General features: G+C 67.0%; 56 protein-coding genes, 1 tRNA gene, 2 rRNA genes and 1 pseudogene (1 of these 60 running past the window's edge). 32 read left to right on the top strand and 28 right to left on the bottom strand.

Annotated elements, in window-relative coordinates; translation table 11 throughout:
* Nucleotides 1-172, top strand: partial view of an adenosine kinase gene (locus H0T81_RS08430; protein WP_294011782.1) — the 3' portion only. Its footprint begins 830 nt before the window's first position; 172 of the gene's 1,002 nt are visible here — the last part of the coding sequence; its start codon lies beyond the left edge, outside the window; its stop codon occupies nt 170-172.
* A gap of 45 nt (nt 173-217) precedes the next feature.
* Here the strand turns inward: H0T81_RS08430 and H0T81_RS08425 are convergent, their stop codons facing one another.
* Both H0T81_RS08425 and H0T81_RS08420 read right to left on the bottom strand, forming a co-directional pair.
* Nucleotides 218-1,753 carry an amino acid permease gene (locus tag H0T81_RS08425; protein ID WP_294011780.1) on the bottom strand — a complete coding sequence of 512 codons (1,536 nt, stop codon included), beginning with the start codon at nt 1,751-1,753 and terminating at the stop codon, nt 218-220.
* A 123-nt stretch (nt 1,754-1,876) separates the two neighbouring features.
* Nucleotides 1,877-2,254, bottom strand: a complete 378-nt coding sequence (locus H0T81_RS08420; RefSeq protein ID WP_294011778.1) for a histidine triad nucleotide-binding protein — start codon at nt 2,252-2,254, stop codon at nt 1,877-1,879.
* A gap of 105 nt (nt 2,255-2,359) precedes the next feature.
* Between H0T81_RS08420 and H0T81_RS08415 the strand changes: the two genes are divergently transcribed.
* Genes H0T81_RS08415 through H0T81_RS08400 form a run of 4 tightly spaced genes read left to right on the top strand, consistent with a single transcriptional unit; the run spans nt 2,360 to nt 5,204 of the window.
* Nucleotides 2,360-2,878, top strand: a complete 519-nt coding sequence (locus H0T81_RS08415) for a ClpXP protease specificity-enhancing factor SspB (protein ID WP_294011776.1) — start codon at nt 2,360-2,362, stop codon at nt 2,876-2,878.
* Nucleotides 2,878-4,269 (top strand): class II fumarate hydratase, encoded by a 1,392-nt coding sequence (fumC, locus tag H0T81_RS08410; protein ID WP_294011774.1) that lies wholly within the window; start codon nt 2,878-2,880, stop codon nt 4,267-4,269. Before H0T81_RS08415 ends, fumC begins: the two co-directional genes overlap by 1 nt.
* Before the next feature lie 18 nt (nt 4,270-4,287).
* On the top strand, nt 4,288-4,809 hold the full coding sequence (locus H0T81_RS08405; RefSeq protein ID WP_294011772.1) for a DUF4142 domain-containing protein: 522 nt from the start codon (nt 4,288-4,290) through the stop codon (nt 4,807-4,809).
* Nucleotides 4,806-5,204, top strand: a complete 399-nt coding sequence (locus H0T81_RS08400) for a hypothetical protein (protein WP_294011770.1) — start codon at nt 4,806-4,808, stop codon at nt 5,202-5,204. The genes H0T81_RS08405 and H0T81_RS08400 overlap by 4 nt, the downstream gene beginning before the upstream one ends.
* On the opposite strand, the gene H0T81_RS08395 is transcribed toward H0T81_RS08400, so the two are convergent.
* Both H0T81_RS08395 and H0T81_RS08390 read right to left on the bottom strand, forming a co-directional pair.
* Nucleotides 5,201-5,719: an acyloxyacyl hydrolase gene (locus H0T81_RS08395; protein ID WP_294011768.1), complete on the bottom strand. Its 519-nt coding sequence runs from the start codon at nt 5,717-5,719 to the stop codon at nt 5,201-5,203. The two genes, H0T81_RS08400 and H0T81_RS08395, sit on opposite strands and share 4 nt — an antisense overlap.
* 62 nt (nt 5,720-5,781) lie before the next feature.
* Nucleotides 5,782-6,339: a DUF2585 family protein gene (locus H0T81_RS08390; protein WP_294011766.1), complete on the bottom strand. Its 558-nt coding sequence runs from the start codon at nt 6,337-6,339 to the stop codon at nt 5,782-5,784.
* 66 nt (nt 6,340-6,405) lie between these two features.
* Between H0T81_RS08390 and H0T81_RS08385 the strand changes: the two genes are divergently transcribed.
* From H0T81_RS08385 to H0T81_RS08360, 6 genes are all read left to right on the top strand, one after another.
* Nucleotides 6,406-7,377 (top strand): magnesium transporter CorA family protein, encoded by a 972-nt coding sequence (locus H0T81_RS08385; protein ID WP_294011764.1) that lies wholly within the window; start codon nt 6,406-6,408, stop codon nt 7,375-7,377.
* An 84-nt stretch (nt 7,378-7,461) separates the two neighbouring features.
* A complete protein-coding gene (locus H0T81_RS08380) occupies nt 7,462-8,802 on the top strand; it encodes a divalent metal cation transporter (protein WP_294011763.1) in 1,341 nt (446 codons plus the stop codon).
* A 78-nt stretch (nt 8,803-8,880) separates the two neighbouring features.
* On the top strand, nt 8,881-11,559 hold the full coding sequence (gene acnA / locus H0T81_RS08375; RefSeq protein ID WP_294011761.1) for an aconitate hydratase AcnA: 2,679 nt from the start codon (nt 8,881-8,883) through the stop codon (nt 11,557-11,559).
* Nucleotides 11,559-11,921, top strand: coding sequence for a GFA family protein (locus tag H0T81_RS08370; protein ID WP_294011758.1), 363 nt, complete (start codon nt 11,559-11,561; stop codon nt 11,919-11,921). Before acnA ends, H0T81_RS08370 begins: the two co-directional genes overlap by 1 nt.
* Nucleotides 11,918-12,190, top strand: a complete 273-nt coding sequence (locus H0T81_RS08365) for a hypothetical protein (RefSeq protein WP_294011756.1) — start codon at nt 11,918-11,920, stop codon at nt 12,188-12,190. Before H0T81_RS08370 ends, H0T81_RS08365 begins: the two co-directional genes overlap by 4 nt.
* Nucleotides 12,145-12,822, top strand: a complete 678-nt coding sequence (locus H0T81_RS08360) for a cyclase family protein (protein WP_294011754.1) — start codon at nt 12,145-12,147, stop codon at nt 12,820-12,822. The genes H0T81_RS08365 and H0T81_RS08360 overlap by 46 nt, the downstream gene beginning before the upstream one ends.
* On the opposite strand, the gene H0T81_RS08355 is transcribed toward H0T81_RS08360, so the two are convergent.
* Nucleotides 12,819-13,304, bottom strand: coding sequence for an N-acetyltransferase (locus H0T81_RS08355; RefSeq protein WP_294011752.1), 486 nt, complete (start codon nt 13,302-13,304; stop codon nt 12,819-12,821). The two genes, H0T81_RS08360 and H0T81_RS08355, sit on opposite strands and share 4 nt — an antisense overlap.
* Nucleotides 13,301-14,014, bottom strand: a complete 714-nt coding sequence (locus tag H0T81_RS08350; protein WP_294011750.1) for a folate-binding protein — start codon at nt 14,012-14,014, stop codon at nt 13,301-13,303. Before H0T81_RS08350 ends, H0T81_RS08355 begins: the two co-directional genes overlap by 4 nt.
* A 22-nt stretch (nt 14,015-14,036) precedes the next feature.
* Here H0T81_RS08350 and pyrC point away from each other — a divergent pair, with 22 nt between their 5' ends.
* Nucleotides 14,037-15,059: a dihydroorotase gene (gene pyrC / locus H0T81_RS08345; RefSeq protein ID WP_294011748.1), complete on the top strand. Its 1,023-nt coding sequence runs from the start codon at nt 14,037-14,039 to the stop codon at nt 15,057-15,059.
* Here the strand turns inward: pyrC and H0T81_RS08340 are convergent.
* Genes H0T81_RS08340 through H0T81_RS08325 form a run of 4 tightly spaced genes read right to left on the bottom strand, consistent with a single transcriptional unit; the run spans nt 15,056 to nt 18,302 of the window.
* On the bottom strand, nt 15,056-15,820 hold the full coding sequence (locus H0T81_RS08340; RefSeq protein WP_294011746.1) for a Crp/Fnr family transcriptional regulator: 765 nt from the start codon (nt 15,818-15,820) through the stop codon (nt 15,056-15,058). The two genes, pyrC and H0T81_RS08340, sit on opposite strands and share 4 nt — an antisense overlap.
* Nucleotides 15,821-15,871: 51 nt before the next feature.
* Nucleotides 15,872-16,801, bottom strand: a complete 930-nt coding sequence (locus H0T81_RS08335; RefSeq protein WP_294011744.1) for a Gfo/Idh/MocA family oxidoreductase — start codon at nt 16,799-16,801, stop codon at nt 15,872-15,874.
* Complete coding sequence (locus H0T81_RS08330) at nt 16,801-17,424, bottom strand: 2-dehydro-3-deoxy-6-phosphogalactonate aldolase (protein ID WP_294011742.1); 624 nt, start codon at nt 17,422-17,424, stop codon at nt 16,801-16,803. Before H0T81_RS08330 ends, H0T81_RS08335 begins: the two co-directional genes overlap by 1 nt.
* Nucleotides 17,421-18,302, bottom strand: a complete 882-nt coding sequence (locus tag H0T81_RS08325; RefSeq protein WP_294011740.1) for a 2-dehydro-3-deoxygalactonokinase — start codon at nt 18,300-18,302, stop codon at nt 17,421-17,423. Before H0T81_RS08325 ends, H0T81_RS08330 begins: the two co-directional genes overlap by 4 nt.
* 86 nt (nt 18,303-18,388) lie before the next feature.
* Here H0T81_RS08325 and H0T81_RS08320 point away from each other — a divergent pair, with 86 nt between their 5' ends.
* From H0T81_RS08320 to dgoD, 3 genes are all read left to right on the top strand, one after another.
* Nucleotides 18,389-19,264 carry an SMP-30/gluconolactonase/LRE family protein gene (locus H0T81_RS08320; RefSeq protein WP_294011738.1) on the top strand — a complete coding sequence of 292 codons (876 nt, stop codon included), beginning with the start codon at nt 18,389-18,391 and terminating at the stop codon, nt 19,262-19,264.
* Between the two features lie 68 nt (nt 19,265-19,332).
* Nucleotides 19,333-20,595 (top strand): family 1 glycosylhydrolase, encoded by a 1,263-nt coding sequence (locus H0T81_RS08315; RefSeq protein WP_294011736.1) that lies wholly within the window; start codon nt 19,333-19,335, stop codon nt 20,593-20,595.
* Nucleotide 20,596: 1 nt separating this feature from the next.
* Nucleotides 20,597-21,736: a galactonate dehydratase gene (gene dgoD / locus H0T81_RS08310; protein ID WP_366474127.1), complete on the top strand. Its 1,140-nt coding sequence runs from the start codon at nt 20,597-20,599 to the stop codon at nt 21,734-21,736.
* A 10-nt stretch (nt 21,737-21,746) separates the two neighbouring features.
* Here dgoD and paaD read toward each other — a convergent pair whose 3' ends face one another.
* The 3 genes from paaD to hppD form a co-directional block, all read right to left on the bottom strand.
* Entirely contained in the window at nt 21,747-22,193 is a 447-nt protein-coding gene (paaD, locus tag H0T81_RS08305) for a 1,2-phenylacetyl-CoA epoxidase subunit PaaD (RefSeq protein WP_294011732.1), read from the bottom strand.
* Nucleotides 22,193-23,395 (bottom strand): 3-oxoadipyl-CoA thiolase, encoded by a 1,203-nt coding sequence (pcaF, locus tag H0T81_RS08300; protein ID WP_294011730.1) that lies wholly within the window; start codon nt 23,393-23,395, stop codon nt 22,193-22,195. The genes paaD and pcaF overlap by 1 nt, the downstream gene beginning before the upstream one ends.
* A 102-nt stretch (nt 23,396-23,497) precedes the next feature.
* Entirely contained in the window at nt 23,498-24,586 is a 1,089-nt protein-coding gene (gene hppD, locus H0T81_RS08295) for a 4-hydroxyphenylpyruvate dioxygenase (RefSeq protein ID WP_294011728.1), read from the bottom strand.
* Between the two features lie 232 nt (nt 24,587-24,818).
* Between hppD and H0T81_RS08290 the strand changes: the two genes are divergently transcribed.
* Nucleotides 24,819-25,091: a 4a-hydroxytetrahydrobiopterin dehydratase gene (locus H0T81_RS08290; protein WP_294011726.1), complete on the top strand. Its 273-nt coding sequence runs from the start codon at nt 24,819-24,821 to the stop codon at nt 25,089-25,091.
* Here H0T81_RS08290 and H0T81_RS08285 read toward each other — a convergent pair.
* Nucleotides 25,088-25,399, bottom strand: coding sequence for a hypothetical protein (locus H0T81_RS08285; protein WP_294011724.1), 312 nt, complete (start codon nt 25,397-25,399; stop codon nt 25,088-25,090). The genes H0T81_RS08290 and H0T81_RS08285 overlap by 4 nt on opposite strands.
* A 273-nt stretch (nt 25,400-25,672) precedes the next feature.
* Here H0T81_RS08285 and H0T81_RS08280 point away from each other — a divergent pair, with 273 nt between their 5' ends.
* From H0T81_RS08280 to H0T81_RS08270, 3 genes are all read left to right on the top strand, one after another.
* Nucleotides 25,673-26,443 carry a phenylalanine 4-monooxygenase gene (locus H0T81_RS08280; protein WP_294011722.1) on the top strand — a complete coding sequence of 257 codons (771 nt, stop codon included), beginning with the start codon at nt 25,673-25,675 and terminating at the stop codon, nt 26,441-26,443.
* Nucleotides 26,444-26,508: 65 nt separating this feature from the next.
* Nucleotides 26,509-27,741: a DnaJ domain-containing protein gene (locus tag H0T81_RS08275; protein ID WP_294011720.1), complete on the top strand. Its 1,233-nt coding sequence runs from the start codon at nt 26,509-26,511 to the stop codon at nt 27,739-27,741.
* 40 nt (nt 27,742-27,781) lie between these two features.
* Entirely contained in the window at nt 27,782-28,309 is a 528-nt protein-coding gene (locus H0T81_RS08270; RefSeq protein ID WP_294011718.1) for a flavin reductase family protein, read from the top strand.
* Here H0T81_RS08270 and H0T81_RS08265 read toward each other — a convergent pair.
* Nucleotides 28,306-29,283, bottom strand: coding sequence for a DUF808 domain-containing protein (locus H0T81_RS08265; protein ID WP_294011716.1), 978 nt, complete (start codon nt 29,281-29,283; stop codon nt 28,306-28,308). The genes H0T81_RS08270 and H0T81_RS08265 overlap by 4 nt on opposite strands.
* A 190-nt stretch (nt 29,284-29,473) precedes the next feature.
* On the opposite strand from H0T81_RS08265, the gene serS reads away from it, so the two are divergent.
* The 3 genes and pseudogenes from serS to H0T81_RS08250 form a co-directional block, all read left to right on the top strand.
* Nucleotides 29,474-30,733 carry a serine--tRNA ligase gene (serS, locus tag H0T81_RS08260; RefSeq protein ID WP_294011714.1) on the top strand — a complete coding sequence of 420 codons (1,260 nt, stop codon included), beginning with the start codon at nt 29,474-29,476 and terminating at the stop codon, nt 30,731-30,733.
* 83 nt (nt 30,734-30,816) lie between these two features.
* A complete protein-coding gene (locus H0T81_RS08255) occupies nt 30,817-31,431 on the top strand; it encodes an alpha/beta fold hydrolase (protein ID WP_294011712.1) in 615 nt (204 codons plus the stop codon).
* Between the two features lie 2 nt (nt 31,432-31,433).
* Nucleotides 31,434-31,529 (top strand): annotated as a pseudogene (locus tag H0T81_RS08250) (IS1 family transposase); the annotation flags it as partial.
* Between the two features lie 108 nt (nt 31,530-31,637).
* On the opposite strand, the gene H0T81_RS08245 reads toward H0T81_RS08250, so the two are convergent.
* From H0T81_RS08245 to H0T81_RS08235, 3 genes are all read right to left on the bottom strand, one after another.
* Complete coding sequence (locus H0T81_RS08245; RefSeq protein WP_294011710.1) at nt 31,638-32,129, bottom strand: OmpA family protein; 492 nt, start codon at nt 32,127-32,129, stop codon at nt 31,638-31,640.
* A gap of 239 nt (nt 32,130-32,368) precedes the next feature.
* Entirely contained in the window at nt 32,369-33,142 is a 774-nt protein-coding gene (locus H0T81_RS08240) for a slipin family protein (protein WP_294011708.1), read from the bottom strand.
* Between the two features lie 12 nt (nt 33,143-33,154).
* Nucleotides 33,155-34,507: a nodulation protein NfeD gene (locus tag H0T81_RS08235; protein WP_294011705.1), complete on the bottom strand. Its 1,353-nt coding sequence runs from the start codon at nt 34,505-34,507 to the stop codon at nt 33,155-33,157.
* A gap of 318 nt (nt 34,508-34,825) precedes the next feature.
* Between H0T81_RS08235 and H0T81_RS08230 the strand changes: the two genes are divergently transcribed.
* The 6 genes from H0T81_RS08230 (at nt 34,826) to H0T81_RS08205 (ending at nt 42,658) form a co-directional block, all read left to right on the top strand.
* Nucleotides 34,826-35,665, top strand: a complete 840-nt coding sequence (locus H0T81_RS08230; protein WP_294011703.1) for a DUF899 family protein — start codon at nt 34,826-34,828, stop codon at nt 35,663-35,665.
* Nucleotides 35,666-36,022: 357 nt separating this feature from the next.
* Entirely contained in the window at nt 36,023-36,649 is a 627-nt protein-coding gene (locus H0T81_RS08225; RefSeq protein ID WP_294011701.1) for a recA-like protein, read from the top strand.
* Complete coding sequence (locus H0T81_RS08220) at nt 36,552-38,210, top strand: DUF6504 family protein (RefSeq protein ID WP_294011700.1); 1,659 nt, start codon at nt 36,552-36,554, stop codon at nt 38,208-38,210. The genes H0T81_RS08225 and H0T81_RS08220 overlap by 98 nt, the downstream gene beginning before the upstream one ends.
* A gap of 22 nt (nt 38,211-38,232) precedes the next feature.
* Nucleotides 38,233-41,511 (top strand): error-prone DNA polymerase, encoded by a 3,279-nt coding sequence (locus H0T81_RS08215; protein WP_294011699.1) that lies wholly within the window; start codon nt 38,233-38,235, stop codon nt 41,509-41,511.
* A 32-nt stretch (nt 41,512-41,543) separates the two neighbouring features.
* Nucleotides 41,544-42,179, top strand: coding sequence for a LysE family translocator (locus tag H0T81_RS08210; protein WP_294011698.1), 636 nt, complete (start codon nt 41,544-41,546; stop codon nt 42,177-42,179).
* A gap of 80 nt (nt 42,180-42,259) precedes the next feature.
* Complete coding sequence (locus tag H0T81_RS08205) at nt 42,260-42,658, top strand: DUF2147 domain-containing protein (protein ID WP_294011697.1); 399 nt, start codon at nt 42,260-42,262, stop codon at nt 42,656-42,658.
* Between the two features lie 13 nt (nt 42,659-42,671).
* Here the strand turns inward: H0T81_RS08205 and H0T81_RS08200 are convergent, their stop codons facing one another.
* The 4 genes from H0T81_RS08200 to hutI all read right to left on the bottom strand — a co-directional run bounded on the left by H0T81_RS08200 (nt 42,672) and on the right by hutI (nt 47,399).
* On the bottom strand, nt 42,672-42,794 hold the full coding sequence (locus H0T81_RS08200) for an SHOCT domain-containing protein (protein WP_294011696.1): 123 nt from the start codon (nt 42,792-42,794) through the stop codon (nt 42,672-42,674).
* Between the two features lie 102 nt (nt 42,795-42,896).
* Nucleotides 42,897-44,417, bottom strand: a complete 1,521-nt coding sequence (hutH, locus tag H0T81_RS08195; protein ID WP_294011695.1) for a histidine ammonia-lyase — start codon at nt 44,415-44,417, stop codon at nt 42,897-42,899.
* A gap of 106 nt (nt 44,418-44,523) precedes the next feature.
* On the bottom strand, nt 44,524-46,194 hold the full coding sequence (gene hutU / locus H0T81_RS08190) for a urocanate hydratase (protein ID WP_294011694.1): 1,671 nt from the start codon (nt 46,192-46,194) through the stop codon (nt 44,524-44,526).
* On the bottom strand, nt 46,194-47,399 hold the full coding sequence (gene hutI / locus H0T81_RS08185; RefSeq protein ID WP_294011693.1) for an imidazolonepropionase: 1,206 nt from the start codon (nt 47,397-47,399) through the stop codon (nt 46,194-46,196). Before hutI ends, hutU begins: the two co-directional genes overlap by 1 nt.
* Nucleotides 47,400-47,442: 43 nt before the next feature.
* Between hutI and H0T81_RS08180 the strand changes: the two genes are divergently transcribed.
* Nucleotides 47,443-48,336: an arginase family protein gene (locus H0T81_RS08180; protein WP_294011692.1), complete on the top strand. Its 894-nt coding sequence runs from the start codon at nt 47,443-47,445 to the stop codon at nt 48,334-48,336.
* On the opposite strand, the gene H0T81_RS08175 is transcribed toward H0T81_RS08180, so the two are convergent.
* The 3 genes from H0T81_RS08175 to H0T81_RS08165 are packed head-to-tail and all read right to left on the bottom strand — an operon-like array spanning nt 48,321 to nt 50,741.
* A complete protein-coding gene (locus H0T81_RS08175; RefSeq protein WP_294011691.1) occupies nt 48,321-48,920 on the bottom strand; it encodes an alpha-ketoglutarate-dependent dioxygenase AlkB in 600 nt (199 codons plus the stop codon). The two genes, H0T81_RS08180 and H0T81_RS08175, sit on opposite strands and share 16 nt — an antisense overlap.
* A complete protein-coding gene (locus H0T81_RS08170) occupies nt 48,917-49,942 on the bottom strand; it encodes an ATP-dependent DNA ligase (protein ID WP_294011690.1) in 1,026 nt (341 codons plus the stop codon). The genes H0T81_RS08175 and H0T81_RS08170 overlap by 4 nt, the downstream gene beginning before the upstream one ends.
* Before the next feature lie 37 nt (nt 49,943-49,979).
* Nucleotides 49,980-50,741, bottom strand: coding sequence for an ion transporter (locus tag H0T81_RS08165; RefSeq protein WP_294011689.1), 762 nt, complete (start codon nt 50,739-50,741; stop codon nt 49,980-49,982).
* Nucleotides 50,742-50,866: 125 nt separating this feature from the next.
* Between H0T81_RS08165 and H0T81_RS08160 the strand changes: the two genes are divergently transcribed.
* From H0T81_RS08160 to H0T81_RS08150, 3 genes are read left to right on the top strand one after another with little or no spacing between them, the layout of a single operon-like run.
* A complete protein-coding gene (locus tag H0T81_RS08160) occupies nt 50,867-52,081 on the top strand; it encodes a M48 family metalloprotease (RefSeq protein WP_294011688.1) in 1,215 nt (404 codons plus the stop codon).
* Between the two features lie 56 nt (nt 52,082-52,137).
* Nucleotides 52,138-52,734 carry an MSMEG_3727 family PQQ-associated protein gene (locus H0T81_RS08155; protein WP_294011687.1) on the top strand — a complete coding sequence of 199 codons (597 nt, stop codon included), beginning with the start codon at nt 52,138-52,140 and terminating at the stop codon, nt 52,732-52,734.
* Nucleotides 52,718-54,478: a PQQ-dependent dehydrogenase, methanol/ethanol family gene (locus H0T81_RS08150; RefSeq protein ID WP_294011686.1), complete on the top strand. Its 1,761-nt coding sequence runs from the start codon at nt 52,718-52,720 to the stop codon at nt 54,476-54,478. The genes H0T81_RS08155 and H0T81_RS08150 overlap by 17 nt, the downstream gene beginning before the upstream one ends.
* An 88-nt stretch (nt 54,479-54,566) precedes the next feature.
* Here H0T81_RS08150 and H0T81_RS08145 read toward each other — a convergent pair.
* The 3 genes from H0T81_RS08145 to H0T81_RS08135 form a co-directional block, all read right to left on the bottom strand.
* Nucleotides 54,567-54,643, bottom strand: a tRNA-Met gene (locus H0T81_RS08145).
* A gap of 146 nt (nt 54,644-54,789) precedes the next feature.
* A 5S ribosomal RNA gene (gene rrf / locus H0T81_RS08140) occupies nt 54,790-54,904 on the bottom strand.
* A 113-nt stretch (nt 54,905-55,017) separates the two neighbouring features.
* A 23S ribosomal RNA gene (locus H0T81_RS08135) occupies nt 55,018-55,139 on the bottom strand; the annotation flags it as partial.

The following is a 55,139-nucleotide window of genomic DNA, read 5'->3' as shown; positions in this document are numbered from 1 at the left end:
CGCCGGCGATCTGTTCGCTGCGGGCTTCCTGGTCGGCGAGGCGCGCGGGCTGGGTCTCGAGCGGTCGCTGAAGCTGGGAGCGATCGGTGCGGCCGAGGTCATCCAGCATTATGGCGCTCGGCCCGAAGCGGATTTGAAGGCGCTTGCCGGCAATTTGCTCGGACAAGAATAGGGCGGCCCATCGCTGGACCGCCCCAGTTGCAGAGTTGACGGTCGGCTACGGCCTGATGATCGGCTCACCGGTCACGTCGCGCGGCGCATCCTCCGGGAAGTAAGGCGTTTCGTCGTCGGGCATCACATCGCGGCCCTTGGCAAGCTCAGAATTGCGCATGCCGTAGAGGAAATAGAGCACGATCCCGCCGAGGACATACCAGGCGAAGAAGATCAGCACACGGGCCGGGACCGAAGAGATCAGCCATACGCACGACAGGATGCCGAGAGCCGGAAGCACCGGATAGAGCGGCACTTTAAAGCCGCGCGGGATGTCCGGGTGGGTCTGGCGCAGCCAGATCACGGTCAGGGAGACGATGGCGAAAGCCGCCAGCGTCCCGACCGAGGTCGCATCGCCGAGGAAATTGATGTCGAAGAAGCCTGCGGCGATCGCCACGGCGAGGCCCACGACGAGCGTGTTGATCCACGGAGTCCGGAACCTCTGGTGGACCCGCGCGAAGACCTTGGGCAGCAGCCCGTCGCGCGCCATCGTGTAGAAGATGCGCGTCTGGCCGTACATCAGCACCAGGATGACCGAGGTCAGGCCGATGATCGCTCCGACCTTGATGGTCGAGGCGAACCACGCCCATTGCGGGCCGAACGCATCGACCGCGACCGCGACCGGGTCTGGCACGTTGAGGTCGGTGTAGGGAACGATCAGGGTCAGGACGATCGACACCAGGATGTAGATGATCGTGCACGCGACCAGCGAGCCGATCACCCCGAACGGCATGTCCTTGCCGGGGTCCTTGGCTTCCTGGGCAGCGGTCGAAACCGCTTCGAATCCAATATAGGCGAAGAACACGATCGACGCGCCGCGAATGATCCCGCTCCAGCCGAATTCGCCTTGCTGGCCGGTCGGCGGCGGGATGAATGGGTCCCAATTGGGCGCGAACGTCGCCCAGTTCTGCAGGATGATGATGCCGCCGACGACGACGAAGGCGGTCAGCACCGACACTTTGATCGCGACGATGATGTTGTTGACCTTGGCCGATTCCGAGACTCCGAGCACCAGCAGCAGGGCCAGCGCCGTGCAGACGAGGAAGGCCGGAAGGTTGAAGACCGTGGTGACGGTCGAGCCGTCGGCAAGCTCCTTGGGATAGCCCATCGGGCCGGTCAGCGCAGCGGGCACGTGGATGCCCATGTCGGCGAGCAGGCTGACCATGTAGCCCGACCAGCCGACCGCGACGACCGACGCGGCAAGGCCATATTCGAGCAGCAGCAGCGACCCCATCACCCAGGCCGCGAACTCGCCCAAAGTGGTGTACGAGTAGGTGTAGGCGGAGCCGGACACCGGAAGCGTCGACGACAGCTCGGCGTAGCTCAGCCCGGCGAACGCGCAGACGATGCCGGCGATGACGAAGGAGAGCAGTACCGCGGGACCGGCGTGCATTGCCGCCGCGTTGCCGGTGCGGACGAAGATGCCCGCGCCGATGATGCAGCCGATGCCGAGGAACACCAGGTTCCACGGACCCAACGAGCGCTTGAGTTCGCTGGTCTGGGTGTCGCGCTGAACCTGCGCGACGGTTTTGCGCAGCATCATGCGCCCGAGCAGACCCCTTTTTGGAGCTTCGGTGGCCATTCGACTTCCCCTTCGACAGGCTGGAGCGGCGGAGCCTAGCGGCTCAAACAGTTTGAGCAATCCCCCGTTCCGCACAAATGCGGCTCAGCGGGCAAGCATCGGCCCCAATGGCTCGCCGCCGAAAATATGGACGTGGAGGTGCGGCACTTCCTGGCCCGAGCGCTTGCCGACATTGGACAGCAGCCGGTAGCCCTGGACGACCATCCCCGCATCGCGGGCGACCAGCCCGACCGCCCGGACGAGGCCGGCGATCTCGGCGTCGGACGCACGCTCGGAAAAATCGTCCCACGACACGTACGGGCCCTTGGGGATCACCAGGATGTGGACCGGCGCCATCGGATTGATGTCGTGGAAGGCGAGCGCGTGGTCGTCCTCATAGACCTTCTTGCACGGCAGCTCGCCGCGCAGGATCTTCGCGAAGACATTGCTCTCGTCATAGGGCTGCGTCGGGTCGACGGGCATGGCTCTGACTGTCGCCGGGTCGGCAGCCGCGTCAAGTCAATTGTGCGCAAGGGCCGCGCGCAACCGCTTGACCGGCAACGCCGCCTCGCTACCACCGGAAAGGCGATGAGCGACGATGCGCCCGAAAGCCTGATCCCGTACGACGAAATCGTGCAGGAGGCCTTGCGCGACGTCGTCGGCCGAGTGCTCGGCGAGGTCGAGCGGACCGGCGCTCTGCCCGGCGGCCACCACTTCTACATCACCTTCAAGACGCGACTGCCCGGAGTGGCGATTCCCAAGCACCTAGTCGAGCGCTTCCCCGACGAGATGACGATCGTCATCCAGCACCGGTTCTGGGACCTGAAGGTCGAGCAAGACATGTTCAGCGTCGGACTGTCATTCGGCGGCGTGCCGTCGACGCTTCGGGTGCCATTCGCCGCGGTCACCCAGTTCCACGACCCAGCGGTCGAGTTTTCCTTGACCTTCCACGCCAACGCCGCCCCCGAGCTCCAGCAGGAGCATGAGCCGGCCGAAAACGACATGCCCCAGATCGAGGCCGGCGATGCCGACCAGAGCGGCGAGCCGAGCGACGCGGCGGATGACGGCTCCAACGTCGTTTCGGTGGATTTCACGCGCAAGAAATAATGGCCGCAACCCGCACCGAGACCGACAGCTTCGGGCCGATCGAAGTTCCGGGCGACAGCTATTGGGGCGCCCAGACCGAGCGCTCGATCGGCAATTTCCCGTTCGGCCCCAACGAACGCATGCCGGTCGAGATCATCCACGCGCTGGGCTTCGTCAAGCAGGCGGCTGCGCGCGTGAACGCGCGCTTCGAGCTGCTCGAGCCGCACCTCGCCGAGGCGATCCAGCAGGCGGCGGGCGAAGTCGCTCGCGGCGACCTCGACAGCCAGTTCCCGCTGGTCATCTGGCAGACCGGGTCGGGCACCCAGTCGAACATGAACGCCAACGAGGTGATCGCAGGGCGCGCCAACGAGGCCCTGACCGGCAGCCGCGGCGGCAAGGAGCCGGTCCATCCCAACGACCATGTCAACAAGAGCCAGTCGTCCAACGACAGCTTCCCAACCGCGATGCACGTCGCCGCGGCGCGCGCCGTCCAATCCAAGCTGCTCCCGGCGATCAAGGCGATGCGAGACAGGCTGGCCGAGCTTGCCAAGCGCTGGGACGGCATCGTCAAGATCGGCCGGACCCATTTGCAGGACGCCACCCCGCTGACCCTCGGCCAGGAATTCTCCGGCTATGCGGCGCAGATCGGCGACAATGTCGAGCGCATCGAGCAATTGATGCCGAGGCTATATCGGCTCGCCCAGGGCGGCACAGCGGTCGGCACCGGGCTCAATGCGCCCAGGGAATTTGGCAAGGCATTCGCCGAGGAGATGGCGAATTTGACCCGCCTGCCGTTCACCAGCGCGCCCAACAAGTTCGCCGAGATGGCCGCACACGACACTCTGGTCGACCTGTCCGGGGCGCTCAACACGCTCGCCGTTTCGCTGACCAAGATCGCCAACGACATCCGGCTGATGGGCTCGGGCCCGCGCTGCGGGCTGGGCGAGCTGAAGCTGCCGGAGAACGAGCCGGGCAGCTCGATCATGCCGGGCAAGGTCAACCCGACCCAGGCCGAAATGCTGACCATGGTCGCCGCTCAGGTGATGGGCAATCACGTCGCCGTGACGATCGGCGGAATGCAGGGACATCTCGAGCTGAACGTGTTCAAGCCGCTGATCGGAGCCAATGTGCTGCGCTCGATCAGCCTGCTGGGGACCGGCATTGTCAGCTTCACCGAGCGCGCTCTCGAGGGCCTCGAGCCCGACGAGGAGCGCATCGCCGAGCTGGTAGACCGGTCGCTGATGCTGGTCACCGCGCTGGCCACCGAGATCGGCTACGACAATGCCGCCGCGATCGCCAAGCATGCGCACAAGCAGGGGCTGAGCTTGAAGGAAGCGGGGCTCGATCTCGGCCTGGTCGACGAGGAGACGTTCGACCGTGTTGTCCGGCCGGAGAAGATGGTCGGCCGCTAAGCCGCAGGAGATCCACCAATGCGTGCCCCACCAATCGCCTTCGCAGCCATGGCTGCCGCCGCCCTCACCGGGTGCGGAACAAGCGAGCCCCCGCGCTCCCGGGCGGGGGCGCCGCCGGTCGTCATCCGGCCGCTGTTCGCGGCCGACTACATGGCGATGGCCTCGTCGATCGACCTCTATGAAATCCGCTCATCCGAGCTAGCTCTGACCCGCGCGCAAAACCCGCGCCACCGCGACTTCGCGCGGGCGATGATCGCCGCCCATAAAGGCACCTCCTCGCAGCTGTCGTTGGCCGGGCGCCGGCTCAACCTGCTGCCGTCGGCGACCCTGCTGCCGAGGCACCAGGCGATGCTCGACGAGCTGATCGCCAGCAGCGATTTCGATTCGACCTACCATGGCCAGCAAATCGCGGTCCACGAGGCGGCGCTGAAGCTGCACGGCGACTTCGCCGCGCGCGGCGAAAGCGCCACCCTTCGCCCGGTGGCGAAGAACGCGGTGCCGATCGTCCGCAACCACCTCGACATGATGCGGCGGATGTGAGGCGCGCGGCAATTTTCGCCGCCGCGGCGGGGCTCGCGGCCTGCGCGAGCTTTCCCAAGGCGGCAGTTCCGGTGACCGGCGAGTGGGGCGGCCGCCACGTCGGGCTGAGCCTCGGCGAAACGTCCGGGGTTCTCGACTATGATTGCGCGGCGGGGACCATCGACGGCCCGCTGCTGCCGCGCGGGGACGGCACGTTCGAGGTTGACGGACGCCATACGCCCGGCACCGGCGGCCCCGAGCGCGTGGGCGAGATACGGCCGAGCTTCCGCGCCCGCTACCGGGGCGCGATCCGCGGCGGGCGAATGACTCTCGAGGCGCGGGTCGAGAACGGCGTCCTCCTTGGCCCCTTCACGCTGGTGAAGGGCGGCGAGCCGATCATTTTCCGCTGCCTTTAGAAGGCGAAGTTCACCCGCACGCCGACATTGTCGACGCCGGGGTTCTGGCGCCCGAACAGCTGGGCGTGGCTCATGTGGACCCAACTCGCCTCGATGCTGAGCCGATCATTGATCTGGGTGCCGATGCCGAGCTCGGGAGCGAACAGGACCCGCGAGCCGAAGGCAATCCGGTCGGTGCGCTGGAAATTGCCCGCGGAGCCTGTGTGGACGGCGAGCCCCAGCCCGGGGCGAACGTACAGCTTGTTGCCGAACTTGGCCGAGATTCCGATCGCGCCATAGTTGGTGTTGCCAGCGGTGTTGAGCGCAGCGAACGCGTAGGGCTGCAGCGGGGTCGGTCCGATGCGGCCGCCGCGCCAGCCGATCTGGACATCCGCGCCGCCTTCGAAATCGCTTTGGGTCAGCGGCGATTTGATGTCGTGGATGTACAGCCCGCCGAAGATTTCGCCGGCATGAGCGGGGGCGGCGACGAGGGTCGACAGGCACAGGCCGCCGAGAAGAATTGCGATCCGCTTCACAAGCCATCTCCAAGAATTGTTCGCAGTCTTCAATGCTTTGCTCGCCGAATGGTGCCCTCAGTTCAAGCTGCGCCCGACTGCCACTCGAGCACGGCCTGGTTCGGAGCCAGCAGCATCCAGACGTTGAGGAACAGATTGTCGCGGATGACGAGCAGCGGAATCAGCTCGAGTGCAAGGACAATCAGCACCGATGCCCACAGCGGCAGCCGGCGCGCGGCGAGGAAGCCGAGGGCCATCATCGCGATGTCGCTCATATTGTTCAAAATGCTGTCGCCCGAATAGCCGAGCGCGATGGTCGCCTCGCGGTAGCGGTCGATGACCGCCGGAGTGTTCTCCATGACCTCCCACGCGGCCTCGACGAGAAGCGCGATCAGGAAGCGCCGCTCCACCGTCCAGCGGCGCGCGACGATGTGCAGCGCGGCGTAGAACAGAAAGCCGTGGACGATGTGGCTCGGGCTGTACCAGTCGGCGAGCATCTGGCTTTGCTTCGGCCCGACCGCTCCCCACAGCTCGATTTCCCCGCACGCGCAGATCGGCGGCCGGCCCATCGCCAGCAGGACCGCCATGGTCGCGAGAAGGATGAGCACGCCCGCGAGAGTGGCGCGCGAACGAATGGACATCCGGACCAGGCTTAGCAGAGCCGAGCGGCTTGCAAAGCGCCACGGTTCTAACCATCACCCATCCCCATGCTGCGCGCCTACGGACCCGATTGCGATGGCGGCTTCATCGATCCGCACCATGGCCCAATTCCGCCGAACGCGACCTGGATCGACCTCGAGGAGCCGACGCGCGAGGAAGAAAAGCTGGTTGAGAAGCTGATCGGGCACAATGTCCCGACGCAGCAGGAGCTGACCGAAATCGAACCCTCGAGCCGTCTGTTCGAGCGCGACGGTGCCCTCTACATGACCTTGAGCGCGCTTCGCGGCGTCCGGGAGGGGAAGCCGGAAACCACGCCCATCGGCTTCGTTCTCGCCGACAATCGCCTGGTCACCGTGCGCTATGCGACCCCGCTGCCGGTGCTCGCGTTCGGCGATCACGTGCTCCGCGAGCCCGGGTTGGCGCGCGATGCGCTGACCGTGCTGGTCCGGCTGCTCGACGCGATCATCGAGCGACTCGCCGACGAGCTCGAGGCGTCGGGCGCCGAGATCGAGCGGATCTCGACCCATATCTTCGGCAAGGAAGTCGATGAGCGGCGCATTCCAGCGCAGCGGCTGACCGCGCTTCTGACCCGAATCGGCCGCGCCCAGTCGCTGCTCGCCAAAATTCGCGAGACCGCGGTCAGCACCGCTCGCCTGCTGAGCTTCCTCGGAGCCTCCACGCCGGTCAAAGCCGATGAGACGGCACGCGGCCACGTCGGAAGCCTGATGACGGACGTCAGCTCGCTGGTCGACCACAGCGGCTTTCTGGGCGACAATTTGATTTTCCTGCTCGACGCGGCGCTCGGCCTCATCAGCGTCGAGCAGAACGCGGCGATGAAGCTGTTCTCCTGGGCGGCGCTGATCTTCCTTCCGCCGACCCTGGTCGCCGGCATCTACGGGATGAACTTCGAGCATATGCCGGAGCTCGACTGGCTGTACGGCTATCCGTTCGCACTGGGCCTGATCCTCGCCAGCGCGGTGCTCCCCGTCCTGTATTTCAAATGGCGCCGCTGGATCTAGTCCCTCGCCGGTCGTCCAGGTCCAGCATCGGCTGTTCCCTCGAGCGCAACTGGAACAGCCATAATCCGTTACCCCCCCGCAACCATGGCCAATCGCCAACCCCTGCCCGCGCCGGCGGCTGATCAACGGTACATCCGAAGGGCTTTCAAGAAGCCGCAAATCCGGCTGCGCAACGTGTTCGGTCCCGGCCTGATCACCGGCGCGTCGGACGACGATCCCAGCGGCATCGCCACCTACAGTCAGGCCGGCGCCCAGTTCGCTTACGGCCTCGGCTGGACGATGATCTTCACCTACCCGCTGATGTCGGCGGTGCAGATGATCAGCGCGCGGATCGGCCGGACCACGGGGCACGGCATCGCCGGCAATCTGCGCCGCCATTATCCGGCGTGGCTGACGATCTCGCTGGTGACATTGCTGCTCATCGCCAACACCATCAACATCGGCGCGAACCTGGGAGCGATGGCCGATGCGACGGCGCTTGTATCGGGACTTCGCCCAGGCGCGTTCCTGGTGATTTACGCGGCTTTTTGCGCGCTCTCGGAAGTGTTCATGCGCTACGGGAATTACGTGCGGGTGCTGAAATGGCTGACCGTCGCGCTGCTCGCCTATGTGATCACCCTGTTCCTGGTCGACATACCCTGGAGCCGCGCGCTCGGCGGCCTCGTTGTTCCAACCGTCACTCTGGACTCGGCGGCGCTGACCATGATCGTTGCCATCTTCGGCACCACCATCAGTCCCTATTTGTTCTTCTGGCAGGCGTCGCAGGAAGCCGAGGACGTCCGCGAGTTCGACGAACGCAAACCGTTGATCCGGGCACCGAAGGACGGGCCTTCCGAGCTCAGGCGGATCGAGCTCGACACGCTGATTGGAATGGCCGCATCCAACCTGGTCGCGCTGGCCATCATCCTGACCGCGGCCGCGACCTTGAACGCCAATGGAATCACCGACATCACGACGTCGGCCGAAGCCGCGGCGGCGCTCGCTCCGGTCGCCGGCCCCTACGCCTCGACCGTGTTCGCGCTCGGCATCGTCGGCACCGGCCTGCTGGCGATCCCCGTCCTCGCCGGCTCGGCCGCCTACGCGCTCGGCGAAGCTCTGCGCTGGCCGGTCGGGCTCGACTGCAAGCCCCGGCGCGCCAAGGCCTTCTACGGGACGATTGTCGCCGCGACCGCGGTCGGAGCGCTGATCAACTTCACTCCGATCAATCCGATCAAGGCGCTGGTCTGGGCGGCGGTGATCAACGGCGTGGTCGCGGTGCCGGTGATGACCGTGATGATGCTCATGGCGTCGCGCAAGTCGATCATGGGCAAGTTCAGCGTCACCGGCACTCTGCGGGCGCTCGGCTGGGTCGCCACCGGAGCAATGGCAGCCGCCGTCGCGGCAATGCTCTGGGGCATGATCGCCTACGCACCCCCGGTCCTTTGAAATCGGCTTGCTCGCTTGCTAAGGCGCCCACAGCGCCCCCTCGCGCGGCTTTCGCCGCTTCGACCCCAAGGACCTGCGATGATCCCGACCGGCCAGGACAGTCTCAACACCCGTTCCACGCTCGCCGTCGGCGACAAGAGCTACACCTATTTCTCGCTTGCCAAGGCTGCCGAGGCGCTCGGCGACCTGTCCCGCCTGCCCTTCTCGATGAAGGTGCTGCTCGAGAATCTGCTGCGGTTCGAAGACGGGGAGACGGTCACCCGCAACGACCTCCAGTCGATGGTCGACTGGCTGAAGGAACGGCGGATTTCGCGCGAGATCCAATACCGTCCCGCACGGGTGCTGATGCAGGATTTCACCGGCGTCCCGGCGGTGGTCGACCTTGCGGCCATGCGCGACGCAATGAAAGAGCTCGGCGGCGACCCGCAGAAGATCAACCCGCTGGTGCCGGTTCATCTGGTGATCGACCACAGCGTGATGGTGGACGAGTTTGGCACTCCACGCGCGTTCGGCAAGAACGTCGAGCTCGAATATGAGCGCAACGGCGAGCGCTACGAGTTTCTGAAGTGGGGCAGCCAGGCGTTCGACAATTTCAAGGTCGTGCCGCCCGGCACCGGCATCTGTCACCAGGTCAACCTCGAATATGTCGCCCAGTGCGTGTGGACCAGCGAGGACCAGGCGGGCGTGATGCTTGCCTATCCCGACACACTGGTTGGCACCGACAGCCACACGACCATGGTCAACGGGCTCGGAGTGCTCGGCTGGGGAGTCGGCGGAATCGAGGCCGAAGCAGCGATGCTCGGCCAGCCGGTCAGCATGCTGATCCCCGAAGTCGTCGGCTTCCGCCTCGGCGGCGAGCTTCGCGAGGGCATCACCGCGACCGACCTGGTGCTGACGGTCACCCAGATGCTTCGCGCCAAGGGCGTCGTCGGCCGGTTCGTCGAATTCTACGGGCCCGGGCTCAATTCACTGAGCCTCGCCGACCGAGCGACGATCGCCAACATGGCGCCCGAATATGGAGCGACCTGCGGCTTCTTCCCGATCGACCAGCGGACCTGCGAATATCTCAAGCTCACCGGCCGCGACGAGGCGCGCATCGAGCTGGTCGAGGCCTATTGCAAGGCGCAGGGCCTGTGGCGCGACGATTCCTCGCCCGAGCCGGTGTTCACCGATACGCTCGAGCTCGACATGACCAGCATCGAGCCCTCGCTCGCCGGGCCGCGGCGGCCGCAGGACCGGGTGCTGCTGTCCGAGGTCGACGACCAGTTCAACGAAGAGCTGGAGACGACGTACAAGAAGGACAAAGACCCGCGGGTCCCGGTCGAAGGCGAGAATTACGACCTCGGCAACGGCGACGTGGTGATCGCCGCCATCACCAGCTGCACCAACACTTCGAACCCCTCCGTGCTGGTCGCGGCCGGACTGGTGGCCAGGAAAGCGCGCGAGAAAGGGCTGACCAGCAAGCCGTGGGTCAAGACCAGCCTGGCGCCCGGAAGCAAGGTGGTCAGCGACTATCTCGACGCCAGCGGCCTCAGCGCGGACCTCGACGCCCTGGGCTTCGACCTGGTCGGCTACGGCTGCACCACCTGCATCGGCAATTCAGGTCCGCTCGCCGAGCCGATCTCCAAGGCGATCGCCGACCATGACCTGGTCGCGGTCAGCGTGCTGTCCGGCAACCGCAACTTCGAGGGCCGCGTGTCGCCCGACTGCCGGGCCAATTATCTCGCCTCGCCGCCGCTGGTCGTCGCCTATGCGCTCAAGGGCACCGTGCGCTCCGATCTCGCCACAGAGCCGATCGGAACCGCGCGCAACGGCGAACCGGTGTTCCTCAAGGACATCTGGCCGAGCAATGAGGAAGTGCGAGCGCTGATTGACGAGCATCTGCATTCGCACATGTTCACGTCGCGCTACGCCGACGTCTACACGGGCGATGAACGCTGGCGGGCAATCGACATCGGCGCCGGCGAAACCTACTCGTGGCCGCCGAACTCGACCTACATCCAGAACCCGCCCTATTTCACGGGCATGACCATGACCCCCGTGCCGCCCGGCGACATCGAACGGGCACGGGCGCTGGCGGTGTTCGGCGATTCGATCACCACCGACCACATCTCACCGGCAGGCGCGATCAAGGTCGACAGCCCGGCCGGCCGTTACCTGCTCGATCACCAGGTGAGCCGCGGCGAGTTCAACAGCTACGGGGCGCGGCGCGGCAACCACAAGGTAATGATGCGCGGCACCTTCGCCAACATCCGCATTCGCAACCACATGCTGGACAATGTCGAGGGCGGCTTCACTCGCTATGCGCCGACCGGCGAAACGCTGCCGATCTACGACGCGGCGATGCTGTACAAGGCTGACGGGCGGCCGCTGGTCGTCATCGCCGGCAAGGAATATGGCACCGGCAGCTCGCGGGACTGGGCAGCCAAAGGCACGCTCCTGCTCGGCGTTCGAGCGGTGATCGCCCAGAGCTATGAGCGAATCCACCGCTCGAACCTGGTCGGCATGGGCGTCTTGCCGCTGCAGTTCCGCGACGGCGAGGGCGCGGAGAGCCTCGGCCTTACCGGCGACGAGAAGTTCTCGGTCAGCGGAATCGCCGATTTGCAGCCGCGGCAGGAGGTCGAGGTCCGGGTCCGCCGAGCCGACAAGTCGGAGTTCAGCTTCACCGCCCGCTGCCGGATCGACACCTTTACCGAGCTCGAATATTTCCGCGCCGGCGGGATCCTCCATTACGTGCTCCGGAAGCTGGCCGCCTGATGCCGGAGCCGGAGCTGGTCGCGCGCTGCCACTGCGGCCGGGCGACGATACGGCTGCCGCGCAAGCCCGATTACGTAAACCACTGCAACTGCAGCCTGTGCGCGACGACCGGCTGGTGGGGTATTTATTATGCGTCCGAGGAGCTGCTGATCGAGGGCAAGTTCGATGAATATGTCCGCAGCGACCTGCCTCCTGACGAGAGATTCTTGAAGGTGTTGCGGTGCGCGAATTGCGGGAACCCGACGCACTGGGTTCCGCTGAGCGAACCGCCCTATGAGCGCATGGGGGTCAACGCGCGCCTGGTCGACCCGGCACTGCTCGAAGGCGTCGAGGTCCGCGAGATCGACGGGCGGAGCTGGTGACTCCGCTCGAAGTGTTTGTCGAAGTGGCCGGCTGGGTCGGCGCCTCGCTGATCCTCGGAGCCTATCTTCTGCTGTCGATGGGAAAGACCAGTGGTCAATCCCCGCTCTACCAGGGGATGAACGTCGTTGGCGCGGCCGGCTTCATCATCAACGGCTGGTGGCACGGGGCCGTGCCGTCAGCGGCGCTCAACGTCGTGTGGATGATGATTGGAGGAGTGGCGCTGTGGCGCATATCGCTGAAGCGGAGATCGTCGACCTCAGCCATGTGATCGAGCATGGCATGGTCACCTACCAGGGACTGCCGGGGCCGCACATCTGCGATTATTGGACGCGCGAGGGCTCGGCGGCGAACTACGACGACGGCTCGAGTTTCCAGATCGGCCGCATCGACATGGTGGCCAACACCGGCACCTATCTCGATAGCCCGTTCCATCGCTACGCGGACGGCAAGGACCTGGCCGAACTGCCGCTGAAATCGCTGGCGGACTTGCCTGGCGTGGTCGTTCGCCGGCCGCACGGCCAAGGGATCGCGACCGATGCGGCGGACCTGGAAGGGTTGGACGTTCGCGGCAAGGCGGTGCTGGTGCACACCGGCTGGGCGGAGCACTGGCGAACGGATTCCTATTGCGCCGAGCACCCGTTTCTGACGGCAGCCGCGGCCGAGTGGCTGGTGAAGGAGGGCGCGGTGCTGGTCGGGATCGACAGCTACAATATCGACGACACGCGCACCCGCTCGCGGCCGGTGCATTCGCGCTTGCTCGCCGCGGAGGTCCCGATCTGCGAGCATATGCGCGGGCTCGAGCAGCTGCCCGACCGCGGGTTCCGATTCTCGGCGGTGCCGCCGAAGGTCGCCGGGATGGGGACATTCCCGGTGCGCGCCTACGCGGTGATCGATGGCTAGCCGAGGCCGGCGAACGCGCGGGCGTGGGTCACCTGGCCCTCGGTCGCGGGCAGGGCACCGCGGAGCGCCAGGGCCATGAAATAGGGGCCGGCGTAGGGGCTGTCGAAGCCCGCCGCGAGCGCGGGGTCATAGTCGAAACGGCGGTAGTAGGCCGGCTCGCCGAGCACGAAGATCGCGTCCCAGGCTTGGCCGCGTGCCAACTCGTGGCCGGCCTTGATCAGCGCCGAGCCGATGCCCTCGCCATGCCGCTGGGGCGCAACCGCGACCGGGGCCAGCGCAAGCGCCCGGAACGGGCCGTGGACCGGCGAGAACAGGATGTGGCCGACGATCCGGCCGTCCTGCTCGGCGACCAGCTCGATGGCCGCGTCGCCGTCGGCGCGCAGCTGCTCGACCAAATCGGCTTCGTCGGGGCCCGGGAAGGCGGCGAGCAGGACGTCGCGGATCGCCGAGTGATCGCCAGGCGCGGCGGCGCGGATGTTCAAGCGAGGACCGGCTCGAGCCAGGCCGGGATGATCGCTCCGGTGAGATCGTCGAGGCGCCGATGCTCGACCGTGAGACCGAGCTCGGGATAAGCGACTCGGGTGCGCGGGCCACTCTCGCTGGTCTGAACGACCAGCAGCCGGCGGTTGACCTTGGCGCGCCAGTTCATCCGGGCGGTGTTCTCCTGGCCGACGAAGCAGCCTTTGGAGAAGCTGACTCCGTTCAGCTCGGCGGCGTTGCATTCGAGCCAGAGGATGTCGCCGAGCTCTGCCCGGCCCTCGGTGACCCCAAGGCGCAGGCGATGCTCGAGCCAGCCGGTCGCGGGAGCGGCGGCCGGTGCCAGCCAGCGTCGACCGAGGTCCCCGAGGCGCGGGTCCGGCACCCCGTCGCTGCCGCCGGGCGACCAGTGGACGGCCAGCCCGGAATCGCGCTCGATGGTGATCGGGCGGCGCAGGCGATAGATCGCGAGACGCTTGATGAGGTCGTCGGCGGCTTCGGCTTCGCAATCGAGCAATAGATCATCCCCGTCCTCCCACACGAGGAAGTCGAACAGGCATTTGCCCTGGGGCGTAAGCAGTCCCGTCCAGACCGGGAGCGCGCCTTCGACATCGCTGGTCACCAGGCCCTGGAGAAACCCGCGGACGCCCTCGCCCGACAGGCGGATCACGGCCCGGTCAGTGAGGGTGGTGGACGTCAGGCTGTTCTGGGCCATGGCCCTCAGTTAAGGAGCCGCCGTGGCATTGCAAACGCTGACCATCCGCCGCCCCGACGATTGGCACGTGCATCTGCGCGACGGCGACATGCTCAGCGCGGTGGCGCCCTATACCGCGCGCCAGTTCGCCCGGGCGATCGTGATGCCCAACCTCGACCCGCCGGTAACCAGCGTCGAGGGGGCCGACGCGTACCGGCAGCGGATCACCGCGGCGGCGGGCGAAGGCTTCACGCCGCTGATGACCTGCTATCTGACCGACGATGTAGACCCCGACACGCTCGGCCGCGGGCACGAGTCGGGCGTGTGGGTCGCGGCCAAGCTCTACCCGGCCAATGCAACGACCAATTCGGCGCTCGGAGTCACCGACGTGCGCAATATCCGTCCGGCGCTGGAGCGGATGCAGGACATCGGCATGCCGCTGCTGGTCCACGGCGAGGTGACCGATGCGCAAGTCGACGTGTTCGACCGCGAGGCGGTGTTCATCGAGCGGGTGCTCGAGCCGCTGACCCGCGATTTTCCCGAGCTCAGGATCGTGCTGGAGCACATCACCACGGCCGAGGCCGCGGACTTCGTGCGCGAGGCGGGGCCGAACGTCGCGGCGACGGTGACTCCGCACCATCTGGTGATCAACCGCAACGCCTTGTTCGCCGGCGGCCTGAGGCCGCACGCCTATTGCCTGCCGGTCGCCAAGCGCGAGCGTCACCGCGACGCGGTCCGCAAGGCGGCGACCTCGGGCTCGCCCAAATATTTCCTCGGCACCGACAGCGCCCCGCACGCGCGCTCGGCCAAGGAATCGGCGTGCGGCTGCGCGGGCATCTTCAACAGCCCATTCGCCCTGGAAATCTATGCGGCCGTGTTCGAGGAAGACAATGCGCTCGGCCGCTTCGAGGCGTTCGCCTCCGAGCACGGTCCGCGCTTCTACGGGCTGCCGCTCAACGAGGGGACGGTCATGCTGGAACGGTCGGACAGCGCCGTGCCGGAAGAGATCGCGGGAGTGGTCCCGTTCCAGGCCGGCGAGACTCTGCGCTGGCGCCTGGCCGGCTAGCTGCAGCCGGCGCTGCCGCCGCTGCCGCTGGTGCCGATGATGCCGCCGAAATGGCTCTCGACCGCGGCGTAGCATTCGCACGACCGTCGCTTGAGGCCGGCACGGTCGATGACCTGGACGACCCCGCGGCGGGTGCTGATCAGGCCCTCGTCCTGGAGAATGCGCGCCACCGCGTTGACCGTTGTCCGCCGCGCCCCGAGCAGGCGGGCCAGCGCCTCCTGCGTGAGTTCAATGCGGCTTCCAGCGCGGTCCTGGGCGGTGAGCAGCCAGCGCGCCGCCCGAGCCTCGATCGGGTGAAAGGCGTTGCAGGCGACCGACTGCATCACCTGGCTCAGCAAATAATCGGAGAAGCGGCAGAACAGGTTGCGGATGTGTGCCGAACGCAGCTTCGTGTCCTCGAGCAGCGGCATCGGAATCCGCAGCGCCGGACCCGGAATCAGGACCTCGGCGCGGGCGAAAGCAGGCGCGCGGCCGCAGCTGACGATTCCGCCGACCGCGCCCTCCTGGCCGACCGAAGCGACCTCGATCGACCGGCCGTCGCCAAGATCGAGGCAGAGGCAGATCATCGTCTGGCCGTACGGAAAATAACTGGTGACGACATCCTGACCGCAGGCGTGGACGACAGAACCGACCTCGAGCTCGACGACCGATGAATGAGGCTCGATCATCGCCCGGGCATCGGGCGGAAAGGTCGCAAGCAGCCAGTTGCGGGCGAACGCCTGGTCGGTCCGCACCAGCTCGTCCATAATTGCGACGTTCATCTGCTCACCCTCCCCACCGAGCGACGCGACTCCAGCAGTGCGAATAGCTTATCACGCGGGAGCGGATTCGACCATGTGGCGGCGGCCGACCAGCAGGCAGTCGGCGACGAGGCGCAGCGGAGCGACGTCGACATGGCTCCGGCGCTCGTCGATTAGCTCGACGAACCGGGCGTAGATGTCCGGATATTCGCCCGGGTTTTCGAACGGTCGGTGCTCGCCGTCGATCGACAAATGCGAGCCGCCGCTCTCCAGGCGAACCTCGGTTCCATCGGCGGTGCGGACGGCAATCGTCCACTCCTCGCCCTCGGTCCGGCGCCAGTCGAGGCTGCATCGAAGCGGCCCGTCGGCGACCGCGCTGGAAAACTCGATCTCGGCTGCGATCGGGGTCTGCGCGTCTTGCGGATAATGGAGCTCCGCATTGGCGACGAACAAGCCGCCGGGGAAGATTCGGGTGGCGATCGAGAAGGCGTTGATGCCGGGGTCGAACACTCCAAAGCCGCTCGGCTCCCAGATCCAGCGCTGGCCCGGATGCCATTTGCGGACGTCCTCGTGCCACAGGATTTCCATCGCCGCGATGCGCTTTCCGGCGAGCGCCTCGGCGGCCGCTTCGACCGCCGGATTATGCTGCGCGTGCCAGGTGGTGAACAGGGTCGCCTCGCGCCCCTCGGCCAGGCAGGCGAGGTCCTCGATCTCGCCCAAGGTGTCGGTCGGCGGCTTTTCGAGCAGGACATGGAGGCCGCGCTCGATGCATTCGCGGGCGATCTCATAGCGGACCGACGGCGGAGTGGTGATCGCGACCGCCTCGAGCCCGTCGACCTCCTCGAGCAGCCGGCGCCAGTCGGTGAATTGCGGCGCCGGCCCGACTCCCGACCGGCTCGAAGTGGCGGCGAGCTCCAAACGCGGATTGGCGGCGATCGAGGGCACGTGCTGGTCGGCGGCGATCTTGCCGAAACCGATGATGGCGATCCTGAGCGGCCGCATCAGCGGCCGAGCCCGGCGACGTAGGCGCGGGCTTTCTCGGCAGTCTCGGCGGGCGACTGGCCGGGCTTGTAGAGGCCCGAGCCGAGCCCGAAGCCGTCGGCGCCGGCTTCGAGCCAGGCTTGCATCGAGTCCGGCTTGACGCCGCCGACGACGATCAGCGGCACGTCCCTGGGCAGGACCGCTCTTTGCGCCCGGATCACCGCCGGGGTCGCGGCTTCGGCGGGGAACAATTTGAGCGCATGGGCGCCCGCATCGATCGCGGCGAACGCTTCCGATGGAGTGAAATAGCCGGGGGAGGAGACGAGGCCCGCCGAAACGGTCGCGCGAATGACCGCCGGGTCGGTGCTCGGGGAGACGATCAGGCGACCGCCGGCTTCTTTCACGTCGGCCACCTGGCCTGGATCGAGCACGGTGCCGGCGCCGATCAAAGCGCGGTCGCCCAGGCTGGTGGAAAGCCTGGCGATGCTGGCCAGCGGATCGGGCGAGTTCAACGGCACCTCGATGATCCGGATGCCGGCGTCGAAAGCCGCCGCCCCGATCGCGGCCGCCTCGTCGGGCGTCACTCCCCGGATAATCGCCACCAGCGGGCACTGCCTGAGATAATCCCGAATGTTCTCGCTCATTCGATCCGCTCCGCGATTTGCTGAATTCCGGCGACAAAACAGCGCTCGCCGTCAAGCTCGACCGCTTCCCGGCCGACGCCGGCCAGCGCGGCCGCGTAGAGCCGGGTCAGCTCGGGGCGGCCCATCACCACCACTTCCGTGGCCGGGGCCACCGATCCAAGACCTATCCGGACGTCGCCGCCGATCAGCAGGCCGCTCGTGTACGACGCGGCGTCTTCGCCGGCGGCCTTGCCGAGCAGCACCCGGGCGCGGACCGAGAACAATTCCGCTGAAAGGTCGTCGGCGCGCAAGCCGCGGCGCACACCGGCGTCGAACGCGGCGCCGGGCTCGACCGGTGGGGCAAGCAGGTCGGCGAGGATGCTGTGCTCCTTGAGCAGGTTGAACAATTCGCCGGTCATGACGGTCCGGAAGGTGGTGATCCGGCCGCCAGCGATCTCGACCCATTTGTTGTGGGTGCCGGGATGGCAGACGAGGCAGTCCGACGGGATCATCCCCGCCGCAGCCGCGCCGAGCAGCTGCACCTCCTCTCCGCGCATGACGTCGGCGCGATCGTCGTCAAAGACCCCGGGAACGATCGCAGTGTCCTCGTCCCCCCACACCAGAGCGCGTGCGATGTCGTCCAGGCCCGCCGGGGCCTGGACATATGGGGCCTCGATCCAGCCGCGGTTGGAACCGATCATGCCTGCGGCCAGCATCGGCTTGTTGCCGAGCCGGTCGCGGATCTCCGCCACCGCCGATGGAAACGCGTCTGGCGGCACCGAGAGAGCTCCCTTCGAGTCCTCGAACTCCTCGCCACGGCTGCCATCACCGCCAATCAGATAGGCGCGGCGGTTGGTCGTGCCCCAATCGACGGCGATGAAACCTTCTGCCCAGCGCATGCGTCGGCTCATTGGACGAAAATTCGCGACGACGCGACATGGGTCCGAAGGTTTTCTTTTGAGCAGGCGAGGTTATCGAGTCGCGGATGGAGGACGAATCGGACGTCATCTGCGTCGCAGACGTGCACGCCGTGCTCGGCGAGGGGCCGGTGTGGGTGAGCCGCGAATCGGCGCTTTACTGGCTCGACATCAAGGGGCGGAAGATTTTCCGCCTCGGCCGGGGCGGCGAGGTCGAGCAGTGGGAAACGCCGCTGCGGGTCGGGTCGCTGGCGCCGCGGGCGGGCGGCGGGTTCATCGCCGGCACCGAGCATGGCATCGCCCAGATCGACCTCGGCTCCGGGCGGTTCGACATCGTCGACGATCCCGAGGAGCATCTGCCCGACAACCGCTTCAACGACGGCAAGGTCGATCGCTCCGGCCGCTTCTGGGCCGGGAGCATGGACGATACAGAAAAGGAAGCCACCGGCACGCTCTACCGGATCGAGCCGGGCTTGAGCTGGACGGCGATCGACGAGGGCTACAAGGTCACCAACGGACCGGCGTTCAGCCCGTTAGGCGAGCTCATGTACCACAATGATTCGGCGCGGCAGGTCACCTATGTGTTCGACCTCGACGGCGAAGGGAACGCCGACAACCGCCGCGTGTTCGCGACCTACGGCGAGGGCGAGGGCTACCCGGACGGAATGACGGTGGATGCCGAAGGCTGTTTGTGGATCGCCTTCTGGGAAGGCTGGTGCGTTCGCCGCTACTCGCCGAATGCGCAGCTGCTCCAGACCATTGAGGTGCCGGTTTCGCGGCCGACCAGCTGCGCATTCGGGGGGAGCGGCCTCGATCGGCTGTACATCACTTCGGCGAGCATCGGCCTCGACCAAGCAGCGCTGGCGGTGCAACCGCAGGCGGGGGGTTTGTTTGTTGCGACGCCGGGCGTTAGGGGCATCGCTGAAATTCCCTTTGCAGGCTGACGCGCTTTTGCAAGCGAACCAAGGGCCGACGAGCAGCAGGGCAAGGAGATTGAACCATCGCTAACTTCATGTTCGCGACCGGGATCGAAAACAGCATCCCGACGATCAATCACGGCAAGACCCGAATCGACCAGATGGAGTCGAGCGGCCACTATGAACGGTGGCGCGAGGATTTCGACTGCGTCCAGGAAATCGGCATCAACTATTTGCGCTACGGCCCTCCAATCCACCGCACGTGGCTGGGGCCCGGTAAATATGACTGGGAGTTCGCCGACCTGACGTTCGCCGACCTGAGGCGACGGGAGATCACTCCGATCATGGACCTGTGCCATTTCGGAGTGCCGGACTGGGTCGGCAACTTCCAGAACCCGGATTTCCCACAGCTGTTCGCGACCTACGCAGGCGCCTTTGCCGAGCGCTACCCATGGGTGCAGCTGTACACGCCGATCAACGAGATGTTCATCTGCGCGGTGTTCTCGGCCAAGTACGGCTGGTGGAACGAGCAGATGAAGGACGACCGCTCGTTCGTCACCGCGCTCAAGCTCATCGTCAAAGCCAATGTGCTGGCGATGATCGAGATTTTGAAGCGCCGTCACGACGCGATCTTCATCCAGAGCGAATCGACCGAATATTATCACGCCGACAGCCCGGCCGCGATCGGCCGCGCCGAAGTCCTGAACCAGATGCGGTTCCTGTCGCTCGACCTCAATTACGGGCGCCGGGTCGAAAGCGGCATGTACGAGTTTTTGACCGACAACGGCATGACCCGCGAGGAGTACCACTGGTTCCTCGAGCACCGGCTCAAGCAGCACTGCATCCTCGGCAACGATTATTACAAGCTCAACGAGCATCGCGTGTTCGCCGACGGGCGGACCGTCGCGGCGGGCGAAGTGTTCGGTTACACCGAGATCACCCGCCAATATTACAACCGCTATCGGGTTCCGGTGATGCACACGGAGACCAATCTGTGGGAGGGTCCGCACGGGGACGAGGCGGTCAAGTGGCTGTGGAAGGAATGGGCCAACGTTCTGCGGCTGCGCAACGTCGGAATCCCGACCGTCGGCTTCACCTGGTATTCGCTGATCGACCAGATCGACTGGGACACCGCGCTTCGAGAGCAGAACGGCAACATCAACCCGCTCGGGCTGTTCGACCTGGACCGCAAGATGCGCAACGTCGGCAAGGCCTACAAGCAGTTGATCGCCGACTGGCGCAACGTGCTGCCGGCATCGAGCGTGTGCCTGGTGGTGCCGATCAAGAAGCTGAGCGAGCATGACGACCATGATGCCGCCGGCCGCGACCTCGACGAAACTCGTCTTGCCGGGGAATGACATGAAGATCGGCCGGATCGAGACGTTCTACGTCCCGCCGCGCTGGCTGTTCGTGCGGGTCGAGAGCGACGACGGCGCGGTGGGCTGGGGAGAGGCGAGCCTCGAGGGCCACGCCGAAGCCGTCGACGGCGCGTTCGAGGCGCTTCGCGATCGCTTCATCGGCCATGACCCGCGGCGCATCGAGGACATCTGGCAGGTTAGTTACCGGGGCGGCTTCTACCGCGGCGGGCCGGTGCTGATGTCGGCGCTCGCCGGGCTCGAGCAGTCGCTTTGGGATCTCAAAGGCAAGGTCGTCGGACTGCCCGCTTGGGAGATGCTCGGCGGCCGGGTGCGCGACAAGATCCGCGCCTACGCATGGATCGGCGGCGACCGGCCGAGCGAGATCGCCGACGCGGCCAAGGTCCGCCGCGACCAGGGCTTCTCCGCGGTCAAGATGAACGCCACCGCCGAGCTCGACTGGATCGGCACCCCCCGGCTGTTCGACGAGGTGGTCAAGCGGGTCGAAGCGGCGCAGGCGACGGGCATGGACGTCGGTCTCGATTTCCACGGCAGAGTGCACCGGCCGATGGCCAAGCAGCTGGCCAAGGTCCTTGAGCCGCTGGGACTATTGTTCATCGAGGAGCCGCTGCTGTCCGAGAACCCCGACGGGCTGCGGCAGATCGCCGAACTGACCAGCACCCCGATCGCGCTCGGCGAGCGCCTGTTCTCGCGCTGGGACTTCAAGCCGTTCTTCGAGATGGGCGCCGTCGACATCATCCAGCCGGACTTGAGCCACGCCGGCGGGATCCTCGAATGCCGCAAGATCGCGGCAATGGCCGAAACCTACGACATCGCTGTTGCGCCGCACTGCCCGCTCGGGCCGCTGGCGCTGGCCTCGTGCCTGCAGCTTGCCGCCTGCACTCCCAATGTCGCCATTCAGGAGATGAGCCTGGGCATCCATTACAATGTCGGCCACGACCTGCTGGAATTCTGCAGCGACCAGCAGGTGCTGACTCCGGAGGACGGCTATCTCCGGATCCCGCAGGGGCCGGGCCTCGGAATCACCATCGACGAGGACGCGGTTCGCGAAGCGCACAAAGAGCGCCACCGATGGCGCAACCCGGTTTGGCGGCATTCCGACGGAAGCTTCGCGGAGTGGTGACGCCGCTAGCCTAGTGGCATTTGAAGCGGTCGAACGGCTCCAGGCACGTTCTGCAGCGCCACTGCGCCTTGCACGGAGTCGAGCCGAAGCGGCTGACCTCCTCGGTGTCGGTCGAGCCGCACAGCGGGCAAGTCGCGGCCTTGGCCAGGTCGGGCGGCGAGATGCCGTAGGCTTTGAGGGCGTCCTTGCCCTTCTCGCTGATCCAGTCGGTCGTCCACGGCGGCGCGAGCTCGGTTTTGATTTCCACGTGCCCGAAACCGGCTAAGTCGAGCGCTTGTCGGATGGTGCGCTCGATGACCTCGGTCGCAGGGCAGCCCGAATAGGTCGGAGTGATCGTCACCCGGTCGTCGCTGACGTCGCGGACGATCCCGAGGTCGACCACCGAGACGACCGGGATTTCCGGGTCCATGACGGTCTCGAGCACCGCCCGGATCGGAGCGCGATTTCCCTCGCGCATCAGACCCGCTCGAGCGCCAGCGCGATTCCCTGGCCGACGCCGATGCACATCGTACACAGCGCCAGTTTCGTTCCATCGCGTTGCAGCTGTTCGGTCGCGGTCAGCGCGAGGCGCGCGCCGGACATGCCGAGCGGGTGACCGAGCGCGATCGCGCCGCCGTTGGGGTTCACGTTCTCGGCGTCGTCGGGAAGACCGAGCTGGCGAAGCACGGCCAGCGCCTGGGCGGCGAACGCCTCGTTCAGTTCGATCACGTCCATCTGGTCGATCTTGAAGCCCAGCCGCTTGAGCAATTTCCCGGACGCGGGCGCCGGGCCGATGCCCATGATCCGCGGCGGCACTCCGGCGACCGCGCCGCCGAGGACCCGCGCCCGCGGCGTCAGGCCGTTGCGCCTCGCCGCTTCCTCGCTGGCGATAATGATCGCAGCGGCGCCGTCGTTGACCCCCGATGCATTGCCGGCGGTGACGGTGCCGTCGGCGCGGACGATCGGCTTCAGCCTGGCCAGCGACTCGAGGCTGGTCTCGCGCGGATGCTCGTCGCGCTCGACGGCCAGCGGTTCACCCTTGCGCTGCGCGATCGGGACCGGGACGATCTCGGCGGCGAGCCGCCCATTGGCCTGCGCCGCCGCGGTTCGCTGCTGGCTGCGAAGAGCGAACGCGTCCTGGTCCTCGCGCGTGACCTGGAACTCCTGGGCAACGTTCTCGGCGGTCGAAGGCATGGTGTCATCGCCGTAGGCATCGCGCATCTTCGGGTTGACGAAGCGCCAGCCGATGGTCGTGTCGTAGATCTCGGCGGTGCGGTCGAAAGCCTGGCTTGCCTTGGGCAGGACGAACGGCGCCCGGCTCATGCTTTCCGAGCCGCCGGCAATGATCAGGTCCGACTCCCCGCCGCGGATCGAACGAGCCGCCATCGCCACCGAGTCGAGCCCAGAGCCGCACAGCCGGTTGAGGGTCACTCCGCCCGAGCTGTCGGGCAAGCCCGCGAGCAGCCCCGCCATCCGGGCGAGGTTGCGGTTGTCCTCGCCCGCCTGGTTGGCGCAGCCGAGGATGATGTCGTCCAGTTCGCCCCAGTCGACCGACGGGTTGCGCTCGACGAGCGCCCGGATCGGGATCGCGGCGAGGTCGTCGGCGCGGATCGACGCAAGCGCTCCGCCGTAGCGGCCGATCGGAGTCCGCGCGGCGTCGCAGATGAAGGCTTCGGTCATTACTTCACTTTTCCCCGGCGGAGGCCGGGGTCCAGGGCAGCGGGAACCGTTGCTTCGCATCGGCCTGGGCCCCGGCCTTCGCCGGGGAACATGGAACCTTCATCAGATCACGCCGCGGCGCATCTGGTCGAGCTCAATCGACTCGAACAGCGCCTTGAAATTGCCTTCGCCGAAGCCTTCGTTGCCCTTGCGCTGGATGATCTCGAAAAAGATCGGGCCGATCACGTTCTGGGTGAAGATCTGCAGCAGCAGCCCCTGCCCTTCGGTCGGCGCGCCGTCCATCAATATGCCCCGCTTGCGGAGCTCGGGGAGCGACTCGCCGTGGCCCTCGATGCGGCTGTCGAGCAGCTCGTAATAGGTTTCGGGCGTGTCCTGGAACGGAATTGCGCGGCCGCGAAGGATATCGACCGCGGCGTAAATGTCGTCGCTGCCCAGCGCGATGTGCTGGATGCCCTCGCCCTTATATTCGCGCAGGAACTCCTCGATCTGGCTCTTGTCGTCCTGGCTCTCGTTGAGCGGGATCCGAATCTTGCCGCACGGGCTGGTCATCGCCTTGGAGAACAGCCCGGTGACCTTGCCCTCGATGTCGAAGTAGCGGATTTCGCGGAAGTTGAAGAGCCGCTCGTAGAAATCGGCCCAGACCGCCATCCGGCCGCGATTCACGTTGTGCGTGAGATGGTCGATGTAGGTCAGATGCGACGCCTGGTCGGCCTCGCGCTGGCGCCAGTCCGGGTGGAACTCGAAATCCACCTCGTAGATCGTGCCGCGCTGCGCATAGCGATCGACGAAATAGAGACGCGAGCCGCCGATGCCCTCGATCGCCGGGATTTCGAGCTCGCCCTCGGCAACGTCGCTCTTGACGTCGGTCGCGCCGAGCTCGAGCGCTCGGGCGTGCGCGGCCCTGGCGTCCTTGAACCGGAACGCCATCGCGCAGGCGCACGGGCCGTGAGCCTCGGCGAACTCCTCGGCGAAGCTGCCGGGTTCGGAGTTGATAATGAAGTTGCAGTCGCCCTGCCGGTGCAGGGTGACGGCCTTGCGCTTGTGGCGCGCGACCTCGGGGAAGCCCATGTTCGTGAACAGCGAGCGCAGCAGCTCTGAATCCCGGGCGGCATATTCGACGAACTCGAAGCCGTCGGTGCCCATCGGGTTCTCGAGGCCGAGTGGTCCTTTTTCGGCAACAGCGGTGGCCATTCCCAATCCTCCTCTTTGCGGGCTTTTCCCTGCTCCCGGATATGCCGGTTTGCAAGGCTTCGGCCGGTCGCGCAGCGCCATGCTCGCCTGTCCCCCGGACAGACTGCGCGTGCCGCTTTGCAAGATTTGGCGCACCGCCGTCATTGCGAGCGCAGCGAAGCAATCTAGCAAACAGAAGAACTGGATTGCTTCGTCGCTGCGCTCCTCGCAATGACGACATCAGGAGGCAAAGATGGCAACCATTCCCGATGGCTGGAATCTCGACGACAGCGGCAAGGCGCTGGCGCGCAGCTTCAAGTTCAAGGACTTTAGCGAGGCCTTCGCGTTCCTGACGCGGGTGGCGCTGCACGCCGAGAAGGTCGACCACCATCCGGAGTTCACCAGCGTCTGGAACAAGGTCGATTTCCGACTGACCAGCCACGATGCCGGCCGAGTGACCGAGCGCGATGTGGCGCTCGCCGAGGCGATCAACGCGCTGGCGGAACGGGTGTCGCCGGCCGGCTAATAGACGAGCGTGATGACCACCGGCCCGGCGCCGTCGCCGGTCAGGATCGTCGTGTCTGGATCGCTTGTGTCGGCACTCGCGCCCGCCACCAGCACCTCGACGTCAAGCGTGTTGCGGATGGTGACGACCGCCCCGCCGGAGTCGATCGACGGCGGCGATATCTCGACCGGGCGGACGACCGTCGCGGTGACTCCAAGCGAGGCGCTTGGGGCTTCGCGGGCCGGCTCGAACGACGCGGTGGCTGCAAGCATGGTGAAGATTGCGCAAAGCATCATCAACGCATCGTCCGGCTGCGCCCCTTCGCGCAAACGGCCATCCGCGCCTGTCCCGGATTGGGGCGCAATGCGCGGCCGCGTTCGCGGAAGCGGGCGCCGACAGTTGGCGTTCAGGAAACGGATGCGATAAGCAGCTCCAATGACTCGTTCGACCGCCTTGATTCCCAGCCGCCGCGCCGCAGCGGATGGCAATTACTATCGCTGCGAGGTTGGCACCGGCTGACGCGATTCGCGACAGACGAACTCCAGCCTCGACCCGCCCAGCCTCCGCTCGGCGGGTTTTTTATTGCCCGAAGGAACATGAATATGCGCCACAGAGCCCAAGCAAGGACCGACACGCCCCAAGGCTGGCGGGACTATGTCGTGCCGCAACGCTGGGACGCGTTCACCGCTGACGACCACGCGGTGTGGGACCTGCTGTTTGCGCGGCAGGTGGACTTGCTCGGCAGCCGGGTTGTCCGCCCGTTCCTCGACGGCATCGACCTGCTTCGGCTGTCGCATCCCGGCGTGCCCGACCTCGACGAGCTCAACGCGATCCTCGAGCCGCGGACCGGGTGGCAGACGGTGGCGGTGACCGGGCTGGTCCCGGACGACATCTTTTTCGCCATGCTGAGCGAGCGCGTCTTCCCGGTCGGCAACTTCATCCGAACAGTCGAGCAGCTCGACTATCTGGAAGAGCCCGACTGCTTCCACGACTTGTTCGGCCACATCCCGATGCTGGCCGACCACGATTATGCCGGGATGATCGAGCATGTCGGGCGGCTGGGCGGAGCGGCGATCGCCGCCGGGCATGGCGAGCGCGTCGCTCGAATCTACTGGCACAGCGTCGAGTTCGGCCTGGCCCGCGAAGGCGGCGACCTGAAGATCCTCGGGGCCGGGCTCGCGTCGAGCTTCGGCGAAGCACATTTCAGCCTGGAGAGCGATCGTGTCGAGCGGCTGCCCTTCTCGGTGCGGCGGGCGGTGCGCACCGCCTATCGCAATGACGTGTTCCAGCCGCTCTACCTGGTGTCCGAGACGGTCGAGGCGACGGTCGAGGAAATCCTGCGAACCGATGCCGAGGAGCTGCTGACGATTTGAGCGCGGGCGCTCGGACTGTATAGTTAACCTCGGCAGACGATTGAGGACTGGGCAGCGCGGGAATCGTGACACCGGACCATTACGCAACCCTGGGGGTCTCGCCCACGTCGGAGGACGTGGTCATCCGCGCCGCCTATCTGGCGCTGATGCGCCGCTACCACCCCGACCGCAATTCATCGACGGAAGCGGCCGAGCGCGCCCGGGCGATCACCAACGCTTACGCGGTGCTCAGCGATTGGCGCCGGCGCTCCGAATATGACCTCAAGCGGGCCCAGCTGCGCGCCCTCCAAAGGTCAACTAGCGTCGCACCGCGGAGGCCGCGGCCCAGCCCAAGCGCCCTGTTCGCCGTGACGGCGGTCGCGCTGCTGCTGGTGGTCGCGATCCGGCCCCCGTTGTTCTTGCGCGAACTGCCCGAAAGAATGTCCGCTGCACCAATCGACGCGATCGCCTCTCCAGAGCAGAATCCCGCAGCGCATTGCGGGTCACCGGGGACCGGCGACCAGATCAAGCGCGAGCTGTTCCGTCGGGCGGCGGGGATTCGCGGCCGCGACCGGGCGGCGTTCGACCAGATTGCCGGCTATTCGATGATCCGGATCGATTTGCCGGAGCTCCGGCAAGCGGACTCCAGGCTTGGGACGGTGCGCTGCCGAGCGTGGGTCGCGCTCGACCTGCCGCCCGGAGTCGCGGTTCTCGACGGGCGGCGGAACCTGATGGCCGACATCGGCTATACGGTGAAGCCCGCGGCCGGTGGCGCAAGCGTCGTCGGCGTGTCCAACGATGGCCTGATCGTCACCCCGCTGGTCACGCTCGAGCGGGTCAGCGATCCGCAGGATGCACCGCTTCCGGAGCCGGTCGCCGAGCCTCCGGCCGAAGTGGGGCCACATTTCGACGAGCAGCCGCCGCTGCCCAGGCTGGCGCCGGCGCCACCCCGCGCCAGAGTCGCGCCGCAGCCGGCCCGAACGGCGACGCAATCGGCGCGAACGGCGGCGCAATCGGACAGCGTGGCGCAGCGAGCGGCCGATGCGCCGGCGAATCCCAGCTTCAACTGCCGGGTCGCCAAAGGGCGCGGCGAAAACTCGGTGTGCAACAACGCCGGCCTGGCGAGGCTCGATCGCCATCTGGGCGTGCTCTACGGCCAGTCGTGGGGCCAGGCCGACGCCGTCCGGCGGGCCCGGCTGCTCGGCACGCGCGAACGCTTCGTCGCCCAGCGCGACGCCTGCCGCTCGGACTCGTGCCTCAGCGATGTGTATACCGGCCGGATGCGCGAGATCAGCGACATCATGGCGACGAAACGCTAGTCCTATGGCGGCGCCGATTGGCGTCGCTACAAGGGCACGCATGGCCGACCCAAAGCATACTCAGCCGCGCACCGGCGAATACCGCACCGGGTCGGACCCGCGGACCCTGCGCGACGCGCTCGGCTGCTTCGCCACCGGGGTGACCGTCGTCACCTGCTTCGATTCGGACCGGCGCCCGTTCGGGATCACCGCCAACAGCTTCACTTCGGTGTCGCTCGAGCCGCCGCTGCTGCTGGTCTGCATCCACAAGATGGCGGCGAGCGCCCGAGCGCTGACGTCGGCGAGCCATTTCGCGGTCAACGTGCTGCAGACCGGGCAGCAACCCGCCTCGATCCGCTTTTCGACGCGCGACGAGGACCGCTTCGGCCCCAGCGACTGGTCGCCGGGCGAATTCGGGGCGCCGGTGCTCGGCAATTCGCTGAGCGTGTTCGAATGCGAGCGCCATGCGGTCCACGACGGCGGCGACCACCACCTGCTGGTCGGCCATGTGCTCAAGGCCAGCTTCGACCCGAGCCTCGACCCGCTGCTGTTCTTCCGCGGCCGCTACCGCCGGCTGCACTTCGATTAAGGCTGGACGGTCTCTTCGCTGCCGGCCGCGCCGTCGGCGTGTTGCCGCCGCCTGGGCCGCAGGTGCATCACCCCGACGATCACGCCGCCGACGATCAGCCCGGCGATCGCCGCGGCGAGGGCATTCGCCAGCCATTCGACCACCGGAATCATCGTTCCGACCGTCACCGCGATCGCGTGCGCGGCGTCGTGAATGGCGTGCGGGATCGCTTCGAAGTGCAATTCCTCCATGCCGTGGAGGATGATTCCGCCGCCCACCCACAGCATCGCCGCGGTGCCGAGCCCGGACAGGCCGGTGAGGAGATAGGGGACTCCGTGCACCAGGCCGCGGCCGATCGACTGGGCCGCGGCGCTGCGCCGCGCCGCCATGTGCAGGCCGATGTCGTCGAGCTTGACGATCAACGCGACCACTCCATAGACGACGAGCGTGATGCCGATGGCGACCGCGATCAGCGCGCCCGACTGCATCGCCAGCGACTCCTCGCCGAGCTCGGCGAGCGCGATGACCATGATCTCGGCCGAAAGGATGAAATCCGTGCGGATCGCGCCCGCGACCTGGCGCGCCTCGAGCTCCGCCGCGGTCTCGGCGACCAGCAGCTGCATTTCGTCGTGGATGTTGCCGGTGATCTTCTCGAGGATTTTCTCGGTTGCCTCGAAGGCGAGATACGACCCGCCGAGCATCAGGACCAGCGGGATCAGGAACGGGGCGAAGGCGGACAGCAACAGCGCCACCGGCAGGATGATCAGCAGCTTGTTGCGCAGCGAGCCGACGGTGATCTTGGCGATGATCGGCAGCTCGCGCTCGGGCAGCAGCCCGGTCACGTAGCGCGGGGTGACCGCGGTATCGTCGATCACCACCCCGGCCGCCTTGGTCCCCGCCTTGCCGGCGGCCAGTCCGACGTCGTCGACCGAGGCGGCGGCGAGCTTGGTCAGGGTGGCGACGTCGTCGAGCAGGGCAATGAGACCGGACGGCATGGCCGCCCGTTAGGCAATGTCAGCCGCAATGCCAACCATAGCCCCTCCCCTTGATGGGGAGGGGTTGGGGTGGGGTGGACTCTTCGGAAGAAGCCCTAGCAGCTCAGCCGCCACCCCCACCCAACCCTCCCCCATGAAGGGGGCGGGCTTAAGCTTGCCTCGACAACCCAATTCGCGCACTGCCGCGGCCATGCTGGGGATGGACTTCGTCAAGGCCAACCGCGCCGCGGTCGAGCGCGCGATCCGCGACAAGGCGGTCGACTTCGACCTCGAAGCGCTGCTTGCGCTCGACACCGAAGTTCGCGGGCTCAAGACGCAGATCGAGGCGCTCCGGGCCGAACGCAACGAGATCAGCGCCAAATTCCCGACCGCGGCGGCGGACGAGAAGGCTGAGCTCGGCCGCAAGGCCAAGGAAGCCGGCGCCAGGGCGAGCGAGCTCGAAACCAGACTCAATCAGCGGGAATCGGAGCTCCGGGGCCTCATGCTCCGGCTTCCCGGCATCCCGTGGGAGGGCGCTCCCGTCGGTCCCGACGAAAGCGCCAACATTGTCGTCCGGACCCAAGGCACGCCGCCCGAACTCGGCTTCGAGCCGCTCGACCATGTCGCGCTGATGGAGAAGAACGACTGGGCGGACCTGTCGCGCATCGCCCAGGTCGCCGGCTCGCGGATGTATTGCCTCAAGGGTCGATTGGCGCTGCTCGAAGCCAGGCTGATGACCTGGGCGCTCGAGCGGATCGCCGAGGCCGGCTTCACCCCGATCACCGTGCCGGCGCTGGCCCGCGAGCAGGCGTTCACCGCCCAGGGGCAATTCCCGGGCCACGAGGAAGAGACGTACGAGCTGCCGAACGACGATCTGTGGCTCGCCGGGACGGCCGAGGTCGTCCTGACCTCGTTGCATTCGGGCGAGATCATCGAGGGCGACCGGCTGCCGATCCTCTACGCGGGATATTCGCCCTGCTTCCGGCGCGAGGCGGGCAGCGCCGGCCGCGACGTTCGCGGGCTGCTGCGAGTCCACCAGTTCCTCAAGGTCGAGCAATATGTGATTTGCGAGGCCGACGAGGCGGTGTCCGCCGAATGGCACGCCAAGCTTCTGGGCTTGGCCGAAAGCCTGCTCCAGGCGCTCGAGATCCCCTACCAGGTGGTCGAGACGTCGACCGGCGACATGGGCCTCGGCAAGTTTAGGATGAACGACATCGAGAGCTGGGTGCCGTCCCTCGGCAAATACCGAGAGACGCACAGCTGCTCGACCCTGCACGACTGGCAGGCGCGGCGAGCGAACCTTCGTTACCGCGGGCCCGACGGCAAAGTGCGCTTCGCTCACACGCTCAACAATACCGCGCTGGCTTCCCCACGAATCTTCGTGCCGCTGCTCGAGAACCACCAGACCGAGGATGGGCGCGTTCGGCTTCCACGAGCGCTCCAGGAGTTGATGGGAGGCAAGTTCCTCTGAGCGAAGACGGCGCACCGGGCACGGCGCAGCGGCTCAAGGAAGTCGGCGCCCTGGCGGCGCGTTTCTGGCGCGGCTTCGGGCATTTGCGGCCCCGTGGCCCCGCCGACGGGCCGCCGGCGCTGGTCATCCCCGGCTTCATCGCCAACGATCGCACGACCATGGAGCTGCGCCGGGCGCTCGCCGAGGCGGGCTTCCGGGTCCATCCGTGGCGGCAGGGGATGAACTGGGGCGCGAAGGCCGACACTCTGGAGCGGCTGAAGCGGGCGGTCGATCTGTGCGGCGCCGAGCAGCCGATGCTGGTGGTCGGCTGGAGCCTCGGCGGGCTGTACGCGCGCGAGCTGGCGCGGGCCGAGCCGGACCGGGTGCGGGCGGTGGTGACGCTGGGTTCGCCGATGTGGGGCGACCGGCGCCGCTACACCAACGTCTGGAAGCTGTACGAGCGGGTCGCCGGTCACCCGGTCGACGACCCGCCGATCCCCGACCGTGAGGAGAAGCCGCCGGTGCCGACTCTGGCGCTGTGGTCGCGGCGCGACGGGATCGTCGGCGCTCCGTCGGCCAGAGGCACGGAAGAAACCCGCGACAAGGCGGTGGAGGTCGATTCGACGCACATGGGCTTTGCAGTGTCGCGGAAGGGCACTCGCCTGGCGGTGGCGGAGATCGTGCGTTTCCTGAAAGAAGTGGAAGGCGCCGGGCGGTAGGGGTCCGCATCCATCAGTCGCTCCGCATCACCCCGGCAATGGCCGCTGGCGTGAGCGATCGGCTTTGGGAAATCGGTGACATCGTTGCGCTGGTTTAGAAGGCGGAACGCCGGGTTCGGCCAAGCGTGGGCCTTACAAGAAGCGGGCGTAATGTCTGCTTTGGGTGGATAGCGGACATTAGAAACCGCCGATGTAATCGCGTCGTGCTACTTCTGCAGAACAATCAGTTGAGCGGCCCGCCCCCGGTGGGCTTCCCGGCCGGCCTCAGCCTCGAGCCGGGACGGCTCTACACCGGCGTTGCGGAGGGCCAGAACGATGGCCGTGGCGCGCTCCATACCAAGGGAGTTGTTGTTCGTTCGAATGCGCTCCCCATCGCCAAAACCTACAATGCGGACCCGTACATCAGGGTTCTTTCTGAGTGAAAGCGCGAGGGTATGGATCGACGGCTGGTCTGTAATACGGACCTCGGACGAGCCCGGATCGAAGTTGAGACGATCAAATGTGAACGTCCTCGGGGCCGGTTCACCGGATGCCAAATAGGTCTGCAGGTCTGACAACATCTTGCCTGCAGTAGCCATTCGAGCGAAGTCGGGATCCCGCTCGGCCGTCGTCTCCGCCGCGGTCGAGGCTGGCTCGCTCGGTCCGTCACATGCAGCGATGGCCAAGGCAAGGATCACAACCAACAGGACCGGCTTCAACGCGACCTCCTAGCGGACGATTTACCGACCTTATCCGTCCTCCAACCGAGTTGAAACCACGTTACTAAACACTCAAACTTCCGCACCACCCGGATCGATGAGTGGGAGCCGAAGCTTGGCGGTGCTGCCCTGCTTAGAGTCCGCTTTGGGTGGAAAGCGGACGCAACTGAGGCAGGCGACAATCTCCCATTCAAGTGGACGCTTCGATGCCTGAGCCGCGAGCTAGCGTCTGATGATTTCTACCGCTCAGCACGCCGGGCGGCACCGGCTAGGACTTCTTGGAGTTCCGCCGGGAAAGGGAAGACGATCGTGTTGCTGCGCTCGTTTGCGATGACGTTCAGCGTCGACAGGTAACGCAGCTGCATCGCCTCCGGCGCCTGTCCAAGTATCCGGCCCGCCTCTAGCAGCTTCTGCGCCGCCTGCTGCTCGCCTTCCGCATTGATCACCTTCGCCCGCCGTTCCCGCTCCGCCTCTGCCTGCCTCGCGATCGCACGCACCATACTTTCGTCGATGTCGACGTGCTTTATCTCGACGTTGGCTACCTTGATTCCCCATGCGTCCGTTGCCGAGTCGAGGATCTCTTGGATGTCTGCGTTGAGCTTGTCGCGTTCGGCGAGCATCTCGTCGAGTTCGTGCTTGCCGAGGACCGAGCGCAAGGTGGTCTGAGCCAGCTGGCTCGTCGCCATCATATAATCTTCGACCTGGATGGTCGCCTTCTCCGGATCGATCACTCGGAAATAGATCACGGCGTTGACCCGCACCGAAACGTTATCCCGGGAGATCACGTCCTGCGTGGGAACGTCTAAGACTAGCGTGCGCAAGTCCATCCGAACGATTTGCTGAACAATCGGAATCAGGATGATGAGGCCCGGGCCCTTGACGCCGGTGAAGCGGCCGAGGGTGAAGATGACACCGCGTTCATACTCGCGCAGGATCTTGATCGCCGCGAACAGGAACAGGGCCGCGACCAGGATCAGCGGAATGAAGAAGGTGAGGTTGCCGAACATTTCCATTTGGCCTCTCCATCAGTTGTTGGCCTTGAAGTCGGAGCCTTCGGCCGCAGTGGCGGGCGCGACCGTTAGTGTCAGCCCGTCGATTTCGCGCACTTCCACGGCGTCCCCGGCAGCCAGTTCGTCAACGCCCCGCGCGCGCCAACGTTCACCATGCACCCAGACGTGGCCGCGGCCTCCGGACCACTCGATCACTTCCCCGGTGGCGCCGACCATCTGCTCCCTGCCGCTGACGATGCGTGCGTTTCGGGAGGAAAGGCCCACGCGCGCCAAGACCAGAACGACTGCGAGGCTTGCGAGCCCGAATCCAGCGGCCGCAGCCCAACTGATCCGGAACTCGGGTATGTCGGTATCGAACATGATCGTCGCGCCGAGCGCGACGGCGACAGCGCCTGCAATGCCAAGCACTCCGAATGAAGGCGAGAAAGCCTCGCCCGCAATCAGCGCCAGGCCGAGCAGGAGGAGACCGATGCCGGCGAAGTTCACAGGCAGCGCTGCGAGGGCGTAGAGGGCGAGCAGAAGCGAAATTGCGCCGATCGCGCCGGGGTACAGCGCACCCGGGTTCATGAACTCGAAGATGAGCCCGTAAACGCCGATCAGCATCAGGATCAGCGCGACATTGGGATTGGTGATCGCGCTAAGGATGCGTGTGCGCCAGTTGGGCTTGGCTTCAATCAGCCTCATCCCTTCGGTCTCGATCGTCACTTGCCGCCCGGCTGCAGTCACCGTCCTGCCATTGAGACCGCTCAAGAGTTCGTCCATGTCCCGGGCGATAAAGTCTGCAACGTTCCTCTCGACTGCTGCGGTCGCGGAAAGGCTGGCGCCGGAGCGGACCGCCTCTTCAGCCCATTCCACGTTGCGGCCGCGAAGTTCGGCGAGCGAGCGGATGTACGCGACGGCGTCGTTCACCGCCTTACGCTCCGACCCGGTCGGGCCCTGAGGGGCTGCACCGTTGGCGGCTTCGTTGCCGTCGGCTGAACCACCGCCGGGCTGGGCTCCTCCGCCACCGCCGATCTGCACCGGCGTCGCCGCCCCTACATTGGTCCCGGGCGCCATCACCGCGACATGGCTCGCGTAGACAATGAAGGCGCCCGCGCTTGCCGCTCGCGCGCCACTAGGAGCCACGTAGGTGGCAACAGGCACTGGCGACGCGAGAATGTGCCGGATTATCTCGCGCATTGATGTATCGAGCCCGCCCGGCGTGTCCATCCTGAGGATCAGCAGCGACGCTCCGTCTTGCGCCGCAGCGTCGAACGCACGCGAGAGATAGTCCGAAGTCGCCGGCCCAACAGCCCCCTCGATCTCCAGAACATGAGCCGTTCGCCTGTCCTGGGCGCCACCCTGGGTCGGCCCAAGCACCAACAGCACTCCAAGAACAAGCGCGAGAAGAGCAAGGGTCTTTTGATATGTCATGGCGCCTCCGGCGCCGCAGTGTCACACATGTTTAGTTACAGGATGAAACCTGGCCGGGCACTGAGGTTCCATCGCCCAAGTTCCGAGAAACGGCCTCGTCGCCACTTTTTGACCGTTTGGTGCCGTGGCTCCCAAGTGGGTAATGTCCGCAATGGGTGGAATGCGGACTTCAAGACTGAGATGGCGATCTGTTTCGCTGGCCCGAGCCCGGGTAGAGCGTGGGAGACTTTTCTATAGAAAGACGTTGCTGGCGTTATCCCGAAGGAGGCGATCATGGGAAGGACCTTCCCCAAGGAGTCGTCGGAATATCGCTCGGCCCGCAACGCGCTGCTCAAACGCGAAGTGGCGCTTCGCAAGGAAATGGAATCCGTTGCCGCCGAGCGGCGGGCGCTCCCACCCGGTCCCGCAGTCAGTGATCACTATCTGTTCGACGCCTGGGACAGTGACGGAAAGCTGATCAAGGTTCGTTTGTCGGAGCTGTTCCGCCAGGGCAGCGATACGCTGCTCTTCTATCATTACATGTTCCCCAGAAACTCTGAGGACGAGCGGCCCAGGATGGCCGGTGCGTCGGTCGCCGAGCTACCGCGCGAGGATGGACCATGCCCGTCCTGCACGTTGTTGCTCGACCAATGGGATTGCGTGCTTCCGTACCTGGAAGGTGCGGACACCAGCTTCGCGACCGTGACGAAAGCGCCAATCGAGCGCGTCATGGCCTTCGCCCGCGATCGCGGCTGGCGCAATGTGACCTTGGTGTCCGCCGCGAACAACAGCTTCAAGCGCGATTTCCATGGCGAGGACGAGACAGGCGAGCAAGAGCCGCTCATGACCGTCTTCCACCGCGACAAGGACGGGACGATCCGGCTGAGTTGGGCGTCGGAACTGCTTTTCGAGCCCCTGATGGAGCCTGACCAAGATCCACGGCACTTGGGTACGGTCGAGCCGTTCTGGGGCTTCCTGGATCTGACACCGCGAGGCCGGCCGAAGACCGATCGCTATCGCGACCACGCACATTGCGATCCGGGGAAGGCTGCACCGCCGCAGGCGATAGCCAAATCGGAAACAGAATCCGTCTCGCCAGCGAATATCGCGGCTGCACAACACCAATGCGATTAGCGGCGTTCATGGGCTAACTAGCCGCAGCGCTAATGTCCGCAATGGGTCGAAAGCAGACATTAGGCTAGCCGGGTTTGTAAACTACCTAATCGCGAAAATTTCAAACTGACCACTACCCGCCGAGTCGCTCCATTGACTCTTGCTACCCGACTCGCGGTAGAAGAACAAAAGTAGAACATAAACGTTGCGAGTCGTGTGGCGAGAGGCTTGTCCCTGGTCGCCGGCGGAAGGCGGGTTGCGCCTTTCGGGCCGGCTGAAAACTGTGCTCCTGCGAAGGGCACCCATCGAAGTATTACTTCGGTGGGGCCCAAGGCAGGAGCCCAGACTGGATTCCTGCCTGCGCCGGAATACTGGCGCTTGCCTCGACCGCCCCAACCGACGCTCAGCGAACTGTTCGCCGCCCAGCCGCGCGACGGCGGCTGGGCCGGGTTCCTGCTCGCGCAATTGGACCCGGGCAAGCCGCTGCTGTGGGTGCAGGAGCGGATGGCGATCCTCGAGGCGGGGCGGGTCCATCCGCCGGGAATCGGCTGCCCGGAGCTCATCCACGTCACCGCCCGGGACGCCCGCTCGGCGCTGTGGGCGATGGAGGAGGGCTTAAGGTGCGGCGCATTGGGAGCCGTGATCGGCGAGCTGTGGGGCAACCCGGCGAGCCTCGACTTCACCGCCACCCGGCGGCTCGCGGTCGCGTCGGAGCGCTCGGGCGTTCCGGCCTGGCTGGTGCGGCTCGGCGGCAGCGCCGACTTGAGTGGGGCGCGGATGCGCTGGCGGATCGCCAGCTGCCCGAGCCAAGCCCATCCGTTCGACCCGCGCGCTCCCGGCGATCCGGCGTGGGACGCCGAGCTGTTCCGAGCCCGCGGCCGCCCGCCCGGGCGGTGGAGCATCGCCCATGAGCCGCAAGCCGGAACAGCGCATCCTTTCCGTCTGGTGGCCGCACCTGGCGATCGAGCGCTGGAGCAAGACGCAAGGGAGCGGCTTACCGCCTGATGCGCCGGTGGTGCTGACCATCGAGGGCACGCACGGGCTGGTGATATCGGCGGTGACCCGGGCGGCGGCGGCAAGCGGCGCTCGGGCGGGTGCCCGGCTGACCGATGCGCGGGCGCTCGACCCGCGCCTCATCGCGGTCCCGGCCGATCCGGCGGGCGACCAGGCGCTGGTCGAGAAGCTCGCCCGCTGGGCGGCGCGCTGGTCGCCCCTGGTCGAGGTCGACGGCCGCGACGCCCTGAGGCTCGACGTCACCGGGGTCGCCCATCTGTTCGGCGGCGAGGCGGCGCTGGTCGAGGATGTGCAGCGGCGCTTCGCGGCGCTTGGATTGACCAGCCGAGTGGCGATCGCGGCGACTCCCGGCGCGGCGTGGGCGCTGGCTCGGTACGGAAGGAAGACCCTCACCCTCCCGCTTCGCGGGTCCCTCCCTCTCCCGCGCGCGGGAGAGGGTTGGGGTGAGGGTCTTGACCTTCTCGCCCCTTTGCCCGTCGCCGCGCTCAGACTCTCGCCGGAGGCGGTGCGGACGCTCGAGCGGCTCGGCTTCAAGACCATCGGCGCGCTGGCCGGAGTGCCGCGCCGGGCGCTCGCCCGCCGCTTCCGCGAGGCCGACAACCCGCTCGATGCGCTCGACCGGGCGTTGGGCCGCAAGCCCGAGCCGCTGATCGCGACTGCGTGCGAGCCGCCGCCCCGGGCGAGCTTCAGGCTCGCCGAGCCGGCCAGCGACCCGGCGGTTCTGCCAGGCGCGCTCACCCGCCTCGCCGATCCGCTGGTGCGCGAGCTCGGCCGCCGTCGGCTCGGCGCCCGGCGAATCGCCTTTCACGGCTTCCGGGTCGACGGCGAGGTCGGCGAGGCCGAGGCGGAAACGGCGCTTCCGACGCGCGATCCGGCGCACATCGTCCGGCTGCTGGCCGACAAGGTCCGGACCCTCGATCCCGGCTTCGGCTTCGACGGTTTCGCCCTGACCGCACGCTGGTGCGAGCCGCTCGACCCGGCCCAGGACGCGCTGCTCGGCGGGCCTCGCCAAGAGCTCGAGCTGGCTCGGCTGGTCGACCGGCTGGCGGCTCGCCTCGGAGCCGATCGGGTGCGCCGCCCGGTCCAGCGCGACAGCCATTTGCCCGAACGGGCGAGCGGCTGGATGAGCGCTATTCCTCCCCGGAACGGGGAGGGGGACCGCGAAGCGAAGCGGAGTGGTGGAGGGGGCTCGGAGTCTCGCTCAGCTCCCCCTCCACCATCGAATCTTCGTTCGGTGGTCCCCCTCCCCGTTCCGGGGAGGAGACCCCAGCGCCTGCTCGACCGGCCGGAAGCGATCGCCGTCATCTATGCGACCCCCGAAGGCGTGCCGAGGCGCTTCGTCTGGCGGCGCTCGGTGCACGACATCGCCCGGGTCGAAGGGCCCGAGCGGATCGCGCCCGAATGGTGGCGGGCGCCGTCGAAAGCGCGGCTGCGCGATTATTACCGGGTCGAGGATTCCAGCGGCCGGCGATTCTGGATCTACCGCGAGGGGGTGATCGGCGACGGCCGCGGCGGAGCGCCGGCCTGGCACCTGCACGGCCTGTTCGGATGAACCATCGAGAAGCGCCCGGCTGATGCCCGAATATACCAACTTCGCCCGCAAGAAACTGGTTCGCGACGGGCCGGTCGAGCCGATTGCGCCGGCGCCGTTCGTCGAGCTTGGAGTCACCAGCCCGTTCAGCTTCCTGCGGGGAGCATCGGATGCGATCGAGCTGGTGCTGAAAGCGCTCGAGCTCGGCATGGATTCGATCGGCATCGCCGACCGCAACAGCCTGGCCGGAGTGGTCCGAATGCACAGCGCCGCCAGGGCCGCTGGGGTGAAGCCGCTGATCGGCTGCCGGCTCGATCTCACCGACGCTCCGAGCCTGCTCGCTTACCCACGCGACCGCGAAGCCTATGGCCGGCTGTCGAGGCTGCTGAGCCTGGGCAAGATGCGCGCCGAAAAAGGCGAGTGCGAGCTGAGCCTCGCCGACGTCGCTAAGCATTCCGACGCAATCGCCTTCATCGCCTGGCCGGAGGACGACCTGGACGCGTTCGAGACCGAGCTGCCGCGGCTTCGCGGCGCGTTGCCGTCCCTGCGCCACGTCGCCGCCTCGTACCTGTACCGCGGCGACGACAAGGCGCGGATCGAGCGGCTCGACCGTTTTGCCCGGGCCAATGGCGCCGCGATCCTCGCGACCAACGACGTCCATTACCACTCGCCCGACCGGCGGCCGCTGCAGGACGTGATGAGCTGCATCCGCGAGAAGGTGACCATCGCCGCCGCCGGATACCTTCTCAACGCCAATGCCGAGCGCCATTTGAAGCCACCCGAAGCGATGGCGCGGCTGTTCGAGCGCTGGCCGCATGCCATTTCCGCGACTCGCCAGTTCGCCGATGCGCTCAACTTCAGCCTCGATGAGCTGCGGTACGAATATCCGCTCGAGACGGTGCCCGATGGCCGCACTCCGCAGCAGCATCTCGAGCATCTGACCTGGGAGGGGGCGAAGCAGCGCTGGCCCGGCGGCGTTCCCGGCAAGGTGCTCGGCCAGCTGCGCCACGAGCTCGAGCTGATCCGCCGGCTCGACTTCGCCCGCTATTTCCTCACCGTCCATGACATCGTCGCCTTCGCCCGCAGCCTCTCGCCGCCGATCCTGTGCCAGGGCCGCGGCAGCGCGGCCAACAGCGCGGTCTGCTTCTGCCTCGGGATCACTGCGGTCGACCCGGCGACCAGCGACCTGCTGTTCGAGCGGTTCATCAGCGAGGAGCGCCGCGAGCCGCCCGACATCGACGTCGATTTCGAGCACGAGCGGCGCGAGGAAGTGATCCAGCACATCTACCAGAAATACGGCCGGACACGCGCCGGGATCGCCGCCACCGTGATCCACTACCGCCCGCGAAGCGCGATCCGCGAGGTCGGCAAGGTGATGGGTTTGAGCGAAGACGTCACCGCGGCGCTCGCCTCGACCATCTGGGGGCAGATGGGCGAGGAAATGGTCGCCGAGCGCGCGGGCGACGCCGGGCTCGATCTTGGCGACCCGCACCTCAAGCGCACGGTCAGGCTCGCCGAGCAGTTGATCGGCATGCCGCGGCATCTGTCGCAGCATGTCGGCGGCTTCGTTTTGACCGAGCGGCCGCTGACCGAGACGGTGCCGATCGGCAATGGGGCGATGGACGACCGCACCTTCATCGAATGGGACAAGGACGACATCGACGAGCTTGGGATCCTCAAGATCGACGTGCTCGCGCTCGGCATGCTGACCTGCATCCGCAAGAGCTTCGATTTGATCGAGCAGCACCACCACGAGCGCTGGGAACTGGCGACGATCCCGCAGGAAGAAGCTGGCGTCTACGACATGCTGTGCAAGGGCGATTCGCTGGGCGTGTTCCAGGTCGAGAGCCGGGCCCAGATGAACATGCTGCCGAGATTGAAGCCGCGCTGTTTCTACGACCTGGTGATCGAGGTCGCGATCGTCCGGCCGGGGCCGATCCAGGGCGACATGGTGCATCCCTATTTGAAGCGCCGCCAGGGCAAGGAGCCGCTGACCTTCCCCTGCCCGGCGCCCGAGCACGGGCCGCCCGACGAACTGGAGCGGATCCTGCTCAGGACATTGGGCGTGCCGGTGTTCCAGGAGCAGGCGATGAAGATCGCGCTCGACGCGGCGAAATTCACGCCGGCCGAAGCCAACCAATTGCGCAAGGCGATGGCGACGTTCCGCTCGCGCGGGACGATCGAATTGCTGCAGGACAAGATGGTCGGGCGGATGATCGAGCGCGGCTACGATCCCGATTTCGCGCAGCGCTGCTTCGACCAGATCAAGGGCTTCGGCGAATATGGCTTCCCCGAAAGCCACGCGGCGAGCTTCGCGCACCTGGTCTACGTGTCGAGCTGGATCCGCTGGCGCTACCCGGCGTCGTTCGCCTGTGCGCTGCTCAATTCCCAGCCGATGGGCTTCTACGCGCCCGCCCAGATCGTCCGCGACGCGCGCGAGCATGGGGTCGAGGTGCGCGGGGTGGATGTCAATCACTCGCAGTGGGATTGCACGCTCGAGAACGGCGCGCTGCGGCTCGGGCTGCGGATGATCGAGGGCTTGCGCGCCGACTCGGCGGAGCGGCTGGTCGCGGCGCGCGGAGCGCGGCCTTACGCAAGCGTCGAGGACGTCCGAACGCGTGGGCAGGTGCCGGTGCATGCGATCGAGCGGCTGGCGGCGGCGGACGCGTTCCGCTCGATGAAGCTCGACCGGCGGGCAGCCTTGTGGGACTCGCGAGCGCTCAAGGCGGCGCCCGACCTGCCGCTGTTCGCGGCGGCCGATGCGCGCGACGAAGGCGCCGAAGCCGAGCCCGCCAAGCTGCCGGCGATGCCGCTTTCCGAGCATGTGGTGAACGATTACCAGACGGTGCGATTGAGCCTGAAGGCGCACCCGATGCGCTTCCTTCGCGAGCATTATGCACGCCGCGGCTTCGTCGCCGCGCGCGAGCTGGAAACCCTCCGGGACGGCCGGCGCCTGTCGATCGCCGGCCTGGTGCTGATCCGCCAGCGGCCGGGCAGCGCCAAGGGCGTGGTGTTCATCACGATCGAGGACGAAACCGGGATCGCCAACCTCGTCGTCTGGCCCGACGTGTTCGCCAAGCAGCGCAAGATCGTCATGGGCGCGCGGCTGATGGCGGTGCACGGCGTGGTCCAGCGGGACGAGGACGTGATCCACGTGATCGCCCGGCGGCTCGAGGACGACACGCACACGCTCCGCCACCTGAGCGAAGAGGCGCTGCCCTCGACGCTTAGCCAGGGCGACGCTCCGGGAAGCTGGCGCCCGCCGGTGGGGAGACACCCGCGCGACGTCGAGATCATTCCCAAGAGCCGCGATTTCCATTGAGCCATTTCGGTCGTGCGGCCACGAAGACAGGAATGATCGACGCCGAGAGACTGGTCGCGTTCGCACTGGTGACGGGCATGACGAGCCTGGTGCCGGGCCCGTCGATGCTGTTCGTGCTGAGCCAGTCGGCGTGGCGCGGCGCGCGATCGGGAATGGCGGCGCTGGCCGGCGTGCAGCTCGGCTATGTGCTGTGGTGGCTGCTCGCGGCATTCGGCCTCGGCACGCTCGCCCAGGCCTTCCCGCTCGCCTTCCGAATGCTCGCGGTCGGCGGGGCGCTCTACCTCGCCTGGCTGGGCCTGCAGGCGCTGCGCCAGGCCGCGGCAACGTCCACCGACACCGTCGAATCGGCGCGCAAGCCGAGCGCGCACGCGCTTCGAGTCGGCGTTGTGGTCGCGCTCAGCAATCCCAAGGCGCTGATCTACATCGTCGCGCTGCTGCCGCCCTTCGTCGATAGCAGCCGGAGCGTGGTTCCGCAGCTGCTGGTGCTGGCAACCCTCGCCCTGGCGATCGATGCCGCGATCGCGTCGGTTTACATCTTCGCCGGCAGCCGCGTGGCAGCGGCGATGGGGCGGCCGGAGACGCGCCGGCGACTCGACCTGGCTGTCGGCGCAATCTTCATCATCATCGCAGTCGCCATTCTCGCCGAATTGCTGTGGCCGCGCTCATGACATGCATTTTCCGCCCTTCGTTCATCGGCGGGCAAGCTGGATGAACCATTGTTGCCGCAAACTGCTGCTAGATCGGTGACATGAAACGATTTTTTCTCGGCTTCGCATTGCTGTTCCTCGCCGCCGTGCCGGCCGCCGCCCAGGCGTCGGTCGAGGGGCGCTGGACGAATATGAAGCGCAGCGTCGTCATCGAGGTCGCTCGCTGCGGTCAGGCGTGGTGCGCGACCGTCGTCTCGGCGTCGGCCAAGGCCAAGGCCAATGCGCGCAAGGGCGGCACTGAAAACCTCATCGGCACGCGGATCCTGACCGGCGCCCGGCCGGTCGGCAACGGCGTGTACAAGGGCCGGGGCTTCATTCCCAAGCGCAACATCTACGCGCCCGCGACCATCCGCCAGCTCGGCCCCAACGTCATGGAGGTCGAGGGCTGCGCGCTCGCCGGCCTGCTGTGCAAGGAGCAGCGCTGGACGCGGGTCGGTTAGCTAGGGCCCCAAGTCAGAGCCGATCCAGCAGCTCCGCCTTCTTTGCCGCGAACTCTTCTTCGGTCAGGACCCCGGAGTCGCGCAGCTCGGCCAGCTTCCTGATCTGATCGACAACGATGTCGGTCATTTCGGCCATGGCCGCAGCGGGTGTTGAATGATCCTTGTGTCGTTCAAACATGGCGCGCTCCGCCTCTACCTCCGTGTGTTAGCTGAGCATAACACATCAAACTTCCCGCGGCTAGCTGTCTAGAACGTCACCGACCCCGATCTCGCCGGCCAGCACGGCGGCCTGGAGCGCGGCCATTTCGTCGGCCCAGTAGCGGTCGGACGTCAGGTGCGGCGACAGCGCCCGCACCTTCGAGTGGATCGGCTGGAGCCTGGCCGAAGTCTTGAGCGGCGCGTGGCAGTCGACGCCCTGCGCGGCGGCGATCAGCTCGACGGCGACGATCCCGGCGGCGTTGCGGGCGATCCGCGCGGCCTTGATCGCGGCGATCGGCGACATCGCCACATGATCCTCCTGCCCGGCGGACGTCGGGATCGAATCGACGCTGGCCGGGAACGCGAGGCTGCGGTTCTCGGCGACCAGAGCGGCGGCGGTGACCTGCGGGATCATCAGCCCCGAATTGACTCCGCTGTCCTCGCTCAGGAACGGCGGCAGGCCGCTCAACTTGGGGTCGATCAGCACCGCGGTCCGGCGCTCCGCGATCGAGCCGACCTCGCACAGGGCAAGCGATATCATGTCGGCGGCGAAGGCGACCGGCTGGCCGTGGAAATTGCCGCCGGAGATCGCCGTGCCGGAGCCTTCTTCCCCACCCGCCCCGAAGACGATCGGATTGTCGGTGACGGCGGCAGCCTCGATGGTCAAAGTCCGGGCGGCACTGGCGAGCAGGTCGAGCGCGGCGCCCATCACCTGCGGCTGGCAGCGGAAGCTGTAGGGGTCCTGGACCCGGCCGCAGCGGCCGTGGCTGGCGAGGATTTCGGAGCCCTCCAGAAGCGCCGCGATCTCGGCCGCGACGCGGATCTGGCCAGGCTGGCCGCGGAGCGCGGAGATGCGCGGGTCGAACGGCTTGGCCGAGCCTTTGAGCGCGTCGACCGACAGTGCGCCGGCAGCGATTGCTGCGGCGAACACCCGCTCGCCCGTGAACAAGGCGTCGAGCGCGATCGCGGCGCTCGCCTGGGTGCCGTTGATCAGCGCCAGGCCTTCCTTGGGAGCGAGCTCGAGCGGCTCGAGTCCCAACAGTCGAAGCGCGGCCGGCGCGGCGACGATGTCGCCGGCGATGTCGATCGATCCGTGGCCCATCAGCGCGGCGATCAGGTGCGCGAGCGGGGCGAGATCGCCCGACGCGCCGACGCTGCCCTGGCTCGGGATGACCGGCATCGCGTCGCGGTCGAGCAGGCCCTGGAGGACTTCGACGATCGCCAGCCGGACGCCGGAAAACCCGCGTCCCAGCCCGAGCAATTTGAGGACGATCATCAGCCGGGTGACGTGGCGCGGCAGCGGCTCCCCGAGGCCGGCGCTGTGCGACAGGATGAGGTTGCGCTGCAGCTCGGCGAGTCGCTCGTCGGGGATTCGGGTGTTGGCCAGCAGCCCGAAACCGGTGTTGACCCCGTAAACGGTCTCGCCGCTCGCGACGATGCGCTCGACCGAGGCGGCGGCGGCGGCGACGCGCCGCATCGCGGCCTCGTCGAGGCTCGCGGCCTCGCCCTGCCACAGCCGGCGCAAGGTCGCGAGATCGATGGTTTCGGGGTTGAGCCTCACTCCTTGCTCCGTTCGCCCTGAGCCTGTCGAAGGGCTGTCCTGCTGCTGCGTAGGAATAAAGGCAGGGCTTCGACAAGTTCAGCCCGAACGGTGATAGATGAAAACTTCACTCGGCGACCATCGGCAAGTCCAGGCCCTGCTCCTTGGCGCAGGCGATCGCCTCGTCATAGCCGGCGTCTGCGTGGCGCATGACTCCGGTGGCGGGGTCGTTCCACAGGACTCGTTCCAACCGCCGCGCGGCGGCGTCGGTGCCGTCGGCGACGATCACCATGCCCGCGTGCTGCGAATAGCCCATGCCGACCCCGCCGCCGTGGTGGAGCGACACCCACGTCGCTCCCGACGCCGTGTTGAGCAACGCGTTGAGCAGCGGCCAGTCGGAGACGACGTCGCTGCCGTCCTTCATGCTCTCGGTCTCGCGGTTGGGCGAGGCGACACTGCCGCTGTCGAGATGGTCGCGGCCGATGACGATCGGTGCCGACACTTCGCCGCTGCGGACCATTTCGTTGAACGCGAGGCCGAGCCGGTGGCGCTGGCCGAGGCCGACCCAGCAGATGCGCGCCGGCAAGCCCTGGAACGCAATTCGCTCGCGCGCCATGTCGAGCCAGCGGTGGAGGTGCGGGTCGTCGGGGATCAGCTCCTTCACGCGCTGGTCGGTGCGGTAGATGTCCTCGGGGTCGCCGGACAGAGCGACCCAGCGGAACGGCCCGATGCCGCGGCAGAACAGAGGCCGGACGTAGGCGGGGACGAAGCCGGGGAAATCGAACGCGTGGACGACTCCGGCGTCCTTCGCCTCCTGGCGGATGTTGTTGCCATAGTCGAAGGTCGGAACGCCCATTTCCCGATAGGACAGCATCGCCTCGACATGGCGTGCGATCGAGATTCGGGCAGCCTCGGCGACCGCGGCCGGGTCGCGCTCGCGCATCTTCTGCCACTTGGCGACGCTCCACCCCATCGGGCAGTAGCCGTTGGCGGGATCGTGGGCGCTCGTCTGGTCGGTCAGCGCATCGGGACGGATGCCGCGGGCGAGCATTTCGGGAAGGATCTCCGCCGCGTTGCCGATCAGCCCAACCGACGTCGGCTCGGTTGCCGTCCGGACGATCTCCAGAGCCTCATCCACGCTCCGAGCGCTCCGGTCGAGGTAGCGCGTCTCAAGGCGCTTGGCGATGCGGCTTTCCTGGCATTCGATGGCGATGCAATGGGCGCCGGCCATCACCGCCGCCAGCGGCTGCGCGCCGCCCATCCCGCCGAGGCCCGCGGTGAGGATCCACTTGCCCTTGAGGTCGCCGCGGTAATGCTGGCGGCCCATTTCGGCGAACGTCTCGTAGGTGCCCTGGACGATGCCCTGGGTGCCGATGTAGATCCACGAGCCGGCGGTCATCTGGCCGTACATCATCAGCCCGGCGCGATCGAGCTCGTTGAACACCTCCCAGTTCGCCCATTTGGGAACCAGGTTCGAGTTGGCGATCAGCACCCGCGGCGCATCGCGGTGGGTTCGGAACACGCCGACCGGCTTGCCCGACTGGACGAGCAGCGTCTGGTCGTCCTCGAGCCGCTCCAATGTCGCGACGATGGTGTCGAAACATGGCCAGTTGCGCGCCGCCCGGCCGATGCCGCCGTAGACGACCAGGCTTTGCGGGTCCTCGGCGACCTCGTCGTCGAGGTTGTTCATCAGCATCCGGACCGCCGCTTCGGTCGCCCAGCTCCTGGCGACGATGTCGCTGCCGCGGCGGGCGCGGATCTGGCGGCTGTTGTCGCGGCGCGGACCGTCGGTGGCCATCAAGCGTCCAACCCTGCGAAAATGCGTCGGGCCGGGCCCGGCAGGCCGATCCAGTAGCCGAGCTCGACCAGGCTTTCGAGGCGCCACACGGCAAGGTCGGCGGCCTTGCCCGGAGCGATGCTGCCGATCTGCTTGGCGAGGCCGAGCGCGTGCGCGGCGTTGATGGTCATTCCGGCGAGCGCTTCCTCGGGCGTCAGGGTGAACAGGGTGCAGGCCATGTTCATCGCCAGGGTCGGCGACAGCAGCGGCGAGGTGCCGGGGTTGCAGTCGGTCGCGACCGCGATTCGCACGCCATGCTCGCGCAGCAGCTCGACCGGCGGCTTGCGGGTTTCCTGAAGCGCGTAGAAGGAACCCGGCAGGAGCACCGCGACGGTGCCGGCCTCGGCCATCGCCCTGGCGCCGGCCTCATCGAGATATTCGAGATGGTCGGCCGACAGGGCGCGGTGCTCGGCCGCCAGCGCGGCGCCGTTCTGGTTGGACAATTGCTCGGCGTGGAGCTTGACCCGAAGGCCGTGATCGGCGGCCGCCTTGAACAGGCGCGCGACTTCCTCGGGGCTGAAGCCGATGGTCTCGCAATAGGCGTCGACGCTGGTCGCCAGCCCGGCCTTGGCGGCCGCCGGGATCAGCTGCTCGACCGCTTCGTCGACGAACTCGGCGCGGTCCCGGCCCCTGGGCAAGGCGTGCAGCGCCAGCAGGGTGCCGACGACCCGCACCGACTCGCTCGCGCCGAGCGATCTGGCGACCTCGAGCAGCCGCAGCTCGGCGCCGGGATCGAAGCCGTAGCCCGACTTGATCTCGACGGTCGTCACTCCGCCGGCCATCAACGCGTGCAATCGTCCGCGGGCGCTTTCGAGCAGCTCGGGTTCCGAAGCGGCGCTGGTCCGGGCGACAGTCGAGGCGATGCCTCCGCCGGCCCGGGCGATCTCCTCGTACGAAGCGCCCGAGCGGCGTAGCGCATGCTCGTCGGAGCGGTTGCCGCCGAACACCAGATGGGTGTGGCAGTCGATCAGCCCGGGGGTCACCCAGGCGCCGTCGAGCGCCACCACCTCCTTGGCCCGGAAGCCGGCGAGCTCGGTGCGCTTGCCGACGCGGACCACCTTGCCGTCCTGAATGCCGATCGAGCCGTTGCGGATCACGCCCAGGGGATCGCCGGGAGCCGGATCCATGGTCGCGACGTGGCAGTCGATCAGGAGGCGGTCCCACATGTCGGAATCGCCTTAGGGCAGCGCCGGTGTTACCGTCAAAAGGATGCCGAGCCCGCCGTCCCGATGGCCCAATCTCGCCGAGCTGCTGGTCGAGCGCCCCGGCGCCGCGCCGGTCGGCCTGCTGGGCGCTCCACTCGCCGCCGGCTCGGTGAGCGCCGGCTCGTGCGACCTTGCGCCGGCGCTGTTGCGCGCGACGATGAAGCGGATCGGGCGATACGACGTCGAGACCGGGCGCGAGCTCGCGACCCGGATCGGCGACCGCGGCGATGTCGATGTCGCCGGTATGACCATCGAGCAGGCGACGGCGCCGTTGAGCGTCGCGGTGCGCGAAAGCACCGAGGCGCATGCGCTGACCCTCCTCGTGGGGGGCAACAATGCGATCACCCGGCCGGCAGTGCTCGGGCTCGGCGGCGAACTGGAGGAGATCGGCCTCATCACCCTCGACGCGCACTTCGACATGCGCGACACGGCCGAGGGCCTGAGCAACGGCAATCCGGTTCGCGCCCTGCTCGAGGATGGGCTGCCGGGCGCCAACATCGCCCAGGTCGGGCTTGCGAGCTTCGCCAACAGCCTGGCGATGCACCGCGCCGCCGAGGAGGCCGGCAATCTGGTCGTGACGATGGGCGACATCCGGCGCGAAGGCATCGACCAGGCGATCGCCCACGCGCTCGACCATGTCGCGCATTGCGACGCGCTGGTGATCGACTGCGACATCGACGTGATCGACCGCTCGCAATTCCCGGCCGCGCCGGGCGCTCGGCCGGGCGGGATGGCGGTCGCGGACTTCTTCGCCGCGGTGCGCAAGCTGGCCTCCGACCCGCGCGTGCGGGTGATCGATCTGACCGAATGGGACCCGCCGCTCGACCCGACCGACCTCAGCGCGCTGACCGCCGCCCGGTGGGTCGCGGAGTGCCTGGCGGGCTACGAGATGCGCTGAGCTTGGGCTTTTTTTCGCCCCGAATCCGAAAGCGACCGGAAGGTGATCGAGAAGCGCAGCTGCTCGCCGGGCGCGATGCTGTGCTCCCACTCATGGCGGACTTCGCCGGTGAGCAGATAGGCCGAGCGCGGCTCCACAGGCAGGCTCGAGCGCTGAAAACCGCTGGCCGTTCGGCGGCGGAAGCGCAGGGTCGCCGGCGAGCCCAGCGAGACCCCGACGACCTTGTCGAAAACCGGGCGGTCGCGGTGCCAGCCGATGCCGGCGCCGGGGTCGTAGCGAGCGAGCAGAACATGCACGAACTCGTCGGGTCCCAGGCCTGCAAAGCTCGCCGCGCGGTTGCGCAGCGGCGATAGCCAATCGGGCACCGGCTCGGCCGGAGTGAAGCTCGAGTCCTCGAAATCGTAACGCCAGCCAAAGCTCTGGGTCTTGCGATTGCCGAGCCATCCGTGGAAGCGGAACGGGGCGAGATCGAGCCCTCCAAGCCGCTCCAGCAACTCGTGCTCCTCGGCACGGCTGACCACGCTCTCGGCGTATTTGAGGCCGGCGACGGGCGGAGTGTCGAAAAGGCCGGGAAGCGCGGTCATGCGGCGAACAGCTCGGCAAGCTCGGACGGGCGCAGCCCGGGGGCGAGCTGGTCGAAGGTGCACTGCATCGGGTCCTTGTCGGGCCGCCAGCGGACAAGGCCGGTGCCGTGGCGGAAGCGGCGGCCGGTCACCTGGTCGTAGCGCACCTCGACGACCAGCTCGGGCCGCAGCGGCTGCCAGGCCATCGAGCGGGCGGTGCTCCAGCGGCTCGGGCCTCCCGGGGCATTGCCGGTAAAGCCTGGCGGCTCGACCATGGCTTCGAGCTGGTCCGTCAGCGCCGGCCGGTCCTCGGCCTTGAGAGCGGAGGTGAAGCCGACATGGTGGAGCAAGCCGGAGCCGTCATAGAGGCCGAGCAGAAGCGAGCCGACCTCCTTCTTCTTCTCGGCGTAGCGGAAGCCGCCGACCACGCAATCGGCGGTGCGCTGCTGCTTGACCTTGACCATCGCCCGCTCGCCCGGCCGGTATTCGAGGTCGAGCCGCTTGGCGATCACCCCGTCGAGGGCGCCGCCGCTGCGGTTCAGCCAGCCGAGCGCGGCATCATGATCGCGGGTCGCCGGCGACAGCAGCAATCCCGTAACGCGCTGCCTCGCGTAGAACTTCTCGAGCGCGGCGCGGCGATCCGCCAGCGGCTGACTGGCGAGCGACTTGGCGCCGAGCGACAGCAGGTCGAACAGCATGAACTCGGCCGGAGTTTCTCGCGACAGCTTGCGGATCCGGCTTTCGGCCGGGTGCAGCCGCATCTGCAGTGCCTCGAACGACAACGAGTCTCCGACCGGCAGAATCAGCTCGCCGTCGAGCAGGAAATGTTTTTCCTTCAGGGTCTCGAGCATCGCGACGACTTCGGGGAAGTAGCGCCCCAGCGGCTTGCCCGACTTGGACGTGAGCTCGACCTTGCCGCCGCCGCGGCCGGCGAGGCAGCGGAAGCCGTCCCACTTGGGCTCGTATTGCCAGCCCTCGCCGTCGGGCAGCTCGGCGGCGAGCAGCGCTTCCATCGGCGCCGGAGGGGCTTGGGTCCTGGCCATTGGGGGACAAATCGCCTCCGCGCCGCCGCGTTCCGACTCAGGTCCTCGTCGCCAGCTGGGCGCGGAGAGCACGGACTTCTTTCAGCACCAGCTTGACGTCCCCGCTGCCGGCCACCGGACCCCGCGCCTCTTGAGCGTCGCGACCGACGAAGAAGCTGGCGAAGGTGGCGGTGATGTAGCCGAACATCGCGAGGCCATAGAGGGCGAGGAGCATGGCGAGGACTCGGCCTTCCGTCGTCGACGGCCAGAAGTCGGTGCCGATGCTGGCGATCAGCATGCCCGTCCACCACAAGGCGTGGCCATAATCGCGAAAGCCGCCTTCGACTTCGCGGGCGTTCTCGAAGTTGAGCATGCCGGCCGCCCCGAGGCCGATAACCAGGACGGTCAGCCCGGCGACGTAGCCGAAGCCGCGCCGCTGGAGCGTGCCCTTCAACGCATTCATGCTGCGGTTGGCGGTGGCGACGATGCGCACCAGGCGGAAGCCACGGAGCGCTCGCGCCGCGCGCAGGAAACTCAGAGCGCGGAACAGGCGCAGCGCCGGCACCGCAAGCGCGAGGACCGTCAACCAGTTCGATTTCAGAAACGGCAGCTTGTCGGGAGCCAGCGAAAAGCGGATCGCGAACTCGAGGATAAAAATGACCCAGATCGTCGTGCCGACGGTGGTCAGCAATTCCGTCGAGCCGGAAACCAGCTCCCACACGACGATCAGCAGCCACGCGAGGCTGAGCAGCGCCATCGGCACCGTCAGCCATTGATCAAGATCACGCAGCAGTTTCCATCTCAATCTCACCGAAGCCATCGCGCCCTCCATTTGGTGTCATCGAAAGACGCTTCGAAAGCCGTTTCGATGCCACAACCGCAAGGGCTGGCGCGGCTGACGGCGCGCGGTAAAACGGCAGCGGGCCGATGCGGCTGGAGGGGATGATGGCATTCAACGCCCAAACGGCGACCGCCCGCTACATCGACAGTGTCGGCGCCGACAATCTGGACAAGGCGGCGGCCTACACGATCGGCAATCACTGGCACCTCTTGTGGGGACTGATCGTCACCGGGGTCATCGCCTGGCTGGTGGTCCGCTGGGGGGTCCTCGACCGGCTCCAGGCGAGGCTCGAGCGGCGAAGTTTCGCGATGCGCGCCTTTCTCGTCGCCGCGACCTATCTTCTGATTTCCGGGATTCTCGGTCTCCCATGGTCGATCTACGAGGGCTGGTGGCGCGAGCGGGCGTACGACCGCTCCAGCCAGCCGCTCGGCGACTTCCTCGTCCAGGGCACCATCGCAGGGCTGCTTACGGCGGTGATCGGCGGGCTGTTCCTGCTCGGCGTCTATGCGCTGATCAACCGCACCGGCCGGCGCTGGTGGATCTGGTCGGGCGGCCTGACCGCGGCCGCGCTCGCGTTCCTGATGCTGCTCTCGCCGATCCTGATCGAGCCGCTGTTCAACCAGTACCAGCCGGTGCCGGCGGGGCCGGTGCGCGACACCCTCGAGGAGATGGCGCAGCAGGCGGACATCCCCGCCAACCGGATCTTCATGTACGACGGTTCGCGGCAGTCGAACAACTTCACCGCCAATGTCTCGGGCGTGCTCGGATCGGCGCGAATCGCGATTTCGGACGTCGCGTTGAAGCAGGCGTCGCTCGAGGAGGTGAGGGCGGTGACCGGGCACGAAGTCGGCCATTACGTGCTCGGCCACGTGTGGCGCGGAGTCGCGGTCTATTCGCTGCTGGCGGTGCTGTTGTTCTTCCTCGCCGATCGCCTGTTCCCTTCGTTCGCTCGCGCGTTCGGCTCGACCGCCGCGATCGGCGAGCCGCGCGGCGTTCCGGTGCTGCTGTTCCTGGTTTCGCTGTTCGCGCTGCTGGCGATGCCGATCACCAACGCTCTGTCGCGGATCGGCGAGAGCGAAGCGGATGCCTATTCGCTGCGGACGGTGAACGAGCCGGACGGGCTCGCGTCGGCCCTGGTCAAGACCGCCGAGTATCGATACCCGCGGCCGCATCCCGTGCAGGAAGCGATCTTCTATTCGCATCCGTCGGTCGAGAGGCGGGTGCGGCGGGCGATGGAGTGGAAGGCGCGCATTCGAAGCCGGACCCTGAACCGGCTTGGGGCAACAGGGGTTATTTCCAACACCGTCGTTGAGGGATAGAATGACCGTCTCTTCCAAGCGGCCGGGGGCGGTTTGGGCTGGAAGGAGTGTTGGTGATGAACCGACGGCCCCTGTTGCGGATGGGTGCTGCGGCGCTGCTTTGCAGCACCCTTGCCGCCTGCGAATATTTGGGAATCCTGCGCCCCAATGTGCTCGCCCAGCTCGACCCGGAAATGGCGGTCGTGCTCAACGAACTGCCTAATCTCGACGCGCCCAACGAGGCCTTGATCGGGCGGCTCTACGCAACCGGCGGAGCGATGCGGGCGTCGGTCGGAGCCGACGGAATCATGCGCAGCCGCATTCGAGTGCCCAAAGACGAATACCTCTGGTACCCGGCGATCCTGATCCTGCCGCGCGGCGGAACGCTCGAGATCGACATCACCAACGAGGATCACCGGCCGCACGCCATGTTCGCTCCCAGCAACGGCAGCCGGCAGCTGCTCCAGCTGCCCGCGCAGACCCGGGGCGTCGTCCGTGTCACGCTCGACGAGCCCGGTCTCTACTGGTTCGGCTGCCCGGTCGCGAACCACGCGCCCCGGGGAATGCTCGGCTTTGTGTTCGTGAAAGGCGAGGTGCCACCAGGAGCGCGCCTCGACCGTCCTCGCCAGCCTCAACCCGGCGGAAGGAGGCCCCCGCGTGCGCATCAGCACTAAGCTTTTTGCACTCGCGCTAATGGGCGGCCTTGCGAGCTGCTATCCATCGCAGATGGGCCCGCAGTGGCCGATTACCCAGACGGCCAAGCCGTTCGACGGGCCGCCGCTCGATTCCGCGCAGCGGGGCCAGGCGCCGCCGGTCGCAGACTCGGTTACCTTCGAGCGGATCGTCGGCGCGAGGAATGAGCCGCACAATTGGCTGACCTATTACGGCGCCTACGACGGCCAGCGTTTCTCGGCACTCGACCAGATCAACGCCAGCAACGTCTCGCGGCTAAGGCCGGCATGGGTGTTCCAGTCCGCGCCCATCGGGCTGATGGCGACCCCGCCCGCCTACTCGCTGGAGTCGGCGCCGATCGTCGTCGACGGAGTCATGTTCCTGTCCGGCTTCGACGGGCACGTGTGGGCGATCAACGCCGCCACGGGCGAGGAGCTGTGGCATTATCGGCACCAGATCCCGCTCGACATCCCGCTGTGCTGCGGCAACGTCAATCGCGGTGTCGCCGTCGCTCGGGGCCGAGTCTTCTATTCGAGCCCGAACGGCCATCTGATCGCGATCGACGCCCGCACCGGGCATCCGGTCTGGCGCACCGTGTGGCTCGACCCGCGTGCCGGAGAGAGCTCGACGATGGCCCCGCTTGTCGTCAAGAACCTCGTCATCGTCGGCTCGTCGGGTGCGGAATATGGCGTTCGCGGCCATATCGACGCATTCGACATCGCCACCGGGCAGCGGGTGTGGCGGCGCTATACCGTCCCCGCGCCGGGCGAGCCGGGGTCCGAAACCTGGGGCAACACGGACGCATCGTACCGCGGCGGCGGCACGGCATGGATCACCGGCACCTACGACCCCGCGCTGGATCTCGTCTATTGGGGCACCGGCAACCCGGGACCCGTGTTCCACAAGTCCAACCGGCCGGGCTCGAACCTGTTCACCAATTCGGTGCTGGCGATGGACCCGGACGACGGCTCGATCCGCTGGCACTACCAGTACACGCCGGGCGACGTGTGGGATTACGACGGAGTCAACGAGAACATCCTGTTCGAGCAAGGCGGGCGGCGGCTGCTCGCCCACTTCGACAAGAACGGGTACATGTTCGTGCTCGACCGGGTCACTGGCCAGAGGGTCAGCGTGACGCCCTTCGGCGGGCGCATGACCTGGGGCCGGATCGATCCGGCCAGCGGCGCCGTGATCCCGGCCGCGGTCCCCACTCCGCAGGGCACCGAGATATGCCCGGGGCCGGCCGGTGCCAAGGAATGGCCGCACGCGACCTACAGCCGCAGCACCGGCCTCCTCTACACGCCCTATCTCGACTATTGCGCGACCGTCCGCGGCTTCGAGCAGGAGTTCAAGGAAAGCCTCGACTATCTCGGCGGCGACTTCCAGATCTCGCCTGGCCAGATGCACGGCGGTGGAGTGAAGGCGTTTCGCACCGACGGGTCGCTCGCCTGGCACTGGCGCTACAAGTTTCCGATCCTCGCGTCGCTGCTCAGCACCGGCGGAGGCCTCGTTTTCGTCGGCACTCCCGATGGCCAGTTCATCGCGCTCGATGCAACGACCGGGCGGCAGGTTTGGCAATTCCGGACCGGCACGGGGATCCACTCCAATCCCGTCACCTACAGCGTCGCCGGCAGGCAATATATCGCCGTTCCGACCGGCTGGGGAGGCTGGGTCGAAGGCTTCGCACCCGACCTCATCGGCCACGAGCGCGGCAGCGCGGTGTTCGTGTTTTCGCTCACGCAGTGACCCCGCAAGGACGGGTCTCCCAAGGCGAGCGCGGCTGCTTTGGCGGGCACAAAAAAACCGCCAGGCCTTTGGCCTAGCGGTGATTTGTTGGTTGCGGGGGCAGGATTTGAACCTGCGACCTTCAGGTTATGAGCCTGACGAGCTACCGGGCTGCTCCACCCCGCGCCAACTTTCGCTCAACCTACGCCGACACGCATGAAGCGTGCCGCCGAGCGGCTGAGCTCGAAACAACAAAGCCGCCGCTCGGACTGGCCGGCAGCGGCTTTGAATGAGATTGTGAATGGGTTTTCCTGCAATGCGCTGGCTTCAAAGCCTGGCGACGACCTACTCTTCCACTGCTTAGGCAGTAGTACCATCGGCGCTGTCCGGTTTCACGGCCGAGTTCGGGATGGGATCGGGTGGGTCACGGACGCTATGGTCACCAAGCTATGGGGCCAGCGCAAAACAGGAAATCTAGAAATCGTGCACTTGGGTATTCTGGGCATCTAGCCGAGAACCATTCCAGATCGCCGGCAGGGCCGTCGATGATGGTGAGACTCTCAAGCGCGAAATGAGCAATTAGGACCGGTTAGCTTCACGCATTACTGCGCTTCCACACCCGGCCTATCAACGTGGTGGTCTTCCACGGCTCAAAGATACCTTATCTCGAGGGAGGCTTCCC

It is taken from the genome of Sphingomonas sp. (genome assembly GCF_013812825.1).
Classification (GTDB): domain Bacteria; phylum Pseudomonadota; class Alphaproteobacteria; order Sphingomonadales; family Sphingomonadaceae; genus Sphingomicrobium.
This window is presented reverse-complemented; position numbering and strand designations above follow the sequence as displayed.

Coding starts and splice junctions, on each gene's coding strand:
- acnA (WP_294011761.1), top strand. CDS start 8,881: ATGATCCCGACCGGCCAGGACAGTCTCAACACCCGTTCCACGCTCGCC.
- H0T81_RS08420 (WP_294011778.1), bottom strand. CDS start 2,254: ATGCCCGTCGACCCGACGCAGCCCTATGACGAGAGCAATGTCTTCGCG.
- H0T81_RS08390 (WP_294011766.1), bottom strand. CDS start 6,339: ATGTCCATTCGTTCGCGCGCCACTCTCGCGGGCGTGCTCATCCTTCTC.
- H0T81_RS08200 (WP_294011696.1), bottom strand. CDS start 42,794: ATGGCCGAAATGACCGACATCGTTGTCGATCAGATCAGGAAGCTGGCC.
- hppD (WP_294011728.1), bottom strand. CDS start 24,586: ATGGCCACCGCTGTTGCCGAAAAAGGACCACTCGGCCTCGAGAACCCG.
- H0T81_RS08165 (WP_294011689.1), bottom strand. CDS start 50,741: ATGGCTTCGGTGAGATTGAGATGGAAACTGCTGCGTGATCTTGATCAA.
- H0T81_RS08385 (WP_294011764.1), top strand. CDS start 6,406: ATGCTGCGCGCCTACGGACCCGATTGCGATGGCGGCTTCATCGATCCG.
- H0T81_RS08155 (WP_294011687.1), top strand. CDS start 52,138: ATGAACCGACGGCCCCTGTTGCGGATGGGTGCTGCGGCGCTGCTTTGC.
- H0T81_RS08210 (WP_294011698.1), top strand. CDS start 41,544: ATGATCGACGCCGAGAGACTGGTCGCGTTCGCACTGGTGACGGGCATG.
- H0T81_RS08220 (WP_294011700.1), top strand. CDS start 36,552: ATGAGCCGCAAGCCGGAACAGCGCATCCTTTCCGTCTGGTGGCCGCAC.
- serS (WP_294011714.1), top strand. CDS start 29,474: ATGCTGGGGATGGACTTCGTCAAGGCCAACCGCGCCGCGGTCGAGCGC.
- H0T81_RS08380 (WP_294011763.1), top strand. CDS start 7,462: ATGGCCAATCGCCAACCCCTGCCCGCGCCGGCGGCTGATCAACGGTAC.
- paaD (WP_294011732.1), bottom strand. CDS start 22,193: ATGCGCGAGGGAAATCGCGCTCCGATCCGGGCGGTGCTCGAGACCGTC.
- H0T81_RS08350 (WP_294011750.1), bottom strand. CDS start 14,014: ATGGCCCAGAACAGCCTGACGTCCACCACCCTCACTGACCGGGCCGTG.
- H0T81_RS08170 (WP_294011690.1), bottom strand. CDS start 49,942: ATGGCCAGGACCCAAGCCCCTCCGGCGCCGATGGAAGCGCTGCTCGCC.
- H0T81_RS08270 (WP_294011718.1), top strand. CDS start 27,782: ATGGCCGACCCAAAGCATACTCAGCCGCGCACCGGCGAATACCGCACC.
- H0T81_RS08160 (WP_294011688.1), top strand. CDS start 50,867: ATGGCATTCAACGCCCAAACGGCGACCGCCCGCTACATCGACAGTGTC.
- H0T81_RS08205 (WP_294011697.1), top strand. CDS start 42,260: ATGAAACGATTTTTTCTCGGCTTCGCATTGCTGTTCCTCGCCGCCGTG.
- H0T81_RS08265 (WP_294011716.1), bottom strand. CDS start 29,283: ATGCCGTCCGGTCTCATTGCCCTGCTCGACGACGTCGCCACCCTGACC.
- H0T81_RS08320 (WP_294011738.1), top strand. CDS start 18,389: ATGGAGGACGAATCGGACGTCATCTGCGTCGCAGACGTGCACGCCGTG.
- H0T81_RS08325 (WP_294011740.1), bottom strand. CDS start 18,302: ATGCGCTGGGCAGAAGGTTTCATCGCCGTCGATTGGGGCACGACCAAC.
- H0T81_RS08405 (WP_294011772.1), top strand. CDS start 4,288: ATGCGTGCCCCACCAATCGCCTTCGCAGCCATGGCTGCCGCCGCCCTC.
- H0T81_RS08180 (WP_294011692.1), top strand. CDS start 47,443: ATGCCGAGCCCGCCGTCCCGATGGCCCAATCTCGCCGAGCTGCTGGTC.
- hutU (WP_294011694.1), bottom strand. CDS start 46,194: ATGGCCACCGACGGTCCGCGCCGCGACAACAGCCGCCAGATCCGCGCC.
- H0T81_RS08290 (WP_294011726.1), top strand. CDS start 24,819: ATGGCAACCATTCCCGATGGCTGGAATCTCGACGACAGCGGCAAGGCG.
- H0T81_RS08415 (WP_294011776.1), top strand. CDS start 2,360: ATGAGCGACGATGCGCCCGAAAGCCTGATCCCGTACGACGAAATCGTG.
- H0T81_RS08340 (WP_294011746.1), bottom strand. CDS start 15,820: ATGAACGTCGCAATTATGGACGAGCTGGTGCGGACCGACCAGGCGTTC.
- H0T81_RS08335 (WP_294011744.1), bottom strand. CDS start 16,801: ATGCGGCCGCTCAGGATCGCCATCATCGGTTTCGGCAAGATCGCCGCC.
- H0T81_RS08280 (WP_294011722.1), top strand. CDS start 25,673: ATGCGCCACAGAGCCCAAGCAAGGACCGACACGCCCCAAGGCTGGCGG.
- H0T81_RS08370 (WP_294011758.1), top strand. CDS start 11,559: ATGCCGGAGCCGGAGCTGGTCGCGCGCTGCCACTGCGGCCGGGCGACG.
- H0T81_RS08425 (WP_294011780.1), bottom strand. CDS start 1,753: ATGATGCTGCGCAAAACCGTCGCGCAGGTTCAGCGCGACACCCAGACC.
- H0T81_RS08215 (WP_294011699.1), top strand. CDS start 38,233: ATGCCCGAATATACCAACTTCGCCCGCAAGAAACTGGTTCGCGACGGG.
- H0T81_RS08330 (WP_294011742.1), bottom strand. CDS start 17,424: ATGAGCGAGAACATTCGGGATTATCTCAGGCAGTGCCCGCTGGTGGCG.
- hutI (WP_294011693.1), bottom strand. CDS start 47,399: ATGTGGGACCGCCTCCTGATCGACTGCCACGTCGCGACCATGGATCCG.
- H0T81_RS08175 (WP_294011691.1), bottom strand. CDS start 48,920: ATGACCGCGCTTCCCGGCCTTTTCGACACTCCGCCCGTCGCCGGCCTC.
- H0T81_RS08230 (WP_294011703.1), top strand. CDS start 34,826: ATGGGAAGGACCTTCCCCAAGGAGTCGTCGGAATATCGCTCGGCCCGC.
- dgoD (WP_366474127.1), top strand. CDS start 20,597: ATGAAGATCGGCCGGATCGAGACGTTCTACGTCCCGCCGCGCTGGCTG.
- pcaF (WP_294011730.1), bottom strand. CDS start 23,395: ATGACCGAAGCCTTCATCTGCGACGCCGCGCGGACTCCGATCGGCCGC.
- fumC (WP_294011774.1), top strand. CDS start 2,878: ATGGCCGCAACCCGCACCGAGACCGACAGCTTCGGGCCGATCGAAGTT.
- H0T81_RS08240 (WP_294011708.1), bottom strand. CDS start 33,142: ATGGAAATGTTCGGCAACCTCACCTTCTTCATTCCGCTGATCCTGGTC.
- H0T81_RS08315 (WP_294011736.1), top strand. CDS start 19,333: ATGTTCGCGACCGGGATCGAAAACAGCATCCCGACGATCAATCACGGC.